Genomic DNA, 57,671 nt, shown 5'->3' on the forward strand with positions numbered 1-57,671 from the left:
TGGCGTTTTAATCAAGTTTTCTGTTAAGACGGTCGTCACCCTGAATTTATTTCAGGGTCTTTCACGCTAAAAAGATGCTGAAATAAATTCAGCAGGACGATAAAGCGGGATTAGGCGTAAATAAGATATAATTTTCAGCAAATAATTATCGAACTCAGGTTATTAATAAAAATCGATTTGGGTTTCATCTGTTTAAAAACATCAAACGTAAATTTACCCTTAGTTTCGGGCGTTAGCGCAGTATGCTTCCAGTTCTTTTATGCCAACTGAAGCAATGTTGCCACTTATAAATACTTTCATGTTTTATTTAACACTAAAAATTCTAAGGTGTTTTGGATAATACGAATTGACTTATGGGTACTATTTCACAGTTGCTGATAACACCTGGTAAGTATTGGCACTAAAATAGCCCAATGCCTGGTTAGAGATATTAGAAGTTGGATTAGCAGGAGTTGTACCCTGGTTTGGACCCCGGTTCGATTGCTGACTTAAAGCATACCAATAATCGAAAATATTCGAATCGATACACTCCATTTCTATTTTAATCTTATCGTTCGAATTCAACTCATCACTGTCGTGGTCGTTAGTAGGTGGTTTAAAAAATAGCTGAATCCTTAAGTCGTTTCCGTTTGTTAAACGATCGTTGTTTACATAGAAACGTTCCGATAAAATATCATTTACATAAAGGTTAAAATGGTAAAAATTGGTTTCGTTGACCGGGTCTTTTAAAAATACAGCAGCAGTTTTACGTTCGCGGCCAAAGAAAAAGTTTTTAATCACCCCTATCGAATCCATTTTAACCACATTGGGCATTTTTGAACTGGCGGTGTAAGTTTGTCCTTCGGCAGTAACGGTTAAATTATAGGTGACACTCGGCAGGCCTTTCATTTTATTGATATAAGTTCCTGGTGTTGTACCTTCTTTAAAAACATAAGCATTCCCCTTATTATCGGTTACAGTTACGCCTGCTCCTGAAACTTTCGGAAAAATATTGGCTTCGGTATAACCGATGGTTTTGCTGATCTTAATCTGCTGATCGATCAGCGAATCGTTAATTACACCTTCAATTACGAGCTGAGGATCGGCATTTTCGGTTTCAATTTGAATAATTTTCTTGCAACCTGTAAAACAGAAAGTGAACAGCGAAAAGTATATAATCAGTTTTTTCATGCTTTTAAAATTTAAAGTTCCAGGTAATTGATGGGATAAGACCGAACAACGAAGTTTGCTGGGCAGCTGTTTTGCCTGGATGATCAGGATCAGTAATAAATTCAATGGCATAAGGATTTTTTCGGGCCAATAAATTATAGATTCCAAAATTCCAGCTCGATTGGTATTTCTTCCTCACTTTCCCCTCTAAAGTTGCACTTACATCCCAACGCATATTGTAAGGCATTCGACCTGCATTTCTTTGCGTATAATAATAAGCAGCCTGGCCACCTATAGTATATTTCCCTGCCGGATAAGTAACGGCATTACCAGTGCTATAAATAAAGCTCGAGGAGAAAGTCCACCGCTTGGTCATGTTGTAAATGCCCACTACCGAAATATCATGTGTACGATCTTGTCTTGCCGGAAAATATTTACCATCATTAAGCTCTGTAAATTTACGTTCAGTACGCGATAAGGTATATCCCACCCAACCGTTCAGCTTACCAAATTTTTTCTTAAAAAACAGTTCCATTCCGTAAGCCCTGCCTACTCCATATAAAAGTTCTGATTCTACATTTGGGTTAGCCAATAATTCGGCCGCATTTTTATAGTCGATCTGATTCTGGAGCCACTTATAATAAATTTCTCCCGAGAGTTCGTAATTGTTATCCTGAATGTTTTTGAAATACCCCAAAGCCACCTGATCGGCAATTTCGGGTTTAATATTGGTACTGCTCAACACATACTGATCGGTTGGTGAGCTGGAAGTAGCGTTGGTTAAAATATGGACGTTCTGGGTATTCCGGTTATAAGAAGCCTTGATCGAATTTTCTTCGTTAAACAGATAGCTCACCGAAAAACGTGGCTCCAGGTTAAAGTAGTTTTTATGGAATTTTCCCTTGGCTACATTTTCTGTCGACAGGGTATTCCCATCAGCATCATAGGTGCTAAAATTACCGGGGCCCATTAAAGAAAAAGCAGCCAAACGTACACCATATAAAAAGTTTAAATGTTCGTTTACGGCCCATTCGTCAGAAATGTAAGCTGCAGATTCTATGCCATAACGCCTCTCCTGCGTAAGCGAATTTACCTGCGATGCTTCATCGCTATCAATATCAATCGGCGAAATACGGTGCTGTGTGGCATTGATACCAAAACGAAGTATATGCTTGTTGCTGAAATACTGAAAATCTTCTTTAAAGTTAAAATCCCGAACCAATGAGGTTGCTTTAAAGTTGGTCGCATCATTTAATAAGCGAACGGTATAATTATAGTTGTTGTAAATTAACGAGGTATTCGAAAACAAACGATCGCTAAAAATATGGTTTAACCGGATGGTGGTGGTTACATTGCCCCAGTTGTTTTCGAACAGGTCTTTAACGCCGATATTATCCTTGCCAAAATAGCCGGAAATATAAATGGTGTTTTTATCATTGATCTTATAATTTGCCTTTGCATTAATATCATAAAAATTTAAGGTACTCCCATTTACGGTCGAATCGGGCGAAGACCTTAAAAACAGATCGATATACGTTCTGCGGAAACTCACCATAAAAGAACCCCTGTCTTTTACAATCGGCCCTTCTGCTTTTACGCGCGAGGCAATCAATCCGATCCCACCCTGAAATTTAAATTCCTTATTGTTCCCATCGTCCATTTTAACATCTAAAACCGACGATAAACGGCCGCCGTACTGAGCAGGCATACCACCTTTGTATAAACTTACATCCTTAATTGCATCAGCATTAAAAGTAGAGAAAAAGCCAAGCAAATGAGAGGAGTTATATACCACCGCTTCATCCAGAACAATTAAATTCTGATCGGCAGCACCACCGCGCACATAGAAACCTGTATTCCCCTCACCACCCGATTTTACGCCTGGTAACAGCTGGATGGTTTTTAAGATATCCTTTTCACCGAGCAGTACAGGTATAGAATTAAGCGATTTCATATCGATCCTTTCCAAACCCATTTGCGCACTTTTAACGTTTTCGTTTTTACGGTTATTGGCACTTACTGTTACTTCATCCAAATCGTTTGCACTTTTTAATTCCTCGTTCAGCTTGGTATCTTTAGTTAAATTGATGGTTTTAACAATGGATGCATAACCCGTATAACTTACGGCCACAGTATAGGTACCTTCGGACTGTGTTAAAGCAAAATAACCATAATTATTGGTTAGAGTTGCTGCGGTAGAAGCCCCGGTAATCCTTACTGTAGCACCGATTAAAGTTTCGCCTGTACCTGCATCGCGGATGGTGCCGCTAAGGGTAAATTTCTTTTGAGCAAAAATAGGGGTTGAGAGAAAAAGGAGGAAAAATAAAGCTAAGTAGTGTTTTATGAGCATATTGGCTACTATCTAATTTTTAAAGTTTGGGTTTTACTTATTAATAACGGGATAAATGGCAATATGGTGTGAGCGTAACCGGTACGGACTCAAATGATCTTTACCCGCCTGTTGAAAGGTGATCAGTTTTGAAGATTCTTTAGGCATATGGCAGTCGATACAATTGGTACGGAGCGATCCTTTAGCTAAAGTGGCTTTGCTATGGCTGGTACTCTTGTGGCAATTGATACAGCGCTGCGAATAAAGGCTTAAGTTCCCTTTAATATTTTCGTGTGTATTGTGGCACGATTGACAAGTCATGTTTTCACTTTTCCGATAACAATTACTGCCCTCTAGCATGGCACTTTGGTTACCGTGTACATCAATATTACCACCGCCAAAACCTGTAAAATCCTGCGAATAATAAGCCTCTAAATCGTCGCCGGGCTGGAAACCGAATACAGATCGCTGTGCCACCAAAGTATTGCCCGAATGACAAACAGCGCAAACATCCATCTTTTGTTTTCGGGTAAGTGTTTTATACAATGTGATAAATTTTGCTGTCTTTTCTTCAGGGTTCTCCATATGAAAAACAACATGCTGTTTGCCTGGTCCGTGGCAACGTTCACAATCTATCCCATAAATAATAGCGCCCTTTTCCATTTCCTCATCTTTTGAAAAAGTAGATTTTTGTGTGATTTTAATAGCTACATAAGATGCGTGGCACTCTAAACAACGGCTCGTTATCGCCCGATCATAATAAAAGCTTTCTTTTGGAAAACCAGGGCTGATGGCCCAATTCTTAATTGCAGCGAAGTAGGATAAAGGCAGTTCGTAATAATTAACACTAATTAACTAAAAGAATAATAAAACACTAATAATCAATCCATTTAATTTTTAATAAGAATGCTTAACAACCCTGAAATGAAGCTTTTTAATAAAAATCGTTCAAAGGATTCTCCTTGCAGGCATCCGCCTATTTCAAACTAAGCCTGTTGAAGGTTATTAACGAACAATTTGCTATGATTAGTATAAAAGAGTTTCCCGCTGATGCTGATTTTTAGAATCTGTCATCCTGAGCGTAGTCGAAGGATCTTTTATGATAATTACAATCAAAATTGGACGATTTACAGGGTCTTCGACTCCGCTCTCCGTAGGAGTCCTTTGGACAGACTGACAAACAATAAATTTAGCCCCTAAAACCAACACTAAACTTTGTGAATAAACCTGATTGGAATGGAAAGCCCGCAATTCCGATTTTTCATCGGGAGCGGACTTGTAATGAAAAGCAGGACTACAATCCGCCAAAACCCAAGCCCTTTCATTTTCTAAAAAATCAAATAAAACTATCTGTTAGCCCCTAAAACCAACACTGATCCTATTAAATTCTAATGATAAAGCCGCAATATGTGCCAGTTTCTGTTTGGTAGAATGGTCATCATCAGGCTGCTTCCCTCGGTCTGTCATCCTGAGCGTAGTCGAAGGATCTTTTTATGATAAATACAATCAAAAGTTGACCATTGACAGGGTCTTCGACTCCGCTCTCCGTAGGAGTCCTTTGGACAGACTGACAAACAATAAATTTAGCCTCTAAAACCAGCACTAAACCTGTTAAATTCTAATGATAAAGCCGCAATATGTGCCAGTTTCTGTTTGGTAGAATGGTCATCATGATCAACATCTATTGCATCAACATGAGGCCTAGCATCACTTTCTGACACATTTTCATGACTAAGGTTACTTATAATCTGCTTAACTAACAGCGGATCGGCCTGTTCGGGCTTATGATTAAGCGAAAGGTATATAGAAGTAATAATCGCATTGATCTGGTAAATGGTTGACTGTACGCCATACAAACCATTAAAATCGATGTGTTTACGCATCGGTTCCTGACTGGCCGACTCAATCGCTTCGCTTAATGCAGATAAACTCAGGTTGGCATTTTTTCTGGCCATGCGCGGAATATTCTCGCCCAGGTTTTCCTTCCTTTCTATCGCCACCTGCAAATAGTGCAAACTATCTTTTGTGGCTTTGCTTATTTTCTCTTTCAACTGGCAGCTGTCCCAAATGGGGAAAAGATAAGTGGCAAAAATGGCAATTACACAACCCAGCACGGTAAATATAATCCTGTCGTGTACAATATGGTCGAAATGCCCTTGGTAACTACCCAGCGTTAAAATTACCGCAGGGGTAATAAACAATACACTTATTGTATAATTTAAACGGTTAAAGGCATAGAAACCCAACAGAAAAATCACCGAAAAAGAAAGCAGCACCGCCGGACTCTTCACAAAATAGATGATGATCAATCCGAGGGCAACCCCGCCAAGGCTTCCCTTTAAACGTTGTAAATTGCGTTTCCAGGTAATCGAAAATTTGGGCCTTGCCACAATAACAAGTGTAAGAAAAAGCCAGTAACTGTATTTACTCGGTTCCAATTGCCAAATGAGCAGGAAACCAAACAGAAAACAGATGGCCAAGCGCAACGAAAACCTAAAGATTGGCGATTTTAAGGTAAGGTGCTCCCTGATCGAAAAGCGATCGCCGGTAACAAACAAGGGATAAGAAATAGATCCGCTCAGTTCTTGTAAGTGTTTCTCGGGCGTGCGTTCATTGCCCCTAATCATTTCGATAATGCGCACAATATCGTTCATGTTCGACACCACTTTCAATACGATTCTACGCTGGGTTTCGTCTAAACGTTCCATTTCCTGCAACAGCAATACGCGTTTTTGGTAATATTCGATATTGGTGGCCACTTCTCCCTTATAAGCCTTAGCCGACCGAACATGCCTGCCCAACTGTTCAAGCTCTTTCGCCAGCAATCCAATCAGGTTGGCAATCAGTTTTAAACTCGGACCCGTTGCCAGCGTTTTGCGCACTAAAGCATAATCATAATGTACGGCATTCAACTGCTCATACAAATCGATCAGCAACCTCGCCCGTTCCAATAAGAGTTGGCCTTTGGGGTTATTGGGGTTCATGGCGTACTTATCGGTAAGCAACAGGTTCCTGATCAGCTCATGCTTCTGGTTAACCTTAATGTGCAGTTTTATGGCTTCCTTTTGTTGCAGATCGAGTGGTTCATCCACATCGTAATTCTTGGCTTTAGCCTTCAAGAACATTGCGCTGCTCATCAAACATTCGAAAATGGCGTGGTGAAGCGAACGGTAAGGGCGGATTAAAATCTGGATTAAACTGATGATATAATACCAAACCCCACCAATCAGGATATAACTGCTAAAATACAGCGGTCGTTCAGGGTGAAGCCCCATCACAAAAGTACACACAATCAGTGCCATGGTACCAATCAGCGAGAGTTTCTGCCCGTATACGGCAAACATCGAAAAGCTGAAAGCTGCAATCACCACAACCACCGCGGGGAGGTAAACATGATCTAAAACGGATGAAACCACCAGTGTAGTGGCAAAAAAGACAATAATACTTGATAGCGCTGTTTTCAGTTTGTTCAGTCGGTTATCCGGCAAATCAGTTAAACTGATCAATAAAGCACCAACCCCTATTCCTTTTGCCGCTTCAGGATTACCTAGGTAAAAGAATAAAATAATGGGCAATACCACGGTAATGGTGGTGCGCAGGGCATCAGAAAAGTACTCGCCTAAAAAGAAATACGAAATGGTAGAGCCTATGCTGTTTTTGCCCATGAATATGTTTATGAATGCTGATAATTGATAAAAGCTGCAAAGATAACAGATTTATAATGCATGCATAACAAATAGCTACACAAAACCAGATACTAATCTGTTCTTTGGGCTTTAGCAGCGTAATTGCGTGTTCATAACTTGATCTTCCGTGTTACTCCGTAGTGACGCTGCGCTGAACACTACGGAGGGGAGGCTTTCCACCACAATTTAATTTAAGCGTCGAAGACTGTCAACGTTTGACCATCGATAACTGTTGATAAAATCATATGTGAATATCCTATGATCAATGAAATAGCATCATCTAATGACAAAATATCTGTAAGCTTAATGTTTTTATTTGAATCATATCCTACTGGTGCCATTATTTTGCCGTTCAATTCTTCTCCATTATCAATATCTTTAAATCTAAAAAAGAATTCAGAATGTTTTTCTGCTGCTAAGAAATACTTATGAATTGTTTTACCTGGTGAATTCATACAGTTTACCATATCTTGGTTAAAGTAGAAGTCGTCCCATCTAGAAAAAAAAGGAAAGTGTGCAAGAATATGTCTTACAGCTTTAAACAATGGTTGGAAGGTTAAAATAGGATGATTCGTTGGGGAATCCTTGAGTAAATTTTTTAAAGGGGGATAGGCTTCCATTTCACTGTAAACCGAAACCAATTCTTTAATGTAGAAAAATTTCTGTTCTTCACTTAGGCCTTTGTTATTTAACAGTTCTTTACTTAATTCCTTATAACGTTTTAGGCCTAATTGGAGAAATTCCTCTTGGTCAGATGTCGGAAAGCCATCAATTGTTTTGAGTTTAAATAATTCCATTATTCGAGGTAAATCGCAAAATACTATTTTAAGTCCTATTGGCAAATGATTATATTGACAAACTTAACGCGACAAATAATGACTTTTGATTTTGTAAATGATGAGCAAATTAAAGAAATGCTCAAAAGAGATTATACTGAGCTTCAAAATTGTTTTGACAACAAAGCATCTAAATCTTTTTTAATTCTTTCTGGAAGTATTCTCGAAGCAGTTTTGATTGATTTTTTTTCTGCTAAAATTTCATCCGCTAATGATTTAGCGAAGCTACACCGTGAGACTTTAGGAAATCTCATTGAAAGGGCAAATAATGAAAAGTTGATTGACGATAATCATAAAAATTTTTCTTCTGGAATACAAGGGTATCGAAATCTCATTCACCCTGGAAGGGAGGTCAGACTCAAAGAAAAATTTGATTATGATACAGCCTCACTTTCCTTTTCTGCACTGAAATTGATTCTTAAGGAAATTGAAATTAAATCTCTTTCAGAGAAAGGCCGTTCCGCCAGCGAAATATTTAATAAATTGACAAATGATGGATTGCCAGATGGATTATTCATTAAAATAACCAATAAACTAAACAAAACAGAAAAGAACAAGTTATTTCAAACCCTAATCAGTGATGACCTAGGCAACAGAGGTCCACAACTGGTACAGGGGGCATCGAAATATGCCGAACTTTTGTCCAGTTCAATGGATTCTAATATTTTCCTGCAATTAACAAAAGAATTAATGCAAGAAATTGAATCTGGCAGCGAAGTAAAAGCAATTAAATACATTAGATATTTATATCAAAGACTTTCAGAATATTTAGAGATTCAAGATTTAGAAATTGTCAAAGAATGGCTCCTGACACAGATAAACAGTAGGATCGCCGAAGTTAACGACTTAAGGTTTTTAATGTTTAACAATGTTATTGATGCATTACTCAGAACAGACAAAAATATCGCTATGTCTCCCAAATTAAAGTTACTAGCACAACGACTAACTTATTATTATTCTTACAATAAAAATTCTATTATTTACCTAGATATCTGGACAAAAATACATGGATTTTTAGACGCAGATGCATATAGTGAACTTTTAAAACAAATGGAAAATTACTCACAGTTCGATGTTTTAATTAAAGATTATGCCGAAGGAGATTATTTTCTATTTTAGGATCACTGGGATACAAGAATTTATTGGTTGCCTTTGCTGTTTTTCGATCTTGAAGCCCTAACTAAACAACCTTAGGAAAAAATCTCATGAATTAAAAGGTATATTTCACCGCAGATAAAAATGGCCCCTAATTCCCTTTTTTATGTTTTTCGCAAAGTTCATCGATCTTATCAATAAGACTCTCTGGACATTCACCTAAATAACTATGGATATCATGCTTTTTAAGTTCTGCAGTTTCTGTAATACTGATGTAGGTTGGTTCCCATAACCCCATATCTTCGTATTCTGACGATCCTTTATTAACCTTTATACATGGTCCATATTTAGAAACATCAGTTTTGGTACACTTAACAACTATATGGTCGTCAATAGAATCTTCAAGTAATACAGCCGGTCTTAACTTGCTTTGATTTGGATCGTCTGAAAATGGAAAATAAACTAATAAAACATCTCCTCTTTTATACGCAGGCATTATTAGGATAGAGAGTGTCGTAAATAGAATTTGACTCGCTTTTCCAGTCAGATAAGTCAATGTTTTTATAAGATTGTTTTAAGCGTTCGAATAAAACAGGATCTTTTGCTGGGTCCATTCTTTCTGGATAGACAATAGATGTCATCATATCGCTAATTGACCTGATTCTATTGAGGTATCCCAAAGCTGATTTTACAAAGAACTTAGTAAAAGGGAAGTTTCTCTTTTCTAGCTTGGATATTACCGGAATTAATTTGCTCTCTAATGTTTTTAAAGTCCTAAGAATTCTCGCTTCCATTTTCATTTTTCCGCGTTCATCTGCTCGATGAAAATCTGCGATAATGATTTTTAAGGTTTTATTCAACCTGATTGAATTAATTCTTAGTGTTATGCCTAATGATAAAATTTGGAAAGGCATAGACGCAGTTAAGCCTAAAAGACCTGAATACTTTTTAATAGACTTCCTAGAAGATTGGAAATCTTCAAAGATCTGTGAGAATTCAAATAATTGATCGAATTCTTGATTATGAGAAATGGTTGTCATATTATATTTTCTTCCTTCAACTTGTAAGTAAACATAATTGGAAACCCAATTATATGGAGCATTAATTATTTAGATAGTTGCCAAAGTTATACCATTTTTGCTAAAAACATAAGAGTTCAATGTAATGAAGTTATAATGTAGGACTTGATAGTGATGAACATATTAATGATGGTGTTATTCTAGGTGGTGGAGATGATGGTGGTATTAATTGTGTCGATAAATCAATTATTGATAGTTCTAAAGAGACTTTCTTTGACAGGATAGTCTTCTTGATGTAAAGTTGAGGTTATTGCGCCTAATGCGCTTATATTCACTCTGTAAAAATTTATTTGAAAATCTTTTTTCTTCAATTATAACATTAATATTACAATTCGACTACTTGAATTCAACACTTTTCAAGACATCTAGTCTCGAAAACTCCTAAAATATGGACATGTCATTGACAAATTCAATACCTATTCTAGCGCAAGTCTTAGCGCCCGGCCCAAGCAAAGGCTAGACTTGTGCTTTCATTAAATTGGTAAGATCAATTTCTTATTAAAAAACTTGCCGAACTAAATACTAAGAATGCACAAGTCATCCAACCCACTTCCTAGTCACTAAGACTTGTGCTAGTGAAAGTACTCGATTATAATGAATGCTGATAGCGTAAAACAGCAGTAGTCCTTTGTTGAACGATAGAAAAGCATTTGAGCAAGCCAGAATTACAATGTTCTAGACCAATTTACAGAAGATTTGAGGGAAATAATTCTATTGTGTTCTTATTATTTCCACGCCTGACTGAATACAGCACTTATTGGAGCGATCATAGGAGCAGCTCCGAATTTTTCAGCAAGTTCTTTTTCCACCTTACTTTTTATCTCGTCTATACAGTCAGGATTCTGTTTTTTGATCTCCTCATAAACAGGTCCCCACTCTACCAAACCGCATGCAGCTTCTTTTGCGGTTGGACATACAGAAAAAAGTTTTACTTTTTCAATTGATATTTTTGCAAAGCTGGCATCCTTTAATAATGGAGTTATAAGCGCTTCATTATTCATCGAGGTTGCAAGATTATGCGATTCGGGCAAGGGTTGTTCTAAATATTTCATTGCAATAGATCTGGCAGAATAAGATGCCGCATTATTTTCCAGCTTATCCCAGGTGGTAAATAAAAACAGGCCACCCGGTTTTAAAACCCGATAAGCCTCTGCAAATGCTTTCGGTTTATCAGGAACAAACATATACCCGAAGCAACAAACCACCAAATCTATACTATTATCGCTAAAAGGAAGTTACTGGGCATCAATATTTTGCCAGTCAATATCAAGGTGGCTCAATGTCTTTTTGGCTACGGCCAACATCTCTTCACTAATATCTGAAGCGATCAGCTTTGCTGAGTATGGAATATGCTCCCGAATATGGCGGGTAACACGACCCGTCCCTGCCGCAATTTCGAGCACTACAGAAAAAGGGATGGAGTGAATTCGTTTTGCAACTTCTATAGCATAGGGTTCAAAGAATAATGGGCCGAAAAACTGCTCATAACGAGTGGCAGTATCTTCCGGCAAATCAGCCGAAGAATCTTTTGTCAAAGTATCGTTCATAAACGATTGATTTTATATTTCGTTCAAATACAATAAGTGATATTGTGACCCCTCAGGGGTTCGAACCCTGGACCCACAGATTAAGAGTCTGTTGCTCTACCAACTGAGCTAAGAAGTCTGGTGGATAAATATAGGAGAAAAGAGGGGAGATTAGAAAGATTAACCGTATTTATAATCAATAGGTTATGACAAAATGATTTCAAAGGTTGAGGTAATTTCTATAATGGAATTATAACAAAAGAGAAGGAAATTTAGGCAGAGTGCGCCAAAGTGCGCCAAAAATGAAGAATACATTGCCAAGAATTGTGACAACAAAAGACTTAAAATCGAGAAGCTACATTACCTTTTATTACCTAGGGAAAAGAATTAGAGAATACAATGGAGACTCTATAAATATCGATTTAAAGCCAAATACAGCTCAGACTGTAAAAGAAAGGAACGACCTATTAAAAAGGTTGGAGTATGAATTCACAAAAGCATTAGAGAACGGTTATTATCCAATCACAACCATTAGCACCATTGTTAAAACTCCTGTTGAAGAATCTTTTATCACAGCCAAAGAGTATCTAGAACAAGCGCTATTTAAGAAACTGAAATCCAATATCAATAGGAAATACAAAATAAATCTAAAGACTATACACACCCAGTTTACTAATTTTCTAACCGAGAAAGAACTAATAGGGAAGATCGAAGATATTACCCTTAATAGGGTTGAGGATTTTCTTTCACAATTCTCCAGTTCAGGCACCTATTACATGAATAAGCGAAGAGATTTAGGAGTTCTTTTCTCAACAATTAACAAACAGCTTAAACAGAAAGTATACGTCATACAAGACAGCGAGAAGATGAAATCCAGTGCTAAACTTCACAAAGTTTACGAAGAAGAGCAAGTTAAACCCATACTGAGTTACTTGAAAGAAAATCATCATAATTTGTATATATGCTGCCTAATAACTTACGCAACTTTTCTCAGGCCACACCACGAGGTTAGAAGCTTGAGAATGAGCCATGTTAAAAATGATTGTACAGAAATACACCTATCTGGCACAGAGAACAAAGGGAAAAGAATAAGAATTGTCTATATCCCAGATTATTTGAGAAAGGAGCTGTTACCCATAATTGATGGATTAACATTAAATGAAAGTCTATTTACTCGGACAATTGAGATCCCAAATGAATATTATTTTAGTACCGCTTGGACAAGGCAGTTTAAGGAAATGTATATGCGTGGTTTAATTCAAAAGAATCAAACGATCTATTCATTCAGACACACCGCTGCCGTACAGGTTTATAATAAAACGAAAGACTTGCACATTCTCCAACAATTACTTGGACATTCCGATATGATAGTTACCTTAAAATATCTTCGTGGCTTGGCAGCAATTAAAAATGATGATTTAAAAGCTGTTATGCCGACACTTGATTTATAGCATAATTACCACACCTTAGAGAAGTGTTACTACTTCTCTATTTTTTTTCTGGTTAAAATTCATGCAAACACAACTCCATGATTTAAAGGAACAACTATTGTAAGTTATAATCATTTTGCCTCATCTGATGCCCAGATTTAACCATGAAAATGCATACCTAAACCACCATAAGACCTATAAATTTACTTGCATTCGATATTACTTTATGAAGTTAAAGGCTAAGTGCTAACTTTAAGGCTCAGATTCACCACGATGGAATACACATTTGTTATAGAAGAAATAGGCAATATCAATGCAGACCTCAATATTATTGCAAAATATCATGATGGTACAAGGTCTTTGCTAAATCCTAATAAATCTAACATCATAAATGCAACAGCAAATATCAGATTACTTTATAAAATCGATGGTGAGGAAGCATATATAACAAACGATTTCAACATTGGGAAAGTTACCCATAAAGTACAAATCGAAGAAAGTCACTTACAAAACCTATTTGTATTACTTAGAAATATGAATGATGTTGAGTGGGGCTATTACCAAGCCCACTTTTCGTCTGATGATGCAATAAACGGGATTAATTTAAATGCGGAATTAAAAAGCCTAATTACAGATCTTAAGGTTCTGAAAGCGCAATTATCTACTGATGAAATACTGGAGACTAAGATCAAGCTGAGAGAACTTAAAAAGGTTGGTAAAAGTGAAGTACCTTATGATGTGCGAGGAATGGGTGTAACGGTCAATGGTTTAGATGAAAACAAGCAATTGATAAAAGTAATATTGAAAAATAGAATTAAGCAAATACAAGATATAAGCTATCTCTACTATCATATTACAGATTCGCATCCAAGTGGTTGGAATGACGATTTAACCGACGAAATCCTAGAATATCTACAACAGCCATTTCCAGATTACAGAGCTAGATGGTTATTTGGAAGATATGCAACGCAAAAAATCTTAGCCTATTTAAAAGCCGAAACCACTCTGCAAGAAAAAGACATTGAGGTTACGCAATCCCAAGCGGTTTTAATATATACCCTCTTTCTTTTATTTGGAGTTATCGACATCAAAATTGAAAACGATATTCCAGTATCAAAATCAGACCGTGATAAGGCCAAGCTTATACGTTCGTTCCTAAGGCAAGATCTAAAAGATAAAGAGGTTGAATTCTATAATCTCACATTTACTCCATTTATAAATAAAATTTAATAGCCTGATTATCAGTTGACACAGATTTCTAAAAAGGTAATTTTCTGTGGCTTTTAAGGTATTCTGATCATTGCAGTGTCGGAGGTTAATAGCCACTAAAAAAACCGACACAAACACAATGTCACTATATAAAAAATTCAAGAAAGCAACCGGCGTTGCTAACGTAAACCCTACAAACCTGTTCTTTACCGAACATAATGTGAATGGTTACTGTTCAAAAGGAGAATTCTGTAATTATGCGGAGCACTTATCAGAATTACAGTTTAAACATGTTGAAGAAATGTTTAAATACATTAACATGAGATGTAAAATCTCAAACAGTCCAGAACCGAAAATGGACTTCAAAACTCAAGAGTTTAACATCTGGGTACATTTTGAATTGAAGAACGGTAAACGAAGACTACCTCTTCCTCATGATGAAGGGATTCTAGCGTTCTTGATTGACTATCAAGTACAGGGCATCAATTTTGAAGTCGACTTCGAATTGTTACTATCAGAAGCAGGAGTAAATTTCTCTGAAACCAGAGATTAACAATTCACAAGGGGGAGCAATCGCTTCCCCTACTCAACAAAAACTTTAATAACAATTTAAAACATGCGACAGGCAACGCATAGGAATTCTATTGCCTTTAGATTATGAAAAATAAGAGAATCAAAATATATAAAATTAATAAAGGTCAATATCTAAATGAAATTGAGCCTTTCAAGTCCAAGGGAATACCTAGCAACATTATCCTATTCAAAGAATTGCCTGGTTGTGGAGCAACAAGGTGCGAAATTGAGTTCCCTCGACACAGCATAATTGTCGAGCCAAATGTTCCAGTAATTAAGGGGAAAAAGAAACAGTTTGGCAAGTTAGTATGCGGCATATTCGAAGGAGTAACAACGGATGATATACTGGCATATCTAGAAAACAATATCGAATACAAGAAATTAATCGTTACGCCAGAATCATTCTGGAAAGTTAAGGAAGCACTTGAAGATTCAAGGTTCGAAATTTATACAGACTTCTTTCTTTTATTTGACGAGTGTGAGAAAATCATTCAAGATATCAGTTACCGTACAGATATTGCTCTACCAATGGACGACTTCTTCCGATTTGAGCATAAGGCTTTTGTTTCAGCTACACCTATAGTACCAAGTGACCCCAGATTTGAGTTAAACAAATTCACTGTACATAAAATTCAACCCAGCTTTACCTACGCACAGAGTATGCAACTAATTTGCACCAATAATGTGCTAACGACGACCAAAAAGTTTATAGATGAAAATCCAAATGATAAGTACTTTATATTCTTTAATACAACCGATACAATTCACGAAGTAATTACTAAGCTTAAAATAAAGAATGAAAGCATGGTCTTTTGCGCAGAGAAAAGCCGAAGAAAGCTTCGAATCAATGGATATAAAGATTCTGATGTCAAAACAGAAATAACTGCATTTAAAAAATATAACTTCTTTACTTCTAGGTTCTTTTCTGCTGTTGATATTGATTACGACCTCTTCCAATGCAACCCAACAATCATCTTGATTACCGATATTGTTTCCGCACAACACTCCATGCTAGATCCATTTACAGAAGCCATACAAATTCAGGGTCGATTTAGGGAAACGAAAGAACACCCGTTTACAAGAAACCTTGTGCACATTTCGAATGTTGATCCTGAATTGATATCGATGTCTGAAGCAGAGGTTAAAAAATACCTTGCAGAGTGCCATATTGTGTTCAAGGCAGTTCATCGGTATCATGAATCTGCTACTACAGCGGCTGCAAAAGACGTACTCAGTCAAGTACTTAAGAGAATTGACTATGCTAAATACTTAAAGAAATATAGTTTAGAGAGAAACTATGATATGATTGACAACTTAATATTTGAGGAAAGAGTAAAAGGCATATATCAAAACGCCAATAAGTTGAAAGATGCTTACTCAGAGTGCTCTCACTTTAAAATCGACAATAACTATGCTGAAGAATCGTATTCTTTTACTGATAAGGATCGTAAAAAGGCTAATAAGAAAAATATCCGCTTAAAAAGCTTAAATGAAATAGTTGCCGATAGTCTGACAGATCTACACACTAGAAAACGAATGAACCTAATTACAGAATTTGGATATACAATGGAGATCACAAGCTTTCAGTTAGACTTTCCAGAGCAAATGGCAATAATAAACAAATATGGTATTGACAACTCGGAGCTGGTAAATTTCAATATCTATCAAATACAGCATCTACTAATTAAACAGAAAAAGCAGGTCGACCACTTCGGAATGATGACCTATATCCAGCAGAATTTCCAAATAGGTAAAGCATATACCGGAAATAAAATGACTGCACTTTTGAAGGTTGGATTTAAGGATAACAATATTCACGGAATTACCCCCAGTCTAGACTACTTAAGAAAGTTTGCCAAATTCAATCCCTCTAATAAAAAGGCTTGGATGGGCAAGAATGAATTAGGAAAAGATATAAGAGGATATATTATTACTAAATTCGAGGATGGAACTTTAAACTAGGATTTTGATAACGTACAGTTTTGTTAAAAAGGTTAATCTATATGACCAGATTTAGAAACTGTACGTTTGTTCTAGAAATCGCCTAAGCAATAAACCTAGCTTCCCATTTAAAAATATTTTTTTTATAATTTCAACTAGCCACTTAAATTGAGCTCTGTACACCGCATTTACTGGGTGTAACATATCAAACCCCCGCACCTTGCTCTAAGGGGAGATACATCGATTTCCAACTTTGCCATTGAAAAATCTAGCCTAAAAGGCGAACAACAAGCCTATCTAAAACCACCAATTTAGATTTAAAAACTGATGGATTCCGATTTACCATTTACCAAAATTCACCATTAAACCCCATCGACATTTTACTTCTAAAGGGATCTAAACAGGGTAAATTCGAATAAATATCCTTAGCAATACCACTACATCAATATCGACAATAACACAATACACCGCCTAAACACGGTGTATTTCCATTTATATATCAATTCAACATAGATGCTTCCAAACGGAGGCATTTTCTATTTAACCAAGTTTTACATTTAAAATTCTATTAAGATGCAAGCAAAAGCAAGAACACAGAAAGCGGCTCAGCCGAAAACACAATTTGTTGTTATAAACGAGCAACAAGTATTGGTAAACTCAGAAGTACAAAAAGCATACAATTTAATCGTTGATGCTGCTACAGAACAATTAAGAAAATTCGACCTAGCCAAATACAGAACCTATGCAACGGTTGACCATGTGAAGAACGAATACAAAAGCAACATGATTTCAGAGCACCTAAATTACTTCTGGAACATTACCCTTTCAAATAGCAAGGATGGCCGATCATTCATATTTATAGACTTAGGTGCAGAAGCATTGGAGCGTTTTGGCTCAGGCTTAACGAATATTTTCCTTCGTAAAGCATATGAACTAACCCAATCAAATGATAATACAGGTGGAATCGAATATGCACTAAGGGTAAACTTCCGAGAGGCAGATCAGCACCACAATTTCTTTTACAGGAGAGTTGCAGAAGGAGAAAACAACTATGTTTCAATTGCTACAGTTGATAAGCTAGAATCGTAAAAATAGAGCGCAGTAATGCGCTTTATTTAAAACCTGTTATTATCTTTACCACAGTTAAAATTCATCGATAAGAAACAGAAATAAACTTAATTACACCATAAAGAAATAAAGCGTTAGCTTATTGTTCTTGTGCTTGAAACCTGAGAAATTACAAACACAACAAGGACAGATGTGCGAACGTCCATGCAAGAGCGTGGGCTGTTCCAGTCTGTTGTGTTGGCTTCTCAGGGCCTCAAGCGCGGATTGGCTACAGTTCCACGCTTTTGTATTTAATAAACATCGAGTTGGAACTATCGATATAAACCAAAAACATTGAGGTTCCAATGATGTCCACAGAAATACTCCCACTACGGATTCCCGTAAATTCAGGATTAGCTTTTTAAATATCTTAGGAGCAGTCTTGCCTTAATGAAACCCAACAACCGATCTGAGACTATCGGACAAAATTAATCAGATGAGAAAAACTCTAATCTTAACGCTTTCAGCCGTAACGCTGACATTTGCTTCATGCAAAAAATCTACCACAGAAGAAGAACAGGTACAACCTCCTGCAAAGAATTGCCAACTTACCCAAAGTGATTATAAATCGTCTAACGATGCCGCTACATATAGCTACACGTATAATAGTAATGGTAAAATAGCAACCGCTAAAGACAATTTAGCCACAGAAACTTATACTTATAGTGCAACCGATGTTAAAGTAAGCAGAAGTGGAAGTTCAACGAAAACCTATAACCTTGATAACCACGATAGGGCAACGACCATTTTCGATGGATCTAACATTAATAATGCTCTAACTTATAATTCAGATGGTTACTTGATACAGAAGCAGATTCTACAGGGAAGTTTAATTTTACAAACAGAGAAGTATTTCTATACTAATGGCAACCTAACTTCAGTTGAAAACGGAAACAAGAAGATAACCATAGAATATGGCACTGAAACAGCAAAGGCAAACTTCTACATGAACGAGGTTGATACAGATATACCATTGATACTTTTAAGCCCTATAAAAGCATATCTGGGTAAGCTATCAGCTAATCTACCAACGAAAACTACAAACGGTAACGTTACTCAATCATTCAGTTACACAAAAGATGATAACGGTAATATCATTAAGGTAACAGTAACTACAAGTACAGGAAATAATTACACTATAGAAAAGAAGTACATCTGTAATTAATACTAAGTAATAAGGTGCAGAAATGCGCCTTATTTATTTACGGTGGTTTCTGGAAGAAAATCTTTAGGAGAGCAGTTGAATATTACAGCAAGTTTATCAATATGGTCTAAGTTGTACTTGGATGGAGAATTTAGGCTTTCAACCTGACCTATGAAGCCGTTAGAGACATCCAGCTTAAAAGCAAGCTCAGATTGACTAAGATTTGCCTGTTCCCTTAAAGCTTTCGCTTTACTGATTACAAACAATTCTATCTCTGATTTTACTGCCTCTTTAGCCACATGCTAAAGAATAAATTAATTTAGACACCCATACTTAGCAATAACTAAGTATTTATTACTTTTACTTATCTAAATAATCAAACAATGAAATTGAACCTAACAGCAATTACTTTACTGAGTGCATTATATTTATGCTCATGTCAGGAAGAGAAAAAAGAAGAGAAGCCTATTGTTAAAACAAATTATGTAATGCCTGCCGATATGATTCAAGATAAGGATGGTAATTTACGTTTAAAAGAAAACAGTTTGGCTCCAAAGACTGAAGGGGATAAACCCGTGAAAGTATATCCAAGTCAGAAGAAAGAAAATGGTGTTGAAGTGATAAAAGTTAACTAGGCTAAACATGAAAGGAATATTAGTCTGCATCATAATTGGTGCATTTATTTTGTTCATTGCACTTACTTTAGAAGCACTAAAACCCATCACTGTCCCCATAATAGTTATAGGAAGTATAGTTGGGATGATTTATTTAGGTGTTACACAAAACAAGGGCAAGGATTAACCATTAGTGACCTATTCTTGGTTCTTCTTAAGCATTTCAGCCATATTTAGGGAGGTTTTTGAAGATAAGAAGCATCCTAAATCCATTCCTCCCTCCAAATAGTGGCTTACGCGGAGAAAAGAATAATACTCCGAGGATTGTGGATTTATATGCTGATTTAGTAAAGGCAAGTAAATCAAGAAACATAGGTCGGATTAGCCAGTAAAAATTAACAACTACATGAGCAACTTACTATATATTATACCAATGGCGATTATTATCTGGTTTATACTATATAAATTAAGACAAACGAAACTAAACGAGTCATCCTTACCAAACCTCGATTTAGATGAAACCGTACAGGTTTATGAAGCAAAATACCATGAGGAAGAACTGAGAAATCAAATCAAAGTTCTATATGAGGAACGGAACATTCATCTTGAAACATTATCACGCAAAGATGCATGGCAAATGCTTAACATGAATTATATGGCTGAAAAGAATAAGTACTGGAGGAGGCACAGGCGTGATAATGTCCACCATTACAAACATAATGGGATTGCTAAAGTATCAAGTTTTACATCGGCAGAATACGACCTTATGCTGCATAATCTTATTGATAAAATCTTAGATGAACTTACCAATAACCAAACTAATTAAAGTCCATTAGCCGATTTAAATGAGCAAGAGCCACATCGATGTGGCTCTTGCTTGTTATTTCGTTTTAATAGGAAATTGTTCCTGTTTCTCTCTTCTTACTGGAGATGGAGGTGGCGGTGGTGGAGACTGCGTTTTAGCCATTTTAAATTGATTTAATTATAGATATTAAGATTAGTAATGATAGACCGATACTCAACGAAATACAAATGGCAAGCTTTGCATAATATAATGCAATACCACGCCTATCATTAACAGTTGTGTTATTGTTATTACAATCCAAATACCAGTGAATTACTTTATCCTTTAAATTATCCAAGAGACTTTCTTCATACGAATCAGCAAAATGCTCTTTTGTATATGCTTCTAATGCTTTAAAGTCGGTATTATAAACGGTATCACTATCTGGAAAGGTGCAATAATATCTTTTAAATCCAAAGTAAACAATAAATAGAAGTACCAATGTTGCGACTAAAAACACAAGCAACAAAACTATTAATATCCACTTTATCGTTACAAAGGAACAATTAATACCCTGCAACGCTGAATCACTAACTACGAAATATGCTCCTGCAAAAAGAGCAGAAAGAATTGTGATTGGAATGCCCAGAGAGGTTTCGAAGTCGTCTTTACGCTTTTGCTCATAATCATACTTATCCTTCAATAAGGAAATCACGTAATCTTTACTGGTATCCATAAAGCTAAAAATACGAAACCGATTGTATTATTTGGCTTGATTTTATCAACATTTAATCATTCCTAACAGTAATCCATTCACTCAAAAAGTGGCTTAAGTGAGGAATGGATTCCTTTAGTCATTGAATTTTGTGCTATGGCAACGATCAGCATTCTTTTAAGTTTCTGGTATTACTTTTAGTCAGTGGTGCATCGGTTGGGGCACTACAAACCCGATCAGGGAGAAAGGTATTACGCACTGTCTAAGCTCATGAAAAACAACACGCCATCGCGGCACTCTGTCATGGTTTTTCTTTTGAGCAAGCGGAGTGCTTCATGAAAGCTCACTTATATTTATCTAGGATTTGCTTCGCTTGTATCCTGGATAAATATAACCGCTTTCCCAGTTCAGCGTACCTGCGCAGTCACTCAGGCTTCAGCTTGTCATGATTATTGAGGATTTACCGCACATGAATTTACAATTCAATAATCTCGCCAAGCATCGTGTTTTATTGCATAAAACATATCGTTGCATCGTTCTGCGAACTTTACTGCAACGACCCTCGTTCCATACGCATGTCGGTACGCTAAAATACTTCACATTTCTCTTGTTTTATTATTATTATTTTATTATACTTAAATAAAAGCAACTAATTAACATCTCAATTTTATGCCTGTTATCAATCATCAAGCGATCCAAAACAACTGGACGACTCCAGAGCAGATCGTAAATCCTCAAACCTTAATATTAGGCTCTTTCAACCCTTTCAATGCAAATGGCAATATTGTCGACTATTATTATGGAAGACGAAGCAATTATTTTTGGAAAAGGATTGCTATCATCATGGGATATGATGAAGAATATTTCTTTGATGCCATCTTTGGGAACCAGAGAAAGCTTGACGTGATGCAAAATAGGTTTTGTTTTCTAGACGTAATAAATCGTATTGATGTTATAGGAAATAGCGTACAAGCTGTTCAAGACTATATCAACGACCATATTTTTACCAATTTCTCAGACAGCAAAATATTTGTTAATAAAACTAATAGCCGTCAGCTACAGCTTGTAAGAGAATATAATAGCAGTATAATTACGACCTTACGGAACACTACAACAATAAAGAAAGTAATTCACACTATTGGCAATACTAGAATCGTAACGCCATTAAATGTAAGCCCAAAAGAGCGGAATCTTGGGAACAATGGTTTTAGCGGATTCATGGCTACAATTCAACAAATATGCAATGATAAAGAAATTGTGTTTATCAATGAGTCTTATAGCCCTAGCGCATATGCAGTTAGAAATGGCGTAACTAATATCGCCGATTTAGATAACTGGTTTCAGCAGCATCTCAATCTAAATTAGAATATAAACCATTAACCGTATTTAAGTGAAAATTTACATCAATTTAGGCATTGCCTATCTGAATCAAGGCTTTTTTAATATTAGACAACCCTATCAGCACTTAATTGCTGGAGACAATGAAGAAATAAATATCCAATTGGGTTCTAATGGCGAAACGATCAAAGGTAAAATTAATAGAACAGCCAACAGTAATGGCACTCCCCGTATAATGGCTGGAGTAACTTATACAACGTGGGTAAACAAATTTTACCAACGAAACGATCAAATGAAAGTGGAAATACTATCGCCCAATTCATTAGTTTTACTTACTAAATCTGGAATATAAATGAAAGTGTTGGACCCTACACTAAGAGGCACAATTTACCTTAAATATCTAGGAAACAATATAGTTTTACTACGGGAACCAATAGCTAAACAATCAACATGCATCTCTGAAATAATCTTTAATGGTGCAACAGAACACTTAGTTGAAGTTAAAATTTTTAATGGGGTAACGATTGCTATTTCCCTAACTACAATGAATATCTATCGCTATGATAATGGCTGGGTAATTATGGAAGACAGCGTATCAAATATAACTGATATATTGGTTGATGACGTTTACATTTATGTTAAAGGGGCAATCAGTTGTTATAATTATATAAACGAAGAAAACATCTATATCGAGCCGTTCCAATTTGATTTGATCTTGAGAACGACAGATGCGGTTTTAAATATCCTAAGCTCAGGCAATGTATCTTTTGTGGATTTTAGATTACCTAATTTAAACTGATACTGTATTGTATCTATACAAAGTATCCATAAAACATAGATCGAACCTCTTCGCTGCGCAGCTACCAGTTCTCACACATTTTCTCAGTTCGCAAGCGGTGAGCATACCTGTACAACGCTTAAACTATTATTACCTATTTTTTCTGAAGAATCCGTAATTTGTTTACCAAGTCTGACGCCATAGTCTCCAGCTTATCCTTTGGCAAACTGCTTATGTGAGGCGTTGTATCATTTGCAAATCTAGTATCCACTATCGCTCTGACATTATTGCAAGACATAGGAAAACTAATATTAACGACTTGAGTCATTAAGTTAATACAATCCTTTACAAACTTAAATTCAGCAATATTCTGGGGTACTTTATACTTTCTTAGGTGACCATACAAATATATACTCCTGTCATCATGCCGCAGATTATGAGCACAAACGTTATTTCTGTAACGCTTTATATCGGGAAATCGATTAATTTCCTTCTTAATTAAATTATAATATTGAGAAAATGCGGCATTCTCTTCATTTGTTAATGAAGGTCTAAAGTGTTTATGAAGCTCGTCCAAATAGCTATTTATCAGGATTACTCCATGCTCATATGTTAATTGATGCAAGTGTGCAACTACTTCTACTGGCACGCTGAACTGCGCCAACATCGTTAGGGCTTCGAAGTAATCATTGAATTTTTCATCGATTACATTAAGAATGTGAATGCTTTCATCTAAGGATGAGACTTCTGGTTGTTGATTATCTAACATCTTATATAAAGGTACAGCAATTAAAACATATTTATAGCCAAACATATCGTTGCATCGTTCTGCGAACTTTACTGCAACGACCCTCGTTCCATACGCATGTCGGTACGCAGTTGAAGATCTTTGCTTGTATCAAATAAACTTTTATCTTTGAATTAGGTAAATTCATACTTAATTAATTCAGATAGCATGCTCTCAGAAGATCAAAAGAAAAATTTAATACAAACAATAAACAGTAAGGTTGCTACACTTACATGCCCAATGTGTAAGAATCATAAATTTGTACTTGCCGACGGATATTTCAACAATCCTATGCAAACAGACTTCTCAAGTATTTCAATTGGAGGACCAAGCATACCCTCGATAGCAATTGTTTGCAGTAATTGCGGCTTTATAAGCCAACATGCGCTAGGTGTTTTAGGTAAGCTTCCGCAACAAACATCTTAGGCATGGCAGTAGAATCTAATGATAATGTTGGTTCAGGCCTGTCGGTAGATATTGGTGACGAACTCTCAAAGAACATAACTTTACACAAGAATGTTAAGCAGCAACTCATATTAACAACTGTTGATAAAATCAAATTGGTGTTAATGGAAACTGAAAAGTATAGAGCTGCAAGCAAAGATTGGATTACACCTGTTGGACTCTCAATATCTTTTATTACCACTTTGTTGACTTCAGAGTTTAAAGATTCACTTGGTTTAACCAAAGAAATATGGCATGCGTTATTTATGCTTATGACATTAGGAAGCTTGGTTTGGTTGGTATTTAAACTAATCGCTTGTTATAATGGCCGAGGCAAAGGGAGTCATAGTGATATTATAAAGCAAATACAATTAACTGATGAAGTTCAACAGCAAAACTAATAAATGCAGATAGCAATAGGTGGAACAGCTAAGATAGTCGATGAGCCTAACCTATCGCCCTCATTGTCATAATGGGATATCTCCACTCTATGTCGCTCATGGCCTTGGCAAAACGGAAAATGTGTCTGCTGTAAACATTCTTTGAACTTGTATATTCAGTATATGCCAAATGTTGTTTGGTACATGCTACCAAATCATAAATTCTGTTGTATAAAAGTTTATATCTTTAGGTATTATTAACACTCATCAATCATGGAATCAAACCCTAGGGCAGTAATAGCCTTTATCGCAGCCTGTATAATAAACAACCAAAAGAAGTCATCTGTTTACGATTATGGTCAGTCAAAGCACATCAGCATTGGCGGAACACTTCATGCGGATAAAGTAAATGTTTTTGATTACGACCAGAGTTGTCACATTACAGGGCTCGGAAGAAATGGAAAGCTAAACTTATTTCATTATGGCAACAGTCACCATATACAATTGACAATAACAGGAACTAAGTTTAAAGGTTTTGATTACGGTACAGGCTCACATTTCAATGGAACTGTTAATCGAAATTCGATAACAGTATTTGATTACGGGAAGAGCAGCTACTTTAACTATACCATCTAGGTAATCGATAGAGAAATACTTTGGATATCTATCCAACTATAACACCAATTTAAGCCTGTACCTCATCACGCCTAAAGAAATTCCGTCATAAACACCCGAGGCAACGCAATATGCATTCATTGCGTTGCTTCTTAATTAACATATAAATTAAATGCGATGAAAACGATATTCATCTTTCTAACTCTTGGTTTGTTATCAATTGCAGCTAGCGCTCAAAGCACATCGGAACCTCCAATTCAAAATATTTCACCAGACAGCACTGTCGTGTATCGACTATTTTCCACTCGGAACATGTATACATTTATCAAACTGAACACTAGAAATGGCCAAATGTGGCAAGTTCAATGGGGTACAGAGAGCAAGTATAGATTTGAGAGCACACTTTCGGATGTCTCTCTGGTAAGTCCTGCTGAAGAGAAAAATGGCAGATTCTTCCTTTATCCTACTACGAACACATATAACTTTATTTTGCTTGACCAAGTAAATGGTAAGTCGTGGCAAGTACAGTGGGGAAAAGAAGGAGAAAAAATGGTTCTTCGTATATATTAGAGTGTTTTATAGACCGTGCGAGATGTTACATATGATTATTAATCATTACACAAATTTAAGCTTGTAATCTCAACACTCTTAAAGGATCTACGGCATAAACGCTCACGTGGCAACCGCACAGCCTATTTATATCCGTTCCTCCTTTGCTTAGTTTCGATTAAAGCTTGCCATTGTACCATAATTAATTAAAATCTTATGGTACAGGAACAAACTACATTTAAAGTGGCTGAAGTTGAAGTAAGCTACAAATCAAACTACAACATTACAGAACGACCAAAAATCAATAGTTCCCAAGATGCTTACAGAGTATTGATGCAGCATTGGCAATTGGGTAAGATTGAATTGTTAGAAGAATTTAAGGTAATTCTACTAAATACCAGTAACCGAGTATTGGGAATTGTTGATATATCTACGGGTGGAGTACAGGGAACACTTGCCGATCCGAAGATCATATTTTCGGTTGCTTTAAAGACCAATAGCAGTAAAATAATATTGGCACATAACCATCCAAGTTCTAATACGAATCCTAGTGATGCAGACAAGAGGCTAACCCAAAAGTTGACTCTGGGAGGAAAGCTACTAGACATCGAGGTGTGTGACCATCTGATAGTTACTAATTATAACTATTACAGTTTTGCTGATGATGGCATTTTATAACCAGTGCGCCAAAAGTGCGCCAATTCCCTAAATTATACTGCTAAATGCAGTATATTTGGATACTATTAACAGATTTATAAACTGCGCACAAAGCCTGAATATTCTGCACTCAACACCCTTTAAACGCACATTTCACTTCCTTTGACCTAATGTTAATCGGCTAGCGATCCTAGATTAAGAGTCTGTTGCTCTACCAACTGAGCTAAGGAGTCTGGTTTAATAAATATAGGATAAAAAAGAGGGAAGTTCGTATACGAAGTAAAAGGGATAGCCACAGATGCTATGAAAAACAAAATCGTCACGATTCTTAAACTCCTGCCAAATACACTCCCGGCACCAGAGATGGGCAAGCCGTGAGATTTGGACTTCACCAGCCTTGAATACAAATAAATATTTGCGTCAGCTATTCCCTACCTAGCGCATTATTAGCAGTGTGCCTAAGCAAAGCCTGAATGCGCTTAATTAAATCGATACATTAAATTTACTGTAAAAATATTAACTGCTAAGTTTTATGAATGCACAAGTCAGTCATCCCACTGCCCTGCGCAATAAGACTTGCGCAAGTAAGGGTGACGGGTTAAACGCGGAACGGGAGGCCATTTTTGCCGAAATGCCCACTAGTGCAACTATTGGAATTAGATTGTAGAAAACCTTGGTCTATTAGAATTTATCAGTACATCAAATTCGGAACCAATTATAATTTCAATTTCTTGGGTTAATTGATTCTTTAGCTGATCACGATATGTCAATACAAATGTAAGATTGCTTTGAAAATAGCCTTTACGTGGCTGATCATTCTGAACAATGATACCTGCTTGACCTTGCCCAAAAAAATTGTAAGTCTTTTTTTCTTCGGCAACCATATCACTGATTTCATAGATCATTTTGGTGTCTTTAGGATATATAGTGTTATGATCTTTGTGAATCGTTAAAGTTATATCGCTTGCATACACAGATTGGTGATAAATATGTAGTGTTAAATTAAACCAGAAAACATGTAAATATTGGGGGCCATCTACTGATCCATCGATTTCGAATTGATAGTTTCCTTTCTCTACGACAAACTTAGGCATAACCTCATTTGCATGTTTTAATTTTTCAAGTGAAAGTTGATCAAATTGAATTTTTTGGGATTCAATTTGCAATCGCAACGTCTCATCTTGTATTGTAATAGATCGTCTTTGTGCAGAAAATGTTCTTACAAGGTATATAAATGTGAAAAACGTCACCACTACCATAGTCCAGTCCGACACATTGCCCCAGGTATCAGAATTAAATGGACCAAAATTATTAATGTTCATACTTTTTAGGATTTGTGTCAAAAATAAATTTGGAAATACCTTACCAACGGGCATACTTTAAAATAAATGCAGGCCTATTATTATTGATAAACAATTTTTCAGCCTCATTTAAATCGTTAGGGTCCTTATTAGGTAAACCAATCATTGGCAACCTAAGCATTGAGCGGGCCTTTGAGGTCATCGTGTAATTAAAACATATTTCACCGTATGACATTCCACCATGGCTACTAGCCTGATATATTATTCGTTTATTCACCAAACTCGCTACAGCTGGATTTGTGAGAGGCAAAGCGACAGTTGACGCATTAAATATAAATTCTCTGAGAGCTGACTGTTCATCTGGATCTAAAGTATTCAGGCTATCGACAATTAGTTTATCGTATTTCCATCCATACCAAATCGCAGAAAGGCCTTTCCAGAGATAAGAGAGAATTACTAATAATAAAAAGCCACTCGATACAAGAAATGCTATCCCAACCCATTTGCCATAATCCTTCATAAACTCAACCATTTTGAGACGAATTATGAATTCTTGGTTTGCAAACAGTAGTGTTGAGCTTACAATTACAATAAGGATGATTAGAGTATTTGATACCTTTCCGGTTTCAATTATTTTTAATAGAGACATTTAATTAGATTTTGTTATGCGACAAGATAATCATTTGCACCTAAGAGTTAAAATAGTAATTTGCCATTCTAAACGGCGGTCTCATGAACAAAGAATTTTCCGATATTATTGAAGATTTAAAATCTAGAATTACAAATCCATTCACATCTTCTTTTATTATCTCTTGGCTAATAACAAATTATCAGATCCCTTTAAGTTTATTTTTTTATAAACAAGATGACATAGCCAAAGACGGGTACAAAAGCTATTTTGATTTAATAACTTCAAAGCAGGAATGGTGGAATATGTTTACTGTTCCACTAATCTGCGCTTTCATTTATACATTTATCTTCCCTTGGATCAAATATGGGATAAACTGGTATAGGGCATGGGTTGAAGTGTTGGATAGCAACAGAATTAAAAAAGTTGAATTGCAAAAACTAGTTACGTTATCAAAGCATAATACTTTAAAAGAAAAATTTTTTCTTTTAATTGAGAAAAATGCTGAATTAACCCATAAAAACAGCATACAGATAGAGAGCGTTACGCAAGCAAAAGAGCAGGAACTCAAAGTTTCTACAGACCTGGAAAATTTTAAACTTCTGAAAGAGCGTATTCATATTCAGAGTTCTTATGCAAACGGTATGTGGCTTCATGGAACTTGGGAAGTTTATGATAATGTAAGTGGAGATCGAATAGGCCAGTGGACCTTCGATCAAGCTCGCACTTTAAAGATACTGAACGTACAATACAATATCAGTAATTTTATATTGGACACGACTAATCGTAAAATCCATATATTGACTAAAGGATTTGATTATAAGAGCCATATAATTCCAGCTAGCTTTATACTTTCAGTTTCGGAAGATTTCAATAAACTAGAAGCAGCTAGGCTTGACGGAGGTGGATTAATAATTAGAAGAATAAATTAACACACTCACTGGCTGAGGAAATGATCAAAACTATATTGCAAATAATATTTCAAATAAATTATAACAGCTCTATAAACTAGGCATTTAATCGTTATAACCTCAATTTTTATGATCGCCATTTTTTTTTACTTAAAAAATACAATTTAGAACCGCTCCAAATAGAGATGCGAAAATATTTGATTTAAGCGATGTTTATGCGCGCAAGGCCTCAGTTGTCGAAATCGATGCAGAAAATGCAGCTAGCGACTTAAAATTTTGGTTTAATTCAAAATTTGCACCGGACATACATACTTACATACAGAAAAACATAAGATTGAACATAACTAGGAGAATAAGTGCCAGCACACCTTCGAACAAGTACTTGATCATTGCAAATGCTATTGTAATTTGCAAAAATGGTATAACTTTGGCAATCTAAACAAAAAAGAAAAACAATTAATTAAGCAAATCATGGCAAAAACTGGGTTCAAATTAAGTGCTGCGCGATACAGCGTTTCTGGAGGAGATACTCATCATGGTAGAGTTATTTCACCTACACAGATAAAGGTTACACGTATTGTTTTAAGAAGAGATGAGGATGTTAGAAATAGTCAAATTAAAGGATATAAATATCTTCTTCCTTAGTGTTTGAAAGTTTTTACCCCATTCATTGTAGCGGCTTCAAAAAATCTCTTCACGTAAATCAAATTAAAGGAATTTGGTATTATAGTTTTAGAACAGAGAATTACAGATATATTGTCGAAGTAGAATTTTATGTTAATGACTTCTATGTTGTCCAGTACTACACGACAAAATATAAAACCCATCCAAAAAAGTTTCAAATTTTAACAAATGAACACAAGTGCAGAAAAATTGTCGGTACTTGTGTTCAAATTATGCTCGGCATTTGGAAGAAAAATCCCTTGGCATCATTTGGATTTATAGGCGCTAATACCTACGATCCTGAAACCCACTTGGAAGAGCCAGTTGATAATACTCAGCGATGGAAAATTTACAAACATGCAATGGAACAAAACTTTGGTCCAGAAACATTCAAGCATGGCGCACAAAGCAACAACAGTAGGTACGTAATGTTAAATAAAAAGAAGGATGTTATCGAATTAAATAATGAAATAAATCAATTATTTGAGCAAAATTATGACAAACCTTAATGGGTGTATATTTCAGCGAAAGTGCCCCTCCTTTTCGGGTCAAACTAGCCACCAATTTGATTACCGGAAGATGTGTATCCTTTCCCTCTGAACAAATATATACATCGGATCCAAATCCATTTTCCTCAGAACTTTTCCCCATCTAGCGTAAGTCTTAGCGCCCAACCTTAGCAACGGCATGACTTGTTCTGCCGTTAAATTATAAATCAATTTCTTTATTAAAAAACTTGATGAGCCAAATACTGTGAATGCACAAATCATCCAATCCACTTCCTAGTAACTAAGAACTATACCTGTGGGGTTTTCGGGGTACAGTCCGTTGTTAAATAGCCCTGATGAAAGTGGACCCCGATTTAAGCACTAGTTTTTACTTTTTTATTGTGTGCTTGCTTGTTTCACAGGTTTCTTCGGGGGAAACGGACAGCAGGACCGAAGCCTGCCTAAGTATCACAGCCTCTGCGCTCCAAAAATCCTATCAACCAATCTAGCGCAAGTCTTTGTGCCCTGGCCTAAACAAAGGCAGGACTTGTGCTTTAATTTAGCATTAAATTTAGATTGCTTCACACTACTTCGCTACCCCTACCCTTCAGTTCGCAATGACGAATCTCTTCACCTTTATAAATCCAAACTTCAGATTTCTACCTCCTAACTTCTCCCTACCCGTCATCAAAATATACCCAATAAATGGTATTGACGCCCAGTAGCGTGATAGGGAAATTTGCCAATAACAAACAAACAATAAAGCATGAAAATAAACAAACTACTATTAATGGCAGTGCTTGTGCTATTGATTACTACATCCAATTTAATTGCGCAGGTAAAAAAATCGGCAACCAAAACGGCTGTTCCCGTTAAAACCAAATATGGTGCATTGGCTATAGACCGATCTAATGGTTTTTATTATGGTTTTTCATTCGATCAGCCAAACCGGGCAGAAGCCGAGAAGAGAGCGGTTGACGAATGCAACAAACGTGGCGGATCTTGTAGCATTGTACTCACCTATTCGGGTACAGGCTGTGCAGCCTACCGCACCATAAACGGTAATGTGGGTACCGCATTTGGCTGGGGTATAGCAAAAACCAAAGAAGAGACCGATGCAATAGCAACTAAAGAATGTTTAAAAAGAAGCGGCGGCATCCAACCTACCAACTTTGTTTGGAGCTGTAATGCAGCACAAGCGGCGCAGTTAAAAGAAATATATAATGCCTCGCCTGAAATTACAGGACCGGTAAAAATTGGCAACCAGGTGTGGACAAGCACCAATTTAAACGTGAACACCTATAGAAACGGCGAACAGATTTATTATGCAGCCAACCAAAAAGAATGGGAAAAAGTAAGTAGAGAAAAAATTCCGGCTTATTGTTATCTTAATTTCGACAGCAGCAATGAAAAGAAATACGGTAAGCTGTACAACTTTTATGCGGTTACCGATCGCCGTGGCTTAGCACCTGCCGGTTGGCATGTGCCCAGCAGCAGTGAATTTTTAACCCTTATTGCGGCTTTAGGTGGAGAAAAGGTAGCAGGTAAAAAAATGCGTGGAACGACCGGCTGGGACGTAAAAGATTCGTACAAATTTGCACATGGCAATGGCGATAACTCATCAGGTCTCAATTTACTTACCAATGGCAGTGCAGGTGGCGATGAATATGGTGGCGGCCAATCTTTCAAGTATGGGATATGGTTAAGCTACTGGTGGTCGAGCACGACCAAATCAAGCGGCGACAGCTTTGCCTACTACCTTGACTTTAACAAATACAGCGAACCGCGAGTAACCGATTACAGTAAAACCACAGGTGCCGCGGTAAGGTTAGTGAAAGATTAATTTGCCCATATCAAATAATGCTCATATTTCGGAACCTAAAGGTTAGAAATCGCTTACTCAACCGGGAATAATCAAGATTTCCGGTTGATTTTGTTTAAAGAAAGATAACTATCAAAAGATTTGCCCCTCATTTCCTTTGTTTTCGGGGTACAGCCCATGGTTAAATAGCCCTGATGGAAGTGAAACGGACGAGCAGGACCGAAGCCTCCCTAAGGATTACAGCCCTTGCGCTCCAAAAAAACTTTCAACTCTAAACTAATCCCCATCTTGTTCTCTTTTTAGAAATCCAAACTTCGGACTAATCCACAAATAGATTGCTTCACGCCACCTCACAACCCCTAGCCTTCGGTTCGCAATGACGTATCTTTTCGCTTTTATAAGCCTCGGACCTCCGACCCCTAACTTCTGACTCCAAGCTACAAACTAACCCTTCCCCAGTTCTCCAACATACCGATAAGTATTCATCTGCACCCCTGTTGGCGTAGTTTTCGTGCTCACAAAAGCCAGTTCGCGTGCATCGGCAGTGTCCGAAAAGAAACGTTTGCCCGTGCCTAGCAATACCGGGTATACCATCAATACAACCTCGTCAACAAGTCCGTGCTCCAATAACACAGCAACCACCGTCGAGCTCCCATATACGATCAAATCAGGACCTTCTGTTGATTTGAGTTCGCGAATACGCGTTACGATGTCAGTGCCTAAATCTTCAACCGGCCCCCATTCGAGGCTGTCGGGCCTATGAGTGGCCACATATTTTTTGCCATTATTTAAACTATTTGCCATCGGATTATCGCCTGCTTTTGGCCAGTACTGGGTCCAGCTATCGTAAGTTTTGCGGCCAAGCAACAGATCGATGTTAGTGCCCTGTGCCTCTAGTACGACGGCCAAACCCTCCGGGCTCCGGTAAGGTGTTGTCCATCCACCATGCGCGAAATCCTCGCTGTTTTCGTGCTGCATCACACCATCAAGCGAGATGTGTTCCATTATTTTGATCTTTCTCATGTTATTTTCTATTGATTTGATGATGATAAAGTTACAACGGAAGAGCCACGCGCATGAGGGGCAATCATGACAATATAAAGGCGTTTTTATGACCATTTGCATTGGCCGTAAGATGGTTACCGGAGTGTCTTCCATATTATATCTTCCATTTTACTGCCTACACGATCATTATTCGGGTGTTATAACTTATATGGCCTTATATTTCTTATATGGTTAGCTTAGTTGTTTAACTGAAAACCAATTGAAAATAGTAAAGGATTTGGAAATGAATGGTTCTGTGCTTTTCGGGCAACGCAGCCCCGCCTTTCGCTACAATCTTTTTGTTACTGTTATCCTGAGTCTATCTGAGGGGGCAACAAAAAGGATTTCCGCTACTGTCGGGTTTAGTGAGGAGGGCTTGTAGCTTTTGGCTAGGTTGAATAGCGATTGCATTAGCTTATGTGTTCCTTAAATTTCTTATATGGTTAATTCTTGAGCCGATTGCTTAAAAACCTACCAAATTCCTAATCTTGTGGCAACTAAATTAATAAGCATGCTCATAGATTTGATACCAGTAATTGAAATCGGATATAACAATCAGGAGCTAGCTGCACCAGACAAATTTCCTTATTGGGAGCATCCTGAAATTTGGAACGCTTATCACCAAGAATGCTTTCGAAAAGCGGGTTTTAAAGATAAACTGACGCCTTATTTAAAAGGTTTTCCATTCTATAAACTCTCAGAAATTACTGATAACAACTTAACCAAACTCATCATTGACCATACGCAAGAAATGAGAGATGGAAAATATGAAAGACAACAGGCTGCAACATTTTTTGGCGGTTATGTTTTGAATATTGATGGGCAAGACAAATATTTTCCTCAATGTTGCGGAGGGATAAATGATATCATGTATTGGGACAGACTTTCAATGCTACGAAATACTTATTACGAAGGACACCCTGCCCCACAGATCAAATTTGATGGCGACAATATCGTATTTGATTTTTCGGTTGACGAATTTGATGAACCCTTTCAACCTATACCACAAGAAATTACGCTGTCAATTGATCGACATGAACTCAAAAAAGCAATTGAAAAAGTTAAAACACCACTTCAATATTTTGAAAAACGTCTTGATAAAATAAATGATATCGAAAAACTAAACATTGAAAACATTGGCGGACTTTTAATTTGGAACGATTAAAACTACGAAATAAGATATTACTAGATAAGTACCCTGCAGATCACACTGATATTCGCTGATTTTTCTTTGTAAATTGTCAGACTGAGCATAGTCGAAGACCACCCTGCTTTGCATCCTCTGTGCTTTCTCTTCGTGTACGTTGTGGTTAAAAAAGCCAGCAATACACAGAAAGCACGGAAACATTAAGATTAGCTTCACTGAACACTACGTGATTCTCACCTACCCAGGAATAACGTTCGCATTAGTTTCTGCGCCCATCACCTTAAATCTGCGGGAGAAAATTACCGACAAGTTCCCCGCAGATCACACAGATATTCGCAGATTTTTCTTTATAAATTATCAGTATGAGCGTAGTCTAAAGTCTCCCAACTTAGCGTCCTCTGTGTCTTCTCTTCGTGTGCTTTGTGGTTAAAAAAGCCAGCAATACACAAGCATTAAGATAAGCTGCGACGAATCGTCATCTCGACCGTAGTGGAGAGATCTTTGAACTATGTTAAAAGATTTCTCCGTTTCGCTGCGCTTCAGTCGAAATGACGCCCGATTTTTGTATGTCAATGGTAGCCTAATCGAAGACCGCCCAACTTTGCGCGCTCTGCGCCTTCTCTCTGTGATCTTTACGGTTAAAACACGTTACTCGGTTAATTCCTGTCTAATCCCTTCAGTAAGCTTTTTTACTTTCATGTAGCCGGCTAAAGAGCTGTTCCGTTTATCAAAGTCGATCACTAACCAGCCTTTTTTGGCTTTAAGGTTAAACTTATCGCTACCGTTTAAATTTATAAACAGGTCGATATTCTGATCTAATGGAAGTTCATTATTCAAGGCACTGTCCAGGAATTTTTCCAGTTTGCCCGTTTTATTTTCGGCATACTTTGCTTCAAATTTGAAATCGCTATTGGTATCTGTAGCACTTATTGATAAATAACCGTCACTATTATGGCATCCGTAACCTAAAGTGATAAATAAAATCGCGATACTGTATATTATATTTTTCATTTTTTTTGGTTAATTGTTTGAAATGGTTAACTGGTTAACTGTATAAATTGGTTAATTGGGGATTTACTACCCAGACTTCCGACTTTAGACTGAGGACTAAAAACTACCCCCCAGCCCTGTTCTTAATATCATCCGCCGCTGTTTTCCGGTCCTGGTTTGATTTTAGATTTTGGTTACCAAAACTATAACTGATATTGAAAGACACCCTTCTACTGATGTAATTATTCTGCACCCTTAAATTCACATTTTGATAATCGAGCGTTCCTTTCCAGTAGTTGGTTTGAAAAATATCATCAACATTTAACTTAAGTTTTAAAGCTTTGTTCAGGAAACTTTTCTGCACACCTATATTTAAAGCATACTGATAAATAGTGGTCCGTTCTAAACCCCTAACTTTTGGTGAGTTTAACCAGAAATTGGTTTCTAATGCCCAGTTATCGCCTAAAATAATCGAATTTACAGTATTAAAATTGTAGAATACTTTACTTAAAACAAAGGGGGCACCTTCTAAATTATCATCGTTAAATTTATTATAAGAAACCCTAAAATTGTTTTGCAAATTCCACCATTTGGCAATGGTTACCGGAACAGATAAGCCGGCCGAGTAGTATTCCCCGCTGCCAATATTCCCTTGGCCTACAGTAACTATTCTGGTGCTATCGTTTTGTGCGGTTTTACTATCTAAAATTAAATCTTTTGTTTTAGCATAACTCAATGAAAAAAATAATCCGCTTTTATAATTATAACTCACCTCAAAATTATTGGTAAACTGGGGTTTTAAGTATGGGTTTCCCTGTGCTATGGTATAAGGATCCATGTAAAAATTAAATGGATTTAACTGCTGGTAATTTGGCCGGTCTATCCGTCGGCCATAGGTGTAACGTAGATTACTACTCTCAGAAATTTTCTGGTTAACAAAAACCGTTGGAAATAATGATAAATAATGTTGTTTTACCGATGTATTATTGGTTACAGATGTTCCGGTAGATTGGGTAAACTCTGCCCGTAAACCAGCCTGAACTTGCCACTTGCCCAGATCTTTTGATAAATTTGCATAAGCTGCATTTACGTTTTCTTTGTAAATAAAATTATTGCTTTGTCCTACAACATTTTGCCATTTATTATTTACCAAAGCCAACGATAAAAAATCATTATTGGTTTTAACATAAGCACTTTTTAAACCGGTTTCCAATTTTGTAGTTTTTGATAGCGGCCAGGTAAAATCTGTTTTTGCAGCATAAATATCAATGGCTGTTTTACTATCGTTTTTAATGATTGTATTGTTGTAAACAGTCCCTTTTTCATCGTAAAAGTTAGTGTTAAAATTTTCCAGACCCGAGTAGTCAAAGCCAGAATAATCGGCATCAAAATTTAAACTTGCACCCTCTTTTTTAAAATCATGCCTGATATTAAAATTTGCACTATAGTTTTTGTTTGGGGTATTCGCATCAGAATATTGGATTAACGAATTATTGCCCGCAACTCCATCCTTAATCTCGTTTATAAAGGTTTGAGAGAAATTATCCAATTTACGTGTATTCGTACTGCCATCAAGCATAATACCGATGGTTGTTTTTTCACCTGCGTAATAATCTGCACCTAGTTTTGCGGCTAACCGCGATCCTGTATATATTTTTTGAAAATTCTGGTTAAACATACTCTGTAAACCATTGGCATTGGTGCTCCGCTCTAAAAATAAATTCGAAAAATTATTATTTTTTGAAGCATTTGCATTGGTAAAAAAATTCCACTTTTCTACACGGTGATTTAAATTGAAGTTAAGTTCCGATCCGTAAATATTGGTGGGTAAGTTAGCCCTTATTGCATTGCGATAGGTTGACGAGACACTTCCGTTGGTACCAAATGCCTTGTTCTTTTTAAGTTTAATGTTGATGATGCCCGCATTGCCGGCAGCATCATATTTAGCCGATGGGTTAGTAATAATTTCGATGGTAGCAATCTGGCTGCTACTTAAGCCATTTAAATAAACCGTTAAATCGGCACTCGATAAAAAGTTGTTCTTCCCATCAATCATCACCATTACACCCGATTTATTGTTCAATAAAATCTGATCATTTTGCCTGTCTAACTGTACGCCCGGCGCTTTCTCTAAAATTTCGAGCGCCGTACCACCTGTTGCAATAATGCTGTTCTCTACATTCAGTACCATTTTATCGATCTGATGTTCAATAAAAGGTTTCTTGCCCTGAATGCTCACTTCTTTTAATTGTTTGCTTAAACTTTCAATCGTGATAGCAGGTAATTTCATGTCTTCGTTAAGCGAAAAACGGTTAGTTTTTTTACTTTTAAAACCCACTATAGAAATCGACAATACATACTCGCCGCTTTTCAACTGATCAATTGTAAACGCTCCTTCGATATTGGTCGATACGCTTTTAACCACGGTGGTATCAGGATAATTCAGCACCCTAACAATCGCAAACGATACCGGAACAGTCTTTTCATCAACAATTTCCCCTGTAAGTTTATTTAATTTTTGGGCAAAAGAAGCCCCACATGCCATAAAGCATGCAACTAGGATAAATAATGTTTTCATGGCTTTTTTTCTTATAGGTATGATCTCAAAATGACGGAACTTATTATTCAGGCGCTATACCCAACTCTTCCTTAACTTCCTTAATCCGGTTTGATACAGAGTCCTGATAAATGGTATCAGTAAGGTTATGTTTCTGCTGCAATTCTAAATCAAGTAATTCTTCTTTCAGTTTTTTCTTATTTAGCGCCTCTTCTTTTAATTGCGCAACACATTTTAATCCATCTTCTGTCATGATCCAAACACTGTAATCACCACCTTTTACCGTTTCACAATCGCCATAATAATTGGTATATCGGTAAACACCTTCCTTAATATTTACAATTGTACCTACCGGAACCTCTAGAGTTAACCTTACTTCCTGGTTTCGCCAAATGCTTCCTTTCCTCAACTGAAACCTTGGACTAAAAACCAAAGCCGAATCTTTCGATGCGTAAGTGTAGCTAATGTTCTGCGCATTTTGCAAGGCACTTTGAAAGGTTTTACCCTGTGATTCGTATTTATGTATTAAACGCGTAACACCGGTTTCGCTTTTGTTGATGTCGATATGAATGCGGTTAGGCGAAATAAATGGTCCATCTTCCAGGTCATCAACCACAATCTGGTTTTTCTGGTTCGCATCGATATGATAAGCTATACTATCCTCTTTGGTGAAATACTTACTTTTATCTATATCTAAGGTGTAAGTAGCAAAAGACTTCAGATCAACAGTTTGTGTTAACTCCGCATGTTGCTTAAATTCTGATGATATTTTAGCTGCCTGATAACCTGTAATGGCTACACCGGCCAACCAGATAATTAACAGGGCAAAAGAAAGTGTTTTGTTAATGGCTTGTTTATTAAAAGCTACCCTGATCGAGAATAACACTAAGGCTAAAATCGGCACAAAAAGCACTACAAATGCACCAAACAAAATGATTCCCCTATTGCTTTCATTAATAATAGAAAAAGGGAAATATTCGTAAATACTGGCATCCCAAAATCCCTGAAAAGCGGCCGTACCAATAATTAACGCAATTAAAAAGAGTACGCCAAACACAACGATAAAACCCGCAATGATCTTAAAAATCACCTTTCCAGTGCCCGAAATAAAGCGGCCAAGCCATTCGAAAAACTCTCCGATAAAATTCCCTAAACGGGCAAATATCGGCTGAGCATGTTTATTTACTTCGCCCAAACGTTCCTTAACGGCCTGTAGCTCTTCATCTAAGTTCTTTTGGAAACCCTGAAGATTTGCAGGTTCGCCTTTCATTTCCATCCTTTCGATGCGCGATTTGGCTTTTGGCATGATGATCCAGAGTATGGCATACACCAGCAATCCAAATCCACCTGCAAAGCTGATCAGTAATGTAGCCAACCTAATCCACTTAGGATCAGCGTTTACATAGTGTGCAATACCTGCACAAACACCCGCTACCACGCGGTCGTCCATATCGCGGTACAGTTTTTTCTCCGTGTATTGGTATTGATAGTTGTTATTGATTACAGGCGCTTCTTCACCTTCCTCTACCGTGTCAAAATCCTGCACCTTGCCCATTTGCGCAATCACCGAATTTACGTTGGCCGAATCTACCACTTGTTTTTTCTGCTCTTCCAATTGCTCGGTTAACAGTTCGGCAATCCGGTTTTCGATATCCGTTACAATTTCAAGGTCATCTGCATGGTTGGCAAAATATTGTTTTACTTCGTTCAGGTAGGCCTTTAAGAGTTCGTAAGCACTTTCTTCAATATGAATAATCGTGTTCCCTATATTTATGATGATGGTCTTTTCCATTTCCTTTTTAATATTTATGAATTGGCTCCTTTTTGTGAAATACCTACAGCATAAGCCAGCTCCTGCCAGGTTTGATCTAATTGTGATAAAATACCCCGACCATCTTCGGTTAAGGTATAATATTTACGCGGTGGACCCGAGGTAGATTCTACCCAGTTGTAGCTTAACAAACCATTGTTTTTAAGCCTCGTTAATAATGGATATAATGTTCCCTCAACCACCAATAGCTTTGCCGTCCTTAATTCGGCAATAATATCCGAAGCATATATTTCGCCCCGTGAGATGATTGATAAAACACAGTACTCCAGAATTCCCTTCCGCATTTGTGTTTGCGTATTTTCTGCTATCATATAACAAAGATATATGTTTTATATACTACCATGCAATACATAGTACTAAAATAAATTAAAGTAAATACATAAATAACTCATTATCAGTTAATTAATTTTTAATAAAAATTTTATGTTTAAGGTTTAAGTGAATAAAAATTAAGTATTTATAGCTTTTTTTTAGTAAAGCAGGGTCCTGTAATCCTTAGGTTTCGACAGTCCTGCTATCACCTATAGTCCCGATTTAGATACCCTTTAAATATAAAATATTCGATAAAATCGGGAGCTATTTGGTTCTATCAGGTTTGGGTAACAAGGGTCTGCCATTCTTTGGAAGAAAAATTAAATACCAATTAAAGATTAAGGGAATATCTTAATTAATTATGCTTTTCCATCCAGCTAGGCCAAAGTATTGCATCACCGTTCTACGCTAATCCGGCCTAACAAATTTTTCGGTTAGCACTGAAAAAGCCTTATCACTCCCTTTAAAAGAAAACGGCGAAGCCCTCATGAATGCAGCTGAAAACTATAATACAAAATGAATAAATTTTCAGCCGGCAGTTTTTGTTTTTTCATGGGCTTTTATGTTTTCAACGGCATTCAAGCTAGCTGCGCTGGTCTTTTTGCTGCCAAAAAGAAAGAAGCCCATCCGGCCAGGACAAGAAAAATTAATTGGTATAAGTGTTTTTTTAAATCGAATTCAGTAATTCCGCCTACTGCAGTCCTGCTATTGCCCATAGCCCCGATTTAAATAGATCTTAAATAGAAAACATTTGCTTAAATCGGGGGCTATTTGGCACATGCCTTCCGCTAAACTTACGAAGTTCTTCCTGCCCGCTACCCTTTGTAAACTTCATAAGTTATCGCGGCGCACTTAATACTATAGATTTAATATATTTTAATAATTTTGCAACGTCTTAACTTATTTTCATAAAAAAATCTATTGCCAGCATTGTTGCTGAGGCAAACGAAAGCGGCGAAGGAACGCTCAAAAGAACCTTAGACCCAATCAACCTTATTTTAATTGGGGTAGGCTTAACGCTTGGTGCAGGTTTATTTTCGATTACAGGTTTGGCAGCAGCCAATCACTCCGGTCCGGCGGTTACCCTATCTTTTGTAATTGCAGCTTTGGGCTGTGGTTTTGCGGCCTTGTGTTATGCAGAATTTGCATCAATGATTCCTGTTGCGGGCAAGGATGGCTTATTGCCAAAGATGTTTTCTGATGTACATGCAAAATTTAAAACACCATATAAATCGAACATTATACTTTGTGTATTTATTGGACTTTTTGCTGCATTTGTCCCCATGAATGTGGTAGGCGAAATGACAAGCATTGGTACCTTGTTGGCCTTTTTAATGGTTTGTGTTGGCATCTTGATCTTAAGAAAAACAAATCCTGAAGCTAAACGCCCGTTTAAAGTTCCTTTTGTGCCCTTAATCCCTATTTTGGGCATTTTAACCTGTATTGCCATGATGGTATTTTTACCTTGGGAAACCTGGGTTAGATTAGCGGTTTGGTTAATTATTGGTTTAGCCATTTACTTTTGGTACGGTAAAAAGAATAGCAAATTAAAAGCACAGAAAGACAAAACAGAACGATAGGTAATAAACTCATTACTATACACATAGCATGATTAAGCTGTTTCATTTTCCAGACAGCTTAATCAGCGGTTACCCAACTAATTGCACTGATAAATGTATAAATATCAGCGGAATAACAAAAAAGTATAAGTTATTAACAATTCAACATTTTTCTTGTTTTTTGGCTTGGGATTTGTCTTAAGAAAATTAACCTTATTAAACTCATTCCTATGCTTGTTAAATTAGACACATCCGTTTTCAGGCTTTCCAGGCACAAAGCAGAAAGCGAAAAAAAAAGTATTACACCACTTACAAGAGCGCAATGGATTACTGCTGATAGAATCGTAATAGCAGCGATGTTTATTGCAACAATTGTTGGCGCAATCTTATTTTAAATTTCCGATGGTTGATCAAAAATCTTCAGAAATCATTTCCTTGTTCATTGCCACTGCGGCCATTGTTCCTGCAGCTGTAATGATAGATAGCGACCTGAACAAGGTTGCACAATCTCCTGCGGCATAAACGCCTTTGGCAGTGCTTTGCTGCTGTTCATCAACCTTTATTGTTTTTAAATCTGTTAATTCAAAACCGAGCTGTTCGTTGAAGTTGTAATGTTGTTCAACATCCGATTTAAGGTAAATCGCCTTTAAGGCTATTTTTTCACCATTTTTAAAAACAACATCTTCGAGATAACCATTATTGTGCAGTAGTTCAACAACTTCATCTTCTATAATACTAAATTGATTTGGATTTCAGTTTTTCAGTCTGCTCGGCGCTTAGCTGCGATTTACCATTGGTTAAAACCGTTAAATCTTTATTCCAATGGTTCAGGGTTTTGGCCATCTCAAATGCATGCCCGCCATTCATTAACAGGCCTATTTTTTCATTCTTCACCTCGTAACCATGGCAATAGGGACAATGTATAGCAGAAATTGCCCAGCATTCAGCCAAACCTTTAATATCAGGCAGCACATCTTTTAAACCTGGGCCAACAATATTTTTCGTGCAGTAAAATTTTCGCCGTTTTCTATGCCAACATTAAAACCTCCATCTATTTGTATAGCCGAAATGGCTTTCCCTTCTAAAAATCTAACTGTTGGATATTCCAGTACTTCTGCTTTAGCAGCTTTAGAAATGTCTGCAGGCTTATGGCCATCATGCGTTAAAAAATTATGTGAATGCGGTGTCTGCCTGTTGCACAGTTTACCGGCATCAATTACCAAAACATTTCTGGTCGCCCTACCCAAAGTTAATGCGGCAGATAAGCCAGCGTAGCTTCCACCAATTATAATTACATCAAAATCCATATCTAAATCTTTTAATGCAAAGATCAGAAACGAATTGTCAAACGCAACATAATTGCATTAAATGAATGTCATTTTTATTTTCTGAAGATTGTTGCTTTAATAAAGCGCCCATAATATAGCCGTTCCTCAACAATCAGATAATTGGCTTTGAAAAAGTAAGGATTCATATCGATAAGCTGATGCGCTTCTACTATACCCAGTAATTTAAAAAATCCGTACATCGATCTGATTAACAACCATTTCCACCAGTTTCCGTTGGTTTTATTTAACGAAAAGTCGACCTGGAACCACAATCCATCTTTCTTTAAATACCCATTTAACTGTACAAACACCTTTGCAGCGCGTTGTTCGGCAAAGTTATCAAACAGAAAAGGCGTTAAAATTACATCAAATAATACATCAGTTTTAAAATCCTCAATACCAATATTTACAAATTCAACGTGGTTGTTTTTATAGTTTCGTTTTTGAGAAAGCGCAATCATTTTAGCAGATATTTCTACATAAACGATCTTTAATCCTATATAAATTTTCGAGAGTTCTTCCAGGATCCACCCGGTTCCTCCACCAACAATTAATATATGGCTATTCTCCTGAATATATGGAAGTTGATTGACCTGCGCATTAACCTGCGATTTAAAAAACACCAAACGGCTTAAAGCATCGTAATGACCAGCTATTTTATCGTAGTTGTTATTCATTGGTTAACTGTTTAATAGTTGAAATTGGTTAATTGACATACCACCGATTAACCCCTTAACCGATTTAAACAATTAACCCCTATCGCACAAACTGCATCCCGATTATTCCGCATATCGCCTTGAATAAAATCAGCCCATCTATAACCATTAGATAATAAAGTATGTTTTTTCTTCTGTGCATGGAATAGGCCACATAAATGGTCAGGATAAAAGGCAGCACATTAAATAAAACCTGCGGCAATCCAAAACCTTTGTAACTGGCAAATATGCCTAAAGAAACTAAACCTATAATCAGCAATGGGATCAGGATACTGAAAATTGTTCTTCGCAGGCCATAACGTACTACGAATGTTCTTAAATGTCTATTAGCATCGGTTGGATAATCTTTAATATCAAAAATGATTGCATTTACGGTGCAGAACATCCAGTTTTTAATAAATAGCCAGGTCCACAATACAGAATCGTGGTAGCCAATGCCAGTTTCAATTTTAAGCATAATCAGCGGCAGCACATTGGCACAGCAGGCCCACACAAAACCGATTACAAAAGCTTTTAACCAGCCTGTATTGCGCAGGTTAAATTTGAGGAAAGATCTGGGCAGTAAACCATAATATAGGCCGCCTGCAGTGATGATGATCAATATTGCTACCCAATAACTGATCGGCAGGCTCATAATATGCTGAAAGTTTCGGTAAAGCAGGTTGATGGCCAACAGCATACAAATAATAAAAAGCACAGCCTGACTCCAGTTAATAAGCTGTTTATGTTTGAAGTACCACTGGTTGCGCGGATTGGTTGCAGATGGTTTGGTAGAAACCTTATTGTAAGCGTAGGTATAATAGATGGTTGGCGCCAGAAACAACAACAGGTAGTAATTTAATGAATTAAGTGGCAACCTTAATTGGAAAGTAGCCTCGAGTGTTAGGGCAACAGCCAGAATACCCACGAAGTAGTTTCCAAAGAAAATGAACCTGATAATTTTACCGAACATTTGCCGCAATTTTTCAGCTGGCAATTTCGGATATATAATTGAATAAGGTAAATAAATAAAACATAAATTACCTTCTATTTAAACTCATTTCTGTGGAGAAAAAACATATTTAGAAGAAGTGATTTTCTGCTATATTGAGCCAGTAAGAAAAACTAACAAAAACGATATTGATTGTAATACAACTTACACTCAGCCAAATAGAAAAATAATATGGAAGAACAAAAAGACAACTTAAATTCGCCGGCAGATACCATTCCAAAAGTGACCGGAATTGGTGGCATTTTCTTTTTTTCAGATAATCCACAGGAAACGAAAGACTGGTATGCTAAAAATTTAGGATTTGAAATGAGTGCCTGGGGCACCTCGAGTTTTGAATCCAGAAGCCTCAATAATCCTGATGAGATCGAATCACTTCAATGGAGTCCGTTCAAAAAAGGGGATGAATATTTTTCGCCATCCAAAAAAGATTTCATGATTAACTACCGTGTACAGAATATGGAAGGTCTTATTGAGAAACTTAAAGAAAACGGCGTAACCATACTCGATGAGATTGCAACTTACGATTATGGGAAATTTATCCATATTATGGATGGAGAGGGTAATAAGATTGAGTTGTGGGAGCCTAAATAGCATTTTTTGTCATTCTGAACGCAGTGAAGAATCCCTAACATAGAGCACTGATCATGTTTGACCCTGAGTATCTTAAAAAGATTCTTCACTGCGTTCAGAATGAAAATCATCTTTCCCTATATTTTACGCTGCCACCATTGATAGACTCCAATAAATCATCGTCTCGATCCAATAGCTATCGGATGAAGCGTAGTCCCGAACTTTCGGGAGAGAGATCTATCTTGACAAATTTAGCTTCGCTGAGCCTTCGGGTTCTCGACTGCATTGCACTCCACTCGAAATGACGAATATAATTTTCGCAAACAAAAAAGGTTGTATTATAAGTTCTATTTCCGATAGATTTGTCATGTTGAGCTTGTCGAAACGCCTTTAAGATATTTAAAAGAGGTCCTTCGACAAGCTCAGGATGACAATGTTACACTTATGATACAGCCTCTTAGGAATTAAGGGGGAAATGATCCCGATTGAAATTGGGACGATCCTCACGGCATAAAGGAGGTGACATAAACCAGATGAACTAATTTTCCTAAATAGCAAAAAAAAGCCTCTCAATAAATTGAAGGGCTTTTTTATTGTGGGAAATGAGGGGTTCGAACCCCCGACCCCCTCGGTGTAAACGAGGTGCTCTGAACCAGCTGAGCTAATTTCCCTTTTTGGGTGTATTCAAAGTTTTATAAAAAAGCCTTCCAGTTGTACTGAAAGGCTTGGTGGGAAATGAGGGGTTCGAACCCCCGACCCCCTCGGTGTAAACGAGGTGCTCTGAACCAGCTGAGCTAATTTCCCTTTTATAATTTTGTCAAACTTAATGTCCCATCCTCCGTTTGGGAATGCAAATATAGCGCTATAAAACTGTTCTGCAAATCTTTTTTTCTTTTTTTTCAACTTAACAAAGTTTCGAGGATTTTATGCGATTGTACCACCCCGAAAGACGCTGTATGTAAGGCATAGAAAACCAATATCTTATCTAACAGAAATCGTCGCTGTGTATTGCTCATTTTTATTTCATAAATTTTTTCGAGTGGCGTATTAAAAAGCAAAATAAACCCTACTGCATCTTCTAATATGAGATAATTGGAGTGGATTGGCAGTCTGGAAGTAAACTCGCCCTCCTGCAGATCGAAATAAACCTGGTCGTTTCTCCTTTTCTCATTAGGCGAGAAACCTAAAAAACGGGTAAGTTTTAATAAAAACGACAAATGAAAATTCGGATTGATCTCTTCAATTTCATCAAACCAGGCGATCGAATTAAAAATATAATCGAATAAACTCTCATCAGCTGATTGTTGCCTGATGCTTTTATATAGCACCTCATTTAAAAAAATAACGATACTGGTTTTAATCATATCGTAAGGGATGCTTTTAAAAACAGGCGTTTGCCGAACTTCAGATACCCTTTGAATATTGGTATTTGATTTATGATAAACCACCATATCCAACAAATGGAGCGATTGCAACATGTTCATCTTAATCTTCGCTTTTGGCTTTTTAACACCATTAATGAGATAAGACTGCATGCCGAATTTATCGGTAAGCACCTGCACTACTACACTGCTTTCACTGTAATTGGTGGTTTTTAAAACAATGCCTCTAACTTTGTGCAACATCCGGTTAAAACAATTTTTTCAAAAGTATGTTATTTGTGCAAATTTAATTGTGCAAAAAGTAATCACGTTTTACAAATAAGATTAGTTTTGCCGTTAATATTATTATTAAACTAAGCTGCACATGTGGGTTAAGCTATCGAGATTCATTCTTCAGAACCGTATCGCAATCATCGTATTTTTTTTATTAGGAACAATTTTCATGGCTTATCAGGCCAAAAATGTAAAACTCTCTTATACAGGGAGCAAAATCCTGCCCGTTACCGATAGTGCTTTTATAAAATATAATGCCTTTAAAAAGACCTTTGGCGAAGATGGAAGTGTAATGGTGGTGGGAATACAATCGCCTGATATTTTTAAAAAAGAAGTTTACAACCAATGGGTCCAGCTTTCTAACGACATTCAGAAATTAAAAGGCATTAAGCAGGTTTTATCATCAGGAAGGATTTTTCAACTGGAAAAAGATACTGTGAACCAAAAATTTGTTTTAAAGCCGCTTCCTGGTGGTTTGGTTAAAACTGATGCTGAGATGGATTCGATCAAGAATACCATTTATAATAATCCTTTTTTCGAAGGACTGGTTTACAACCGTCAGAATGCCACCTTAATGGCCATTACTTTTGATACCAAAATTTTAAATACTGCTGAGCGTAACCCTATTTTAAAAGAAATTGAAGCAAAAGCCAAAGCTTTCCAGGCTGCGACAAAGATACAGGTGCATATTTCGGGCTTACCTTATATCCGTACCGCGGTAAGTAAATTGGTAAGTAACGAATTCGTATTGTTTTTGGGCTTATCTATCTTGGTTTCTGCGCTAATCTTATTGTTTTTCTTCAAGAAATTTTATGCCGTATTCTTCCCTATTTTAGTGGTTGTGATGGGTGTTATCTGGAGTATTGGCACATTGGTACTATTTGGTTTCGAACTTACTATTCTAACAGGGCTGATTCCGCCGCTTATTGTAATTATTGGTATTCCAAACAGTATTTTATTGTTAAACAAATACCAGAATGAACTTAGAAAAGACGGCGATAAACAGCGTGCATTAAGCGTAACTATAGAAAGAATTGCCATTACAACGCTAATTGCGAACATTACCGCAGCCATTGGATTTGGCGTATTGTATTTTACAGGAAGTGAGTTATTGATGCAATTTGGCAGTGTAGCCTCTATAAACGTAATGATTACCTGGTTAATGTGCTTATGTTTAATCCCAATTATCTTCAGTTATTTGCCAGCGCCTAAACTTAAGGCACAGAACCACGTTGAAGAAGGATTTTTGCATAAATTATTAGTCAAAACCGATACACTGGTACAGCACAAAAGTGGATTGATCTATATCGGAACGATTATCATCTCCATCATTGCCTTTATCGGTGTGATGAAAATCAATGTTAATGGCTATGTGGTTGATGACCTGCCCAAAAACTCGGAGATTTTAACGGATTTAAAGTTCTTTGAGAAAAATTTTGAAGGTATTTTACCCTTAGAAGTAAGCGTAGATACGAAGAAAAAGAACGGAGTTTTCAATTTAACCAATCTGAAAAGAATGGAAAAACTGGAAAAAATGATTTCTTCCTATCCGGAGTTTTCGCGTTCTATTTCAGTAAATATGGGCTTAAAGTATGCCACCCAAGCATTTTACAATAACGATTCTACCTTTTTCCGCTTGCCAGATAATTTAGAAAAGAACTTTATTCTGGCCTACATCGCCAATGGCGGCAAAGGAAATGCAAGTTTGTTAACCAACTTTATCAGCAAGGGTAATCAAAGTACAAGGATCAGTTTTCAAATGGCTGATGTTGGCTCAAAACGTTTAGACGCCATTATGGCCGAATTAAAACCGCGGATCGACAGTATTTTGCCTCCATCTAAATTTGATGTAGAACTTACGGGATCGAGCATTATCTTTTCTAAAGGGACGGATTATATGTTAAAGCATTTGGTTGAAAGTATAGCGCTCGCCATCGTATTGATCTCCCTTTTAAGGTTGGCACAATTTAAGAGTTTGGGCATTATGTTTATTTCGCTATTGCCCAACATTGTTCCGCTAATTATTACCGCAGGGATTATGGGTTATTTTGGAATTTCCTTAAAACCTTCTACCATATTAATTTTTACCATCGCCTTTGGTTTAGCATCCGATCAGACCATCTATTTCTTAACCCGTTACCAGCAGGAATTAAACCTGACCAATTTCAGCGTACCAAAAGTAATTACCGATACCATTACCGAAACAGGCGTGAGCATGACGCACATTGCTTTAATTTTATTCTTTGGCTTCGGAATTTTTACGGCATCTACTTTCGGAGGAACGGTAGTACTTGGCCTGCTTCTATCCATAACCTTATTGGTCGCTTTAATTTTCAATTTAACTTTATTACCAGCGCTGGTATTATGGTTAGATAAAAAGAAAGTAAGAAAGCTGATATCTGATGAAGAATCGGCGAAGAATGCTAGTGAGTTTGACCATTAATCAGTTGGGAATTTTCAGTTGGCCGTTTGGAGTTCTGGGTGCCTAACCTGAAACAAAATAAATATCATTCCTAGCCTTGGGTTTAAACCCAAAGGCTTTTATTTTAGATAAAAAAGTCCCCAATGGTTCGTGTCCTCACGAACCATCGGGGAGTCTTCGGTCCGTGGAGACACGTACCGAGGCATGGGAAAGTTAGAAAATAGGTATCTGATGAAGAGTCGGCGAAGAATGCTAGTGAGTTTGACCATTAATCAGTTGGGAATTTTTAGTTGGCCGTTTGGAGTTCTGGGCGCCTAACTTGAAACAAAATAAATATCATTCCTAGCCTTGGGTTTAAACCCAAGGCTAGGAATATTAATTCTAAATTTCTTACACAAACCCAAGTTACCTAAACCTGATGGCAGCGACAGCCCTGAAGCATGAGGGCTACAGCGCACAGCAGGACTAACATTAAAATGGAACGCGAACATTGCTTTACAACACCTTTTAAACCACATAAAACATTTGAGAACATGTAAGCTCAAAGAGAAATAAACTCGCTGATTTAAGACGATTTATGCAAATTATTCCGCTGCAGGCTTTTTATCCTCTTCATCTACCGGAACTTCGACCGTTGGATCGGTAATGATTTCGGCATTACCATCATTATCCTTTTTGGCAAATAAAATAGGATACAACAGCCACAGCGCACCAATAATAACCAGCACGCCCGCCAGCATCTGTAAATAGATACTTCCTTTTACCTCATTTGCATCCAAAATTTTATAGGCGATAAAAGAAAGTACGCCAGCTATGAGGATGAAAACGGCTTTCTGCAATTTTAAGAGCTTAATCATGGGTTCTTTCTTTTTAGTGTTACAATATGGATTAAAACAAAAATAAGCCCGATTAGTTCGAGCAAGCCACAGAAATAAAAAGCATAAAGTACAAAATCCCGGTCTGAAGGGTTTATTACCGCAACAATTGGCAAAGCAATTACGGCAACAATCATCAATGTAAGCCCGATATTAAATAATTTCACATCAAAAGTATTTACATCAAAACTACCAAAATTCAGTCAATTCTGTTAACTTTGCAACCTTTAATTTTTTGAGGTACTTGATTGATGTATAGCGAATTTAAACAATTGGAACTTGCCAAAATAGGGCAAGAAATACTGGATTTTTGGAAAAAGGAAAATATCTTTGAAAAAAGTATTTCTTCCCGTCCGAAATCTAATCCGTTTACTTTTTACGAAGGCCCACCGTCTGCCAATGGCATGCCGGGGATTCACCACGTAATGGCGCGTGCAATTAAGGATATTTTTTGCCGCTATAAAACAATTAAGGGTTATCAGGTTAAAAGAAAAGCTGGTTGGGATACGCATGGCCTACCTGTTGAACTTGGAACTGAAAAGGAATTAGGGATTACTAAAGAGGATATTGGTAAAACCATTTCTATTGAAGATTATAACGAAGCCTGTAAAAAAACAGTAATGCGTTACACTGATGTGTGGAACGAATTGACCGAAAAAATGGGCTATTGGGTAGATATGAATGACCCCTACATTACCTATAAGTCGAAATACATGGAATCGGTGTGGTGGCTTTTGAAGCAGATTTATGATAAAGGATTAATCTATAAAGGTTATACTATCCAACCTTATTCTCCAAAAGCCGGAACAGGATTGAGTTCGCATGAGGTAAATCAGCCTGGCGCTTACCGAGATGTTACAGACACAACGATTGTTGCTCAATTTAAGGCGATAGCAAATACGTTGTCTCCGTTTTTACAAGCATTTGGAGATATTTACCTGATGGCCTGGACTACTACTCCATGGACTTTACCATCAAACACTGCTTTAACGGTTGGACCAAAAATCGACTATGTTTTAATCAAAACGTTCAACCAATATACCTTTTTGCCAACAAATGTAATTTTGGCAAAAAACCTGATTGGCAAGCAGTTTAGTAAAATTTTCTTTGAAAGCAATGAAGTTGAAGATTTTACAAATTTTAAAGCTGGCGATAAAAAAATCCCTTATCAAATACTTGCCGAATGCAAAGGAAGTGAGCTGGTTGGCATTAAATATGAACAACTGTTAACTTACGCATTGCCATACCAAAATCCCGAAAATGCTTTTAGAGTAATTTCTGGAGATTTCGTAACTACTGAAGATGGTACCGGTATTGTTCATACTGCCCCTACTTTTGGCGCGGATGATGCTAAAGTAGCTAAAGAAGCCATTCCGGAAGTACCACCAATGTTGGTATTAGACGAAAATGATACCCCCGTTCCATTAGTGGATTTACAGGGTAAATTCACTAAACATGTTGGTCCTTTTGCAGGCAAATATGTAAAAAACGAATATTACAATGCTGGCGAAGCACCTGAAAAATCGGTTGATGTAGAAATTGCCATTTTATTAAAAGAAGAAAACAAAGCTTTTAAAGTAGAAAAATATGTTCACAGTTACCCACACAGTTGGAGAACTGATGAGCCACTTTTATATTATCCTTTAGATTCGTGGTTTATTAAAGTTACGGATGTTAAAGACAGAATGTTCGACCTTAATGAAACCATTAACTGGAAACCAAAGTCAACTGGCGAGGGGCGTTTTGGAAACTGGCTAAAAAACGCCAACGATTGGAATTTATCCCGTTCGAGATACTGGGGAATTCCTTTGCCAATCTGGAGAACTGAAGATAAAAAAGAAGAAGTGTTAATTGGTTCAGTTGAGGAACTTTACAATGCCATTGAAAAATCTATAACAGCTGGTTTCCAAAAAGAAAATCCTTTTAAGGGGTTCGAAATCGGAAACATGTCTGAAGAGAACTATGATTTAATCGATTTACATAAAAATGTGGTCGACAAAATTATTTTAGTATCTCCATCAGGCAAACCAATGAGTCGCGAAAGCGATTTAATTGATGTTTGGTTCGACTCTGGTGCTATGCCTTATGCGCAGTGGCATTACCCTTTTGAAAACAAAGAAACAATTGATGGAAATGAAGATTTCCCTGCAGATTTTATTGCCGAAGGTGTAGACCAAACCCGTGGATGGTTTTATACGCTACATGCGATCTCTACATTGGTTTTTGATAAAGTAGCGTACAAAAATGTGGTTTCGAATGGACTGGTACTAGACAAAAACGGACAAAAAATGTCTAAACGTTTGGGCAATGCCGCGGATCCATTCCAAACCATTAACGAATATGGTGCTGATGCCACGCGATGGTACATGATTTCTAATGCAAATCCTTGGGACAACCTAAAATTTGACATTGACGGAATTGCTGAAGTGCGCCGTAAATTCTTCGGAACGCTTTACAATACCTATGCTTTCTTTGCTCTGTATGCCAATATCGATAAATTCGAGATCGACAAAAATAATTTAAGCAAAGTTGAAGACAGAACGGAATTAGACCGCTGGATTTTATCGTTATTGCAAACCTTAATCAACGAAGTTGATGAAAGTTACAATACTTACGAACCAACGAAAGCTACCCGTGCTATTCAGGCTTTTGTTGATGAACATTTGAGTAACTGGTACATCAGGTTAAGTCGCCGCCGTTTCTGGAAAGGCGAAATGACCGATGATAAACGTGCAGCTTACGAAACATTATATACTTGTTTAGAAACCTTGGCACAGTTGATGAGTCCTGTTGCGCCTTTCTTTGCCGATTGGTTATATAGAAACTTAACCGTTACCGATGCACATGCGGAACAATCTGTCCACTTAACTTTATGGAAAGAGGCTGATCAAGGTTTGATTGATACCGATTTGAATGAGCGTATGGTTTACGCTCAGGATATTTCATCGATGGTTTTATCGCTGCGTAAAAAATCGGGCATTAATGTGCGTCAACCACTTGAGAAAATCCTAATCCCATCTTTAAGTGGCGATTTCGAACAAAAAATATCAAAGGTTGCCGATTATATCCTTTCTGAAACGAATGTTAAACATATCGAGTTCATTACCGATACGCATGGTATCGTTAAGAAAAAGCTGAAACCAAACTTTAAATCGTTGGGTAAAAAAGTTGGAAAAGATATGAGCCTTGTTAAAGAGGCTTTAGAAAATTCCAATCAAGATGATATCCAACGTTTAGAAAATGATGGCTTCATAATTGTAGTTGGCAACAATGGTGAAGAATTTACCGTCAATTTAAATGATGACGTTGAGGTTTTTGCGGAAGATATTCCGGGATGGCAGGTAACCAACCTGGGCAGCTTAACTGTTGCTTTGGATGTTACCATCTCAGAAGAGCTGAAACAAGAAGGTATTTCTCGCGAATTGGTTAACCGTATCCAGAACTTGCGAAAAGAATTAAACTTTGAAGTAACAGATAGGATTAAAGTTTCGTTACAAAATGATAACTTGGTGGCCAGCGCAGTTGCCAAAAACAAGGATTACATTTGCGCGGAAATATTGGCCGATGAATTTGAATTAACAGATACTGTAAATAATGCAAACAAAATCGTTATCGACGATGTTGAGTTAAGCATTTCAGTAACTAAAATATAAATCCATATATTAGAAAATTAGAAAAAGAACATGGAAAACAGCAACAAAACACGCTACTCAGACAGTGAATTACAAGAATTTAAAGAATTAATTCAAGATAAATTACGCATGGCGAAAGAGGAACTTAACTCTTTAACCACTTCTTTGAGTAATCCAAACGCAAACGGAACAGAAGATACTTCAGGTGCGTACAAAACATTAGAAGACGGTTCTGCAACAATGGAAAAAGAGCAGATTAATCAATTGGCTGCACGTCAGAAAAAATTTATAGACAACCTTGAGAATGCATTGGTTCGTATCGAGAACAAAACTTATGGTATTTGCCGCGAAACCGGAAAATTAATCCAAAAAGAACGTTTACGCGCTGTTCCTCATGCAACATTAAGCATGGAAGCTAAATTAAAGCAGAGTTAATGAAAGGCTATACAAAACCTTTAATTGTTATCTTTTTAGTTTTACTGGCCGATCAGCTGGTTAAAACCTGGGTTAAAACGCACATGTACCTTGGTCAGGAATTCCATATTATTGGCAAATGGTGTATTATCCATTTTACCGAAAATAATGGAATGGCCTTTGGGATGGAGTTTGGTGGTGAATTTGGCAAATTAGCCTTATCACTTTTCCGTATTGCTGCTGTTGCAGGAATTGGTTATGGCTTACATTATCTAATTAAGCATAAATATCACCGCGGTTTAATCTTAAATGTTGCACTGATTTTTTCTGGTGCACTAGGAAACATTATCGATTCTGTATTTTACGGAAAGATTTATAGTTACGAAAGCTGGTTTCACGGTCGTGTAGTAGACATGTTCTACTTCCCGATTGCAGAAGGACACTTCCCTACCTGGGTACCAATTTGGGGAGGCGAAGAGTTTGTTTTCTTCAGACCTGTTTTTAACCTTGCAGACGCAGCCATTTCAGTTGGCGTGATACTGATCCTCATCTTCCAGAAAAACTACTTTAAAGAAGATGTAAAAGACAATGTGAGCATCAACAGTGAGATTGTAGAAGATTAAATAAGCGACCCGTCATGCTGAACTTGATTCAGCATCTATCTAAGAAGACCCTGATCCCGATTATCAGGACAGGTGACGAAAATACAAAACAGCCCATTTCTTAATTGATATGGGCTGTTTTTTTTGTAGAATCGTCATTCCATAAGTCCTATTGGTTGGTGTCACACCGACCAATAACATAAATACATCACATCCTTTTGGAAAGCAATTATAGAAGTAGATATTTAAATCCTTCCCCGCTATCCTTTCTGCCAATCGATCTTGTGCTTGGCTTCAGTTTCATCATAAAAAAGAGGGCAGAATAAACGCATTGGCATTCATACTATCGGGTTTAGTAACTTTGGGCACTTCAAAAAACAAAGGTTAAAACTTATAGCCAATAATAAATGATCACCTTCCTCAATATATCTTATTTACAGTTAGGCAATGAAAGGCAAAAGAAGGCTTATCAGGTGCTAACTGATAATGAAATTATAGAAAAGCTTGCTCCTTACCATCCAATATTTGTTGGCACCATTCCAATCAATATCGATATCGAAAACAGCGATTTGGATATCATTTGCGAAATTTCTGATAAAAATGAATTTATCGACAAATTAAATGCACTGTTTGGATCTGAAAAAGACTTCACCATTCATCAAAGCCCTAAATTCGATGCGATTAGGTTCAGCTTTTTGATGGGTGAATTCGAGATTGAAATATTTGGGCAAAATATCCCCACTACGCAGCAAAATGCTTATCGGCATATGCTCATTGAACACAAATTACTCTCAGCAAAAGGTGAAAAATTTAGGCAGGACATCATTGATCTCAAAAACCAAGGTTATAAAACGGAGCCAGCATTTGCTGAACTACTGGGATTTGAGGGGAAATCCACACGAAGAATTATTGAAATTAGAGTCTTAGCGGGACGCTAAGACCAGATCTTGAGTTGGAGCATCGCTGTCATTCTGAACGCAGTGAAGAATCTTAATCAAAGAAATACAAAAGTTCAAACCACTCAATAAAGATCCTTCATTTCATTCAGGATGACAACCATTTACACTATTTTCCCTATACTTTATTCCGGCTATTATTATTTCATCATTTTTTAAAATATATTTGGAATACAAAAACCAAATATATCATGAAACTTTACTATGCCTTTTTACTACTAGTTATTATTAACAGCTCAGCATTTGCTCAAAAAAGCCTTTTTAACGGAAAAAATCTAAACGGTTGGCATGTAGATGTACCTGCGATGGATAAAAAGCCCGATACCGTTAATCCGTTTATTGTACGCAATGGTATGTTGGTAAGTCTGGGTACACCAGGGGGGCACCTGATAACCGATAAAATTTATAAAAATTACCAGTTAACAGTACAATACCGCTTTGCCGGCAAACCAGGTAATTGTGGTGTTTTAGTTCATGCATCTACACCAAGGGCATTGTACGGTATGTTTCCAAAATCGCTGGAAGTGCAGATGCAACATAAAGATCCTGGCGATTTCTGGTGCATCGAAGAAGACATTACAGTACCTGATATGGTTACCAGACGTGGGCCTCAAGAAAACTGGGGCGTAAATGGGAATAAACTCCGCCGGATTAAAAATTTAACAGACGACAGTGAAAAACCTCTTGGCGAATGGAATACCATGGTTATTCAATGTTTGAATAACGAAGTTAAAGTTTGGGTAAATGGCACAATGGTAAACTATGGCACAAATTGCACTGCAAGTAGCGGGCAAATTGCTTTACAAGCAGAAGGTAGTGAAGTAGAATTTAAACAATTGGATTTAAAACTAATTAAAGCGTTATCTAAATAGCCCATTAAATTTAGCTTCTTTGCCTAACGCGGTCGTCATGCTGAACTTGTTTTACAAGTAGAAGTAGCGTTTTCAATTGTCTTGTAGCTACTACGTGGTCAGCATCTTTCATGCTAAATAGACCCTGAAATAAATTCAGGGTAACGACAATCGTTAGTCGGGATTTGCAATCCCGTCTTTAGAGCTAAGGATTTTTAATCCTTGAAATTGGATTCATTAACATAACTGTTAAATTAGATTGCAAATCTAAAGAACAATAGATCTGGATTACAAATCCAGGCCAACTCATGAAATGATTAACTCAATCTTTAAATAATAAACAGATCAGATAGCCTACAAAATAAGCGAGCAGATCGTAAACATTAAAAGAAGTACCCAATATAGTACTCATTAATTTGTTGTTTTCCCAACCAAACCAGGTAACATAATTTGCCTTTTGGAGGAACTCAATTACGAAAGAAAAAATTAAGACGCCTAATGCTAACTGCTTATTATTGGTTTTAAGGAAAATCCTCAAAAATGCGTAAATCAAGATAATAACCAATACGTCTCCGCCAAAAGGTCTGATAAACGCATCGTGAAGGTATTTGCCAATTAAGATTTCAATTAAGAATATCGCA

General features: G+C 36.9%; 57 protein-coding genes, 3 tRNA genes and 2 pseudogenes (1 of these 62 running past the window's edge). 32 read left to right on the forward strand and 30 right to left on the reverse strand.

Annotated elements, in window-relative coordinates:
- Positions 1-360 precede the first annotated feature (360 nt).
- The 5 genes from AW17_RS06210 to AW17_RS06230 form a co-directional block, all read right to left on the reverse strand.
- Positions 361-1,170, reverse strand: coding sequence for a DUF4249 domain-containing protein (locus AW17_RS06210; RefSeq protein ID WP_029275260.1), 810 nt, complete (start codon positions 1,168-1,170; stop codon positions 361-363).
- Between the two features lie 4 nt (positions 1,171-1,174).
- Positions 1,175-3,499, reverse strand: a complete 2,325-nt coding sequence (locus AW17_RS06215; protein ID WP_029275261.1) for a TonB-dependent receptor — start codon at positions 3,497-3,499, stop codon at positions 1,175-1,177.
- A gap of 33 nt (positions 3,500-3,532) precedes the next feature.
- The gene (locus tag AW17_RS06220) at positions 3,533-4,330 is read right to left on the reverse strand and encodes a multiheme c-type cytochrome (protein ID WP_083488636.1); all 798 of its coding nucleotides are present in this window, start codon (positions 4,328-4,330) and stop codon (positions 3,533-3,535) included.
- A gap of 731 nt (positions 4,331-5,061) precedes the next feature.
- A complete protein-coding gene (locus tag AW17_RS06225) occupies positions 5,062-7,143 on the reverse strand; it encodes an FUSC family protein (protein ID WP_029275264.1) in 2,082 nt (693 codons plus the stop codon).
- Positions 7,144-7,355: 212 nt separating this feature from the next.
- A complete protein-coding gene (locus tag AW17_RS06230; RefSeq protein ID WP_029275265.1) occupies positions 7,356-7,961 on the reverse strand; it encodes a hypothetical protein in 606 nt (201 codons plus the stop codon).
- A gap of 78 nt (positions 7,962-8,039) precedes the next feature.
- Between AW17_RS06230 and AW17_RS06235 the strand changes: the two genes are divergently transcribed.
- Positions 8,040-9,119, forward strand: a complete 1,080-nt coding sequence (locus tag AW17_RS06235) for a hypothetical protein (RefSeq protein ID WP_029275266.1) — start codon at positions 8,040-8,042, stop codon at positions 9,117-9,119.
- Between the two features lie 127 nt (positions 9,120-9,246).
- On the opposite strand, the gene AW17_RS06240 is transcribed toward AW17_RS06235, so the two are convergent.
- The 4 genes and pseudogenes from AW17_RS06240 to AW17_RS06260 all read right to left on the reverse strand — a co-directional run bounded on the left by AW17_RS06240 (position 9,247) and on the right by AW17_RS06260 (position 11,839).
- Positions 9,247-9,591: a type II toxin-antitoxin system PemK/MazF family toxin gene (locus AW17_RS06240; RefSeq protein WP_029275267.1), complete on the reverse strand. Its 345-nt coding sequence runs from the start codon at positions 9,589-9,591 to the stop codon at positions 9,247-9,249.
- Positions 9,578-10,135 carry a hypothetical protein gene (locus AW17_RS06245; RefSeq protein WP_029275268.1) on the reverse strand — a complete coding sequence of 186 codons (558 nt, stop codon included), beginning with the start codon at positions 10,133-10,135 and terminating at the stop codon, positions 9,578-9,580. The genes AW17_RS06240 and AW17_RS06245 overlap by 14 nt, the downstream gene beginning before the upstream one ends.
- A gap of 764 nt (positions 10,136-10,899) precedes the next feature.
- Positions 10,900-11,721, reverse strand: a pseudogene (locus tag AW17_RS24840) (class I SAM-dependent methyltransferase).
- Between the two features lie 45 nt (positions 11,722-11,766).
- A tRNA-Lys gene (locus AW17_RS06260) sits at positions 11,767-11,839 on the reverse strand.
- A 163-nt stretch (positions 11,840-12,002) separates the two neighbouring features.
- Between AW17_RS06260 and AW17_RS06265 the strand changes: the two genes are divergently transcribed.
- The 6 genes from AW17_RS06265 to AW17_RS06290 all read left to right on the forward strand — a co-directional run bounded on the left by AW17_RS06265 (position 12,003) and on the right by AW17_RS06290 (position 19,125).
- Entirely contained in the window at positions 12,003-13,151 is a 1,149-nt protein-coding gene (locus AW17_RS06265; protein WP_029275269.1) for a tyrosine-type recombinase/integrase, read from the forward strand.
- A 252-nt stretch (positions 13,152-13,403) separates the two neighbouring features.
- Entirely contained in the window at positions 13,404-14,360 is a 957-nt protein-coding gene (locus tag AW17_RS06270) for a hypothetical protein (protein WP_029275270.1), read from the forward strand.
- 118 nt (positions 14,361-14,478) lie between these two features.
- On the forward strand, positions 14,479-14,892 hold the full coding sequence (locus AW17_RS06275) for a hypothetical protein (protein ID WP_029275271.1): 414 nt from the start codon (positions 14,479-14,481) through the stop codon (positions 14,890-14,892).
- Positions 14,893-14,996: 104 nt separating this feature from the next.
- Complete coding sequence (locus tag AW17_RS06280; RefSeq protein WP_051691664.1) at positions 14,997-16,874, forward strand: hypothetical protein; 1,878 nt, start codon at positions 14,997-14,999, stop codon at positions 16,872-16,874.
- Between the two features lie 552 nt (positions 16,875-17,426).
- The gene (locus AW17_RS06285; RefSeq protein WP_029275273.1) at positions 17,427-17,942 is read left to right on the forward strand and encodes a hypothetical protein; all 516 of its coding nucleotides are present in this window, start codon (positions 17,427-17,429) and stop codon (positions 17,940-17,942) included.
- A 454-nt stretch (positions 17,943-18,396) separates the two neighbouring features.
- Positions 18,397-19,125, forward strand: coding sequence for a hypothetical protein (locus AW17_RS06290; protein WP_029275274.1), 729 nt, complete (start codon positions 18,397-18,399; stop codon positions 19,123-19,125).
- A gap of 29 nt (positions 19,126-19,154) precedes the next feature.
- Here the strand turns inward: AW17_RS06290 and AW17_RS06295 are convergent, their stop codons facing one another.
- A complete protein-coding gene (locus AW17_RS06295; protein WP_029275275.1) occupies positions 19,155-19,403 on the reverse strand; it encodes a helix-turn-helix domain-containing protein in 249 nt (82 codons plus the stop codon).
- Positions 19,404-19,487: 84 nt separating this feature from the next.
- On the opposite strand from AW17_RS06295, the gene AW17_RS06300 reads away from it, so the two are divergent.
- The 3 genes from AW17_RS06300 (at position 19,488) to AW17_RS06305 (ending at position 20,544) form a co-directional block, all read left to right on the forward strand.
- On the forward strand, positions 19,488-19,739 hold the full coding sequence (locus AW17_RS06300; RefSeq protein WP_029275276.1) for a hypothetical protein: 252 nt from the start codon (positions 19,488-19,490) through the stop codon (positions 19,737-19,739).
- Between the two features lie 7 nt (positions 19,740-19,746).
- Positions 19,747-19,905 carry a hypothetical protein gene (locus AW17_RS24090; RefSeq protein WP_157280223.1) on the forward strand — a complete coding sequence of 53 codons (159 nt, stop codon included), beginning with the start codon at positions 19,747-19,749 and terminating at the stop codon, positions 19,903-19,905.
- A 219-nt stretch (positions 19,906-20,124) separates the two neighbouring features.
- Positions 20,125-20,544 carry a hypothetical protein gene (locus AW17_RS06305; protein ID WP_029275277.1) on the forward strand — a complete coding sequence of 140 codons (420 nt, stop codon included), beginning with the start codon at positions 20,125-20,127 and terminating at the stop codon, positions 20,542-20,544.
- A 142-nt stretch (positions 20,545-20,686) separates the two neighbouring features.
- Here AW17_RS06305 and AW17_RS06310 read toward each other — a convergent pair whose 3' ends face one another.
- Complete coding sequence (locus AW17_RS06310) at positions 20,687-21,238, reverse strand: hypothetical protein (RefSeq protein ID WP_029275278.1); 552 nt, start codon at positions 21,236-21,238, stop codon at positions 20,687-20,689.
- A 648-nt stretch (positions 21,239-21,886) separates the two neighbouring features.
- On the opposite strand from AW17_RS06310, the gene AW17_RS06315 reads away from it, so the two are divergent.
- From AW17_RS06315 to AW17_RS06325, 3 genes are read left to right on the forward strand one after another with little or no spacing between them, the layout of a single operon-like run.
- The gene (locus tag AW17_RS06315; RefSeq protein WP_029275279.1) at positions 21,887-22,582 is read left to right on the forward strand and encodes a hypothetical protein; all 696 of its coding nucleotides are present in this window, start codon (positions 21,887-21,889) and stop codon (positions 22,580-22,582) included.
- A gap of 25 nt (positions 22,583-22,607) precedes the next feature.
- Positions 22,608-22,907, forward strand: coding sequence for a hypothetical protein (locus AW17_RS06320; RefSeq protein WP_029275280.1), 300 nt, complete (start codon positions 22,608-22,610; stop codon positions 22,905-22,907).
- Positions 22,908-23,354, forward strand: a complete 447-nt coding sequence (locus AW17_RS06325; RefSeq protein ID WP_029275281.1) for a hypothetical protein — start codon at positions 22,908-22,910, stop codon at positions 23,352-23,354.
- A gap of 133 nt (positions 23,355-23,487) precedes the next feature.
- On the opposite strand, the gene AW17_RS06330 is transcribed toward AW17_RS06325, so the two are convergent.
- Entirely contained in the window at positions 23,488-24,147 is a 660-nt protein-coding gene (locus tag AW17_RS06330) for a hypothetical protein (protein ID WP_029275282.1), read from the reverse strand.
- Positions 24,148-24,548: 401 nt separating this feature from the next.
- On the opposite strand from AW17_RS06330, the gene AW17_RS06340 reads away from it, so the two are divergent.
- The 4 genes from AW17_RS06340 to AW17_RS06355 all read left to right on the forward strand — a co-directional run bounded on the left by AW17_RS06340 (position 24,549) and on the right by AW17_RS06355 (position 26,786).
- The gene (locus AW17_RS06340; RefSeq protein WP_029275284.1) at positions 24,549-24,965 is read left to right on the forward strand and encodes a hypothetical protein; all 417 of its coding nucleotides are present in this window, start codon (positions 24,549-24,551) and stop codon (positions 24,963-24,965) included.
- Positions 24,966-25,217: 252 nt separating this feature from the next.
- Positions 25,218-25,580 (forward strand): hypothetical protein, encoded by a 363-nt coding sequence (locus AW17_RS06345; protein WP_029275285.1) that lies wholly within the window; start codon positions 25,218-25,220, stop codon positions 25,578-25,580.
- A 156-nt stretch (positions 25,581-25,736) separates the two neighbouring features.
- Positions 25,737-26,129 carry a hypothetical protein gene (locus AW17_RS06350; protein ID WP_029275286.1) on the forward strand — a complete coding sequence of 131 codons (393 nt, stop codon included), beginning with the start codon at positions 25,737-25,739 and terminating at the stop codon, positions 26,127-26,129.
- Positions 26,130-26,324: 195 nt separating this feature from the next.
- The gene (locus AW17_RS06355; RefSeq protein WP_029275287.1) at positions 26,325-26,786 is read left to right on the forward strand and encodes a JAB domain-containing protein; all 462 of its coding nucleotides are present in this window, start codon (positions 26,325-26,327) and stop codon (positions 26,784-26,786) included.
- 635 nt (positions 26,787-27,421) lie between these two features.
- Here the strand turns inward: AW17_RS06355 and AW17_RS06360 are convergent.
- Both AW17_RS06360 and AW17_RS06365 read right to left on the reverse strand, forming a co-directional pair.
- Complete coding sequence (locus AW17_RS06360) at positions 27,422-28,087, reverse strand: hypothetical protein (RefSeq protein WP_157280224.1); 666 nt, start codon at positions 28,085-28,087, stop codon at positions 27,422-27,424.
- A gap of 40 nt (positions 28,088-28,127) precedes the next feature.
- A complete protein-coding gene (locus AW17_RS06365) occupies positions 28,128-28,715 on the reverse strand; it encodes a super-infection exclusion protein B (protein WP_029275289.1) in 588 nt (195 codons plus the stop codon).
- An 83-nt stretch (positions 28,716-28,798) separates the two neighbouring features.
- On the opposite strand from AW17_RS06365, the gene AW17_RS06370 reads away from it, so the two are divergent.
- The 4 genes from AW17_RS06370 to AW17_RS06385 all read left to right on the forward strand — a co-directional run bounded on the left by AW17_RS06370 (position 28,799) and on the right by AW17_RS06385 (position 32,599).
- Complete coding sequence (locus tag AW17_RS06370) at positions 28,799-29,626, forward strand: hypothetical protein (protein ID WP_029275290.1); 828 nt, start codon at positions 28,799-28,801, stop codon at positions 29,624-29,626.
- 387 nt (positions 29,627-30,013) lie between these two features.
- The gene (locus AW17_RS06375) at positions 30,014-30,250 is read left to right on the forward strand and encodes a hypothetical protein (RefSeq protein ID WP_029275291.1); all 237 of its coding nucleotides are present in this window, start codon (positions 30,014-30,016) and stop codon (positions 30,248-30,250) included.
- Positions 30,250-30,777, forward strand: a complete 528-nt coding sequence (locus tag AW17_RS06380; RefSeq protein WP_029275292.1) for a hypothetical protein — start codon at positions 30,250-30,252, stop codon at positions 30,775-30,777. Before AW17_RS06375 ends, AW17_RS06380 begins: the two co-directional genes overlap by 1 nt.
- A gap of 745 nt (positions 30,778-31,522) precedes the next feature.
- Complete coding sequence (locus AW17_RS06385; protein WP_051691665.1) at positions 31,523-32,599, forward strand: FISUMP domain-containing protein; 1,077 nt, start codon at positions 31,523-31,525, stop codon at positions 32,597-32,599.
- A gap of 423 nt (positions 32,600-33,022) precedes the next feature.
- On the opposite strand, the gene AW17_RS06390 is transcribed toward AW17_RS06385, so the two are convergent.
- Positions 33,023-33,583 (reverse strand): dihydrofolate reductase family protein, encoded by a 561-nt coding sequence (locus AW17_RS06390; RefSeq protein ID WP_245235014.1) that lies wholly within the window; start codon positions 33,581-33,583, stop codon positions 33,023-33,025.
- Between the two features lie 529 nt (positions 33,584-34,112).
- Here AW17_RS06390 and AW17_RS06395 point away from each other — a divergent pair.
- A complete protein-coding gene (locus AW17_RS06395) occupies positions 34,113-34,787 on the forward strand; it encodes a hypothetical protein (RefSeq protein ID WP_209444209.1) in 675 nt (224 codons plus the stop codon).
- A 630-nt stretch (positions 34,788-35,417) separates the two neighbouring features.
- Here AW17_RS06395 and AW17_RS06400 read toward each other — a convergent pair.
- From AW17_RS06400 to AW17_RS06415, 4 genes are all read right to left on the reverse strand, one after another.
- Positions 35,418-35,780 (reverse strand): hypothetical protein, encoded by a 363-nt coding sequence (locus AW17_RS06400; protein ID WP_029275296.1) that lies wholly within the window; start codon positions 35,778-35,780, stop codon positions 35,418-35,420.
- A gap of 103 nt (positions 35,781-35,883) precedes the next feature.
- A complete protein-coding gene (locus AW17_RS06405; protein ID WP_029275297.1) occupies positions 35,884-38,337 on the reverse strand; it encodes an outer membrane beta-barrel family protein in 2,454 nt (817 codons plus the stop codon).
- Positions 38,338-38,380: 43 nt separating this feature from the next.
- A complete protein-coding gene (locus AW17_RS06410; protein WP_051691666.1) occupies positions 38,381-40,108 on the reverse strand; it encodes a PspC domain-containing protein in 1,728 nt (575 codons plus the stop codon).
- Positions 40,109-40,122: 14 nt separating this feature from the next.
- Positions 40,123-40,458, reverse strand: coding sequence for a PadR family transcriptional regulator (locus tag AW17_RS06415; RefSeq protein WP_029275299.1), 336 nt, complete (start codon positions 40,456-40,458; stop codon positions 40,123-40,125).
- Positions 40,459-40,975: 517 nt separating this feature from the next.
- On the opposite strand from AW17_RS06415, the gene AW17_RS24095 reads away from it, so the two are divergent.
- The 3 genes from AW17_RS24095 to AW17_RS24410 all read left to right on the forward strand — a co-directional run bounded on the left by AW17_RS24095 (position 40,976) and on the right by AW17_RS24410 (position 42,413).
- On the forward strand, positions 40,976-41,188 hold the full coding sequence (locus AW17_RS24095; RefSeq protein WP_157280225.1) for a hypothetical protein: 213 nt from the start codon (positions 40,976-40,978) through the stop codon (positions 41,186-41,188).
- Between the two features lie 320 nt (positions 41,189-41,508).
- On the forward strand, positions 41,509-42,039 hold the full coding sequence (locus AW17_RS06420) for an APC family permease (RefSeq protein WP_051691667.1): 531 nt from the start codon (positions 41,509-41,511) through the stop codon (positions 42,037-42,039).
- Between the two features lie 209 nt (positions 42,040-42,248).
- Positions 42,249-42,413 (forward strand): hypothetical protein, encoded by a 165-nt coding sequence (locus AW17_RS24410; protein WP_167343646.1) that lies wholly within the window; start codon positions 42,249-42,251, stop codon positions 42,411-42,413.
- Between the two features lie 129 nt (positions 42,414-42,542).
- On the opposite strand, the pseudogene AW17_RS24845 reads toward AW17_RS24410, so the two are convergent.
- From AW17_RS24845 to AW17_RS06435, 5 genes and pseudogenes are all read right to left on the reverse strand, one after another.
- Positions 42,543-42,752, reverse strand: a pseudogene (locus AW17_RS24845) (NAD(P)/FAD-dependent oxidoreductase); the annotation flags it as partial.
- A 1-nt stretch (position 42,753) separates the two neighbouring features.
- A complete protein-coding gene (locus AW17_RS24850) occupies positions 42,754-42,990 on the reverse strand; it encodes a hypothetical protein (protein WP_245235015.1) in 237 nt (78 codons plus the stop codon).
- A 5-nt stretch (positions 42,991-42,995) separates the two neighbouring features.
- Entirely contained in the window at positions 42,996-43,325 is a 330-nt protein-coding gene (locus AW17_RS24855; RefSeq protein ID WP_245235016.1) for an FAD-dependent oxidoreductase, read from the reverse strand.
- Positions 43,326-43,399: 74 nt separating this feature from the next.
- Positions 43,400-44,023, reverse strand: coding sequence for a class I SAM-dependent methyltransferase (locus tag AW17_RS06430; RefSeq protein WP_029275301.1), 624 nt, complete (start codon positions 44,021-44,023; stop codon positions 43,400-43,402).
- A gap of 79 nt (positions 44,024-44,102) precedes the next feature.
- Positions 44,103-45,014, reverse strand: a complete 912-nt coding sequence (locus tag AW17_RS06435) for a UbiA prenyltransferase family protein (RefSeq protein ID WP_029275302.1) — start codon at positions 45,012-45,014, stop codon at positions 44,103-44,105.
- A gap of 210 nt (positions 45,015-45,224) precedes the next feature.
- Here AW17_RS06435 and AW17_RS06440 point away from each other — a divergent pair, with 210 nt between their 5' ends.
- The gene (locus AW17_RS06440; RefSeq protein ID WP_029275303.1) at positions 45,225-45,644 is read left to right on the forward strand and encodes a VOC family protein; all 420 of its coding nucleotides are present in this window, start codon (positions 45,225-45,227) and stop codon (positions 45,642-45,644) included.
- A gap of 575 nt (positions 45,645-46,219) precedes the next feature.
- Here AW17_RS06440 and AW17_RS06445 read toward each other — a convergent pair.
- The 3 genes from AW17_RS06445 to recO all read right to left on the reverse strand — a co-directional run bounded on the left by AW17_RS06445 (position 46,220) and on the right by recO (position 47,248).
- Positions 46,220-46,294 (reverse strand) — tRNA-Val (locus tag AW17_RS06445).
- 55 nt (positions 46,295-46,349) lie between these two features.
- Positions 46,350-46,427, reverse strand: a tRNA-Val gene (locus AW17_RS06450).
- Positions 46,428-46,522: 95 nt separating this feature from the next.
- Positions 46,523-47,248 (reverse strand): DNA repair protein RecO, encoded by a 726-nt coding sequence (recO, locus tag AW17_RS06455; RefSeq protein ID WP_029275304.1) that lies wholly within the window; start codon positions 47,246-47,248, stop codon positions 46,523-46,525.
- Positions 47,249-47,369: 121 nt separating this feature from the next.
- Between recO and AW17_RS06460 the strand changes: the two genes are divergently transcribed.
- The gene (locus AW17_RS06460; RefSeq protein WP_029275305.1) at positions 47,370-49,721 is read left to right on the forward strand and encodes an efflux RND transporter permease subunit; all 2,352 of its coding nucleotides are present in this window, start codon (positions 47,370-47,372) and stop codon (positions 49,719-49,721) included.
- Between the two features lie 563 nt (positions 49,722-50,284).
- Here the strand turns inward: AW17_RS06460 and AW17_RS06465 are convergent.
- Both AW17_RS06465 and AW17_RS24100 read right to left on the reverse strand, forming a co-directional pair.
- On the reverse strand, positions 50,285-50,557 hold the full coding sequence (locus AW17_RS06465) for a hypothetical protein (RefSeq protein WP_051691668.1): 273 nt from the start codon (positions 50,555-50,557) through the stop codon (positions 50,285-50,287).
- Entirely contained in the window at positions 50,554-50,742 is a 189-nt protein-coding gene (locus AW17_RS24100; RefSeq protein ID WP_131031924.1) for a hypothetical protein, read from the reverse strand. Before AW17_RS24100 ends, AW17_RS06465 begins: the two co-directional genes overlap by 4 nt.
- An 84-nt stretch (positions 50,743-50,826) precedes the next feature.
- Between AW17_RS24100 and ileS the strand changes: the two genes are divergently transcribed.
- The 5 genes from ileS to AW17_RS06490 all read left to right on the forward strand — a co-directional run bounded on the left by ileS (position 50,827) and on the right by AW17_RS06490 (position 57,051).
- Positions 50,827-54,228 (forward strand): isoleucine--tRNA ligase, encoded by a 3,402-nt coding sequence (gene ileS, locus AW17_RS06470; protein ID WP_029275307.1) that lies wholly within the window; start codon positions 50,827-50,829, stop codon positions 54,226-54,228.
- 30 nt (positions 54,229-54,258) lie between these two features.
- Entirely contained in the window at positions 54,259-54,642 is a 384-nt protein-coding gene (locus AW17_RS06475) for a TraR/DksA family transcriptional regulator (RefSeq protein WP_025144123.1), read from the forward strand.
- Complete coding sequence (locus tag AW17_RS06480; protein WP_029275308.1) at positions 54,642-55,244, forward strand: lipoprotein signal peptidase; 603 nt, start codon at positions 54,642-54,644, stop codon at positions 55,242-55,244. Before AW17_RS06475 ends, AW17_RS06480 begins: the two co-directional genes overlap by 1 nt.
- A gap of 386 nt (positions 55,245-55,630) precedes the next feature.
- Entirely contained in the window at positions 55,631-56,161 is a 531-nt protein-coding gene (locus AW17_RS06485) for a DUF4269 domain-containing protein (RefSeq protein WP_029275309.1), read from the forward strand.
- 209 nt (positions 56,162-56,370) lie between these two features.
- Complete coding sequence (locus AW17_RS06490) at positions 56,371-57,051, forward strand: 3-keto-disaccharide hydrolase (protein WP_029275310.1); 681 nt, start codon at positions 56,371-56,373, stop codon at positions 57,049-57,051.
- Between the two features lie 301 nt (positions 57,052-57,352).
- Here the strand turns inward: AW17_RS06490 and AW17_RS06495 are convergent, their stop codons facing one another.
- Positions 57,353-57,671: the 3' portion of a ribosomal maturation YjgA family protein gene (locus AW17_RS06495; protein WP_029275311.1), read on the reverse strand. 41 nt of this gene lie beyond the right edge of the window; only the last 319 of its 360 coding nucleotides appear in the window; its start codon lies off the right edge, out of view — the gene reads right to left on this strand; the stop codon is at positions 57,353-57,355.

The sequence above is a fragment of the Pedobacter borealis DSM 19626 genome (assembly GCF_000708285.2).
In the GTDB taxonomy this organism is placed as follows: Bacteria; Bacteroidota; Bacteroidia; order Sphingobacteriales; family Sphingobacteriaceae; genus Pedobacter; species Pedobacter borealis.

Excerpts from the sequence above, each read along its gene's own strand:
- AW17_RS06210 (WP_029275260.1), bottom strand. The coding sequence starts at position 1,170 with ATGAAAAAACTGATTATATACTTTTCGCTGTTCACTTTCTGTTTTACA.
- AW17_RS06215 (WP_029275261.1), bottom strand. The coding sequence starts at position 3,499 with ATGCTCATAAAACACTACTTAGCTTTATTTTTCCTCCTTTTTCTCTCA.
- AW17_RS06225 (WP_029275264.1), bottom strand. The coding sequence starts at position 7,143 with ATGGGCAAAAACAGCATAGGCTCTACCATTTCGTATTTCTTTTTAGGC.
- AW17_RS06230 (WP_029275265.1), bottom strand. The coding sequence starts at position 7,961 with ATGGAATTATTTAAACTCAAAACAATTGATGGCTTTCCGACATCTGAC.
- AW17_RS06235 (WP_029275266.1), top strand. The coding sequence starts at position 8,040 with ATGACTTTTGATTTTGTAAATGATGAGCAAATTAAAGAAATGCTCAAA.
- AW17_RS06240 (WP_029275267.1), bottom strand. The coding sequence starts at position 9,591 with ATGCCTGCGTATAAAAGAGGAGATGTTTTATTAGTTTATTTTCCATTT.
- AW17_RS06245 (WP_029275268.1), bottom strand. The coding sequence starts at position 10,135 with ATGACAACCATTTCTCATAATCAAGAATTCGATCAATTATTTGAATTC.
- AW17_RS06265 (WP_029275269.1), top strand. The coding sequence starts at position 12,003 with ATGAAGAATACATTGCCAAGAATTGTGACAACAAAAGACTTAAAATCG.
- AW17_RS06270 (WP_029275270.1), top strand. The coding sequence starts at position 13,404 with ATGGAATACACATTTGTTATAGAAGAAATAGGCAATATCAATGCAGAC.
- AW17_RS06275 (WP_029275271.1), top strand. The coding sequence starts at position 14,479 with ATGTCACTATATAAAAAATTCAAGAAAGCAACCGGCGTTGCTAACGTA.
- AW17_RS06280 (WP_051691664.1), top strand. The coding sequence starts at position 14,997 with ATGAAAAATAAGAGAATCAAAATATATAAAATTAATAAAGGTCAATAT.
- AW17_RS06285 (WP_029275273.1), top strand. The coding sequence starts at position 17,427 with ATGCAAGCAAAAGCAAGAACACAGAAAGCGGCTCAGCCGAAAACACAA.
- AW17_RS06290 (WP_029275274.1), top strand. The coding sequence starts at position 18,397 with ATGAGAAAAACTCTAATCTTAACGCTTTCAGCCGTAACGCTGACATTT.
- AW17_RS06300 (WP_029275276.1), top strand. The coding sequence starts at position 19,488 with ATGAAATTGAACCTAACAGCAATTACTTTACTGAGTGCATTATATTTA.
- AW17_RS24090 (WP_157280223.1), top strand. The coding sequence starts at position 19,747 with ATGAAAGGAATATTAGTCTGCATCATAATTGGTGCATTTATTTTGTTC.
- AW17_RS06305 (WP_029275277.1), top strand. The coding sequence starts at position 20,125 with ATGAGCAACTTACTATATATTATACCAATGGCGATTATTATCTGGTTT.
- AW17_RS06310 (WP_029275278.1), bottom strand. The coding sequence starts at position 21,238 with ATGGATACCAGTAAAGATTACGTGATTTCCTTATTGAAGGATAAGTAT.
- AW17_RS06315 (WP_029275279.1), top strand. The coding sequence starts at position 21,887 with ATGCCTGTTATCAATCATCAAGCGATCCAAAACAACTGGACGACTCCA.
- AW17_RS06325 (WP_029275281.1), top strand. The coding sequence starts at position 22,908 with ATGAAAGTGTTGGACCCTACACTAAGAGGCACAATTTACCTTAAATAT.
- AW17_RS06330 (WP_029275282.1), bottom strand. The coding sequence starts at position 24,147 with ATGTTTGGCTATAAATATGTTTTAATTGCTGTACCTTTATATAAGATG.
- AW17_RS06340 (WP_029275284.1), top strand. The coding sequence starts at position 24,549 with ATGGCAGTAGAATCTAATGATAATGTTGGTTCAGGCCTGTCGGTAGAT.
- AW17_RS06345 (WP_029275285.1), top strand. The coding sequence starts at position 25,218 with ATGGAATCAAACCCTAGGGCAGTAATAGCCTTTATCGCAGCCTGTATA.
- AW17_RS06350 (WP_029275286.1), top strand. The coding sequence starts at position 25,737 with ATGAAAACGATATTCATCTTTCTAACTCTTGGTTTGTTATCAATTGCA.
- AW17_RS06355 (WP_029275287.1), top strand. The coding sequence starts at position 26,325 with ATGGTACAGGAACAAACTACATTTAAAGTGGCTGAAGTTGAAGTAAGC.
- AW17_RS06360 (WP_157280224.1), bottom strand. The coding sequence starts at position 28,087 with ATGAACATTAATAATTTTGGTCCATTTAATTCTGATACCTGGGGCAAT.
- AW17_RS06365 (WP_029275289.1), bottom strand. The coding sequence starts at position 28,715 with ATGTCTCTATTAAAAATAATTGAAACCGGAAAGGTATCAAATACTCTA.
- AW17_RS06370 (WP_029275290.1), top strand. The coding sequence starts at position 28,799 with ATGAACAAAGAATTTTCCGATATTATTGAAGATTTAAAATCTAGAATT.
- AW17_RS06385 (WP_051691665.1), top strand. The coding sequence starts at position 31,523 with ATGAAAATAAACAAACTACTATTAATGGCAGTGCTTGTGCTATTGATT.
- AW17_RS06390 (WP_245235014.1), bottom strand. The coding sequence starts at position 33,583 with ATGGAACACATCTCGCTTGATGGTGTGATGCAGCACGAAAACAGCGAG.
- AW17_RS06400 (WP_029275296.1), bottom strand. The coding sequence starts at position 35,780 with ATGAAAAATATAATATACAGTATCGCGATTTTATTTATCACTTTAGGT.
- AW17_RS06405 (WP_029275297.1), bottom strand. The coding sequence starts at position 38,337 with ATGAAAACATTATTTATCCTAGTTGCATGCTTTATGGCATGTGGGGCT.
- AW17_RS06410 (WP_051691666.1), bottom strand. The coding sequence starts at position 40,108 with ATGGAAAAGACCATCATCATAAATATAGGGAACACGATTATTCATATT.
- AW17_RS06415 (WP_029275299.1), bottom strand. The coding sequence starts at position 40,458 with ATGATAGCAGAAAATACGCAAACACAAATGCGGAAGGGAATTCTGGAG.
- AW17_RS24095 (WP_157280225.1), top strand. The coding sequence starts at position 40,976 with ATGAATAAATTTTCAGCCGGCAGTTTTTGTTTTTTCATGGGCTTTTAT.
- AW17_RS24410 (WP_167343646.1), top strand. The coding sequence starts at position 42,249 with ATGCTTGTTAAATTAGACACATCCGTTTTCAGGCTTTCCAGGCACAAA.
- AW17_RS24855 (WP_245235016.1), bottom strand. The coding sequence starts at position 43,325 with ATGGATTTTGATGTAATTATAATTGGTGGAAGCTACGCTGGCTTATCT.
- AW17_RS06430 (WP_029275301.1), bottom strand. The coding sequence starts at position 44,023 with ATGAATAACAACTACGATAAAATAGCTGGTCATTACGATGCTTTAAGC.
- AW17_RS06435 (WP_029275302.1), bottom strand. The coding sequence starts at position 45,014 with ATGTTCGGTAAAATTATCAGGTTCATTTTCTTTGGAAACTACTTCGTG.
- AW17_RS06440 (WP_029275303.1), top strand. The coding sequence starts at position 45,225 with ATGGAAGAACAAAAAGACAACTTAAATTCGCCGGCAGATACCATTCCA.
- recO (WP_029275304.1), bottom strand. The coding sequence starts at position 47,248 with ATGTTGCACAAAGTTAGAGGCATTGTTTTAAAAACCACCAATTACAGT.
- AW17_RS06460 (WP_029275305.1), top strand. The coding sequence starts at position 47,370 with ATGTGGGTTAAGCTATCGAGATTCATTCTTCAGAACCGTATCGCAATC.
- AW17_RS06465 (WP_051691668.1), bottom strand. The coding sequence starts at position 50,557 with ATGATTAAGCTCTTAAAATTGCAGAAAGCCGTTTTCATCCTCATAGCT.
- ileS (WP_029275307.1), top strand. The coding sequence starts at position 50,827 with ATGTATAGCGAATTTAAACAATTGGAACTTGCCAAAATAGGGCAAGAA.
- AW17_RS06475 (WP_025144123.1), top strand. The coding sequence starts at position 54,259 with ATGGAAAACAGCAACAAAACACGCTACTCAGACAGTGAATTACAAGAA.
- AW17_RS06480 (WP_029275308.1), top strand. The coding sequence starts at position 54,642 with ATGAAAGGCTATACAAAACCTTTAATTGTTATCTTTTTAGTTTTACTG.
- AW17_RS06485 (WP_029275309.1), top strand. The coding sequence starts at position 55,631 with ATGATCACCTTCCTCAATATATCTTATTTACAGTTAGGCAATGAAAGG.
- AW17_RS06490 (WP_029275310.1), top strand. The coding sequence starts at position 56,371 with ATGAAACTTTACTATGCCTTTTTACTACTAGTTATTATTAACAGCTCA.